Here is a 57,150-nt window from a genome sequence, read left to right on the forward strand (position 1 = left end):
GACGACGACACTGGGTGTCGTCGTCGGCCTCCTTTAGTTTTAGTGCGAGAGCTGCCCCGGGTGGTTGAAGCGGGCGACGGCGGTCCCGCCCTTTGGGCGCGGGCCGTATGGCAATCCTCGACGTACCCACAGCTACTGCAAGGGATTTTTCCTTGCCGTCCGGTTATGACGCGGAGTGAACCTCGGTTGCCTGCTCTGCCTGCAGTCCGGCTGCCAGCCGCCCGGCCTCTTGCTTCGCTCCCTGGCATAGCCAGCGAACGTCGGAGTGCAGCCCGATGAACGTAACTCCCCAGCTGGTAAACAGCTTGGCATCGTCTGCGTCGTTCGCGAAAACGCCGACGGCCTTTCCAGCCTCGCGTGCCTGGGCCACAACCGACCGCATGGCGTCGACGACCTCTGGATGCCAGGTGTCACCCAGGTGGCCCAGGGAAGCAGCTAGGTCGGACGGGCCCAGGAAAACGCAGTCGACACCTTCGGTTGCACAGATGCCCGCAGCGTTGTCCACGCCGGACCGGGATTCGATCTGCACGATGGTGCACACTTGTTCGTTGGCATTCTTTACGTACACCGGGTCAAGACCGTACCGGCCGGCCCGGACCAACCCCGCCACGCCCCGCACGCCGGCGTTACCGTTCTGCGGGTAACGCATCGCACGGACAGCCGCCTGCGCTTCGTCCGCGCTGTTGACATTGGGGAAGATAAGAGTCCGCGCACCAATGTCCATGGCCCGCTTGGCCAGCACGGGATCGTTTTCGGCGAGGCGTACGATTGCCTCGGCACGCGCGCCGTTAGCCCGGGCGGCGTCGACGGCCCTCAACTGTTCCACAGCGCTGGCGGGATTGTTGGGGGCGTGCTCAAGGTCGACTACTAGCCAATCGAACCCGCAATGGGCCAGGGCCTCGGCCACCGCAGGTGAACCCAGGGTTAACCACGTTCCGGTCGTGGTGGCGCCGGAGCGCAGAGCCTCCTTGACGGGGTTATCGTGCATCAGGTCATCCTTCTACGAGATCTGTTCATTGTGTCCGTTGGCCGTCCCGGTCCACGTAACCCGGAGGGTTCAAGCCGCCAGGGATTTATCCTAGGTGCCGCGGAATCCCGAGCCGGTTGCTGTCCTGCAACTCCGCGGGGAGGAGATGGTCGGGGAACCCCTGCAGTGCCACCGGGCGCAGGAACCGCTGAATCGCTGCCGTCCCGACAGAGGTGGTTTGGACGGCGGTGCTTGCCGGGTATGGTCCGCCGTGCTGCTGAGCATGTGTTACAGAGACCCCGGTGGGCCAGCCGTTCCACAGGACACGTCCTGCTTTGCCGGCCAGAACACGGAGCAGATGGCGGACGTCGCACTGCTCTGTGGCCTGTACCGTCGCGGTGAGCTGGCCGTCCATCCTCCGGGCAACCGCCAGGAGTTGGTTCATGTCCTCGTACTCAACCACCAGGGAGAACGGCCCGAACCGCTCGGCCAGGAACAGGTCCGGATCCTCGAGGACTGCTGCGATGTGGGTGCCCAGGACCAGCGGAGCCGGGCCGGCGGCCTCGCCGGGAATGTCCCCGTTAAGAATCCGCACCTGCCGGTGGCCTGCGAGTTCGGCAACGTCCCGGGTGTAACCCGCTTCTATCCGTTCGGTCAGGAGTCTTGTGGCGTTTGGCAGTTCCGCGGTGCGCAGGTGTTCGATGATCTGGCTTCCCGCCGGAACAAAGAGGGTTCCCGGCTTGGTGCACAATTGGCCGGCACTGCCGGTCACTGCGCCCAGGTATCCCTCAGCGATGGCAGCCGGACGTTCTCCTGCCGCCGCGGGGGTAACAAAAACCGGGTTGTTGCTGCCCATCTCCGCGTAAAACGGAATCGGAACATCCCGTTGTTGGGCGATGTCGAACAGTGCCCGCCCGCCGGGGATTCCTCCGGTGAAGGCGCCCGCCTGGATCCTGGGATCTTTCAGTGCCCGGACGCCGGTTTCTGTTCCGTGGATCAGGGCCAGAACGCCTTCAGGTGCCCCGGACTCTTCCAAGGCCCTGAGGAGAATCGTGGCGGTGCGCGCCGAGAGCTCTGGATGTCCGTGGTGCGCCTTGACGATGACGGTGCAGCCTGCCGCCAGTGCTGAAGCTGTGTCGCCGCCGCCGACGGAAAAGGCAAAGGGGAAGTTGCTCGCGGCGAAGACCAGCGCCGGCCCCAGCGGGAGCAGCATCCGCCGTAGATCGGGGCGGGGTGCACCCATCGGCCATTCGGGATCGGAGTGGTCGATGCGTGCGTCAACGAAGCGGCCGATCCTCAGTTCCTCGGCGAAGAGCCGCAGCTGAAAAACCGTCCGCCTCAATTCACCCCGCAGCCGCGCATCGGGCAGGTGCGTCTCTGCCATGGCGAGTTCGATGAGCTCGTCGGCATGCGTCTCCATGGCTGCAGCCATCGCCTCAAGGTGACGGGCACGGCCAGCGGAGGGCATCGCGGACCAGCTCTCGAAGGCGGTTTCGGCCGCGCTCAGGACCTCGTCCAGGTTCAGGGTTCCAATAGTTTCGGTAGTCATCTTGGCTTGCTCTCTTGTTTGTATCCGGGGTGGTCGATGGACGCTTGGGCCCTAGTCGATCTCCTGGTTGCTCTTTTCTTTGGCGAACAACACAGCCACCAGTGAGATGGCGCCGCAAAGGACGATGAAAAGGCCCACCGGAAGATAGCTGCCGCCGAAGGCTGCGAGGAGTGCTGTGGCGATCAGCGGAGCGGGCCCGCCCGCGATAGCTGCTCCAAGCTGGTAGCCCAGGGAAGCGCCTGTGTAGCGGATGTCGGGGGAGAAGCTCTCTGCGATCACAGTGCCGATCAGTGACCCATAGGTGGGCCAGATGACGGCAAACCCGATGAAAAGCGCAACGGCAAGGAACGGCAGGGACTTCTGGTTGAGCATCCAAAGGTACGGGAGGATAAACACCATCAGGGCCACGGTGCCCCAGAGGAAAACCTTTTTCCGGCCGATTCGGTCCGAGAGCGCACCAAACTTGACCATCGAGTAGACGCCGATCACGGCGCAGACCAGCAGCACGGCGAGTACGGCTTCGCGGTCGTAGCCCAGGGTCATGGCGTAGGAGACGGTGAACGTCGCGAACATGAAGAACGTCGAGGTCTCAACGATCTTGGCGCCGGTTGCGATAAGGACTTCACGCCAGTGGTGCTTCAGGGTGTCGACGAGGGGAACCTGTTTTGTCGCTCCCGCGGCTTTCACCATCCGGAATGACGGTGTCTCGTCGACCTTGTGACGGATCCACAGGCCGACAGCCAACAGGACAACCGACAGAAGGAACGGTATCCGCCACCCGTAGGCCAGGAACGCTTCGTCAGAGAAGACCGCGCCCGCGGCCAAAGTGATCATGTTGCCGAGTGCGAGCCCGAGCATAGCACCGGTCTGCGGGACTGCACCGAAGAATCCGCGCCGGTTCTTGGGGGAGTACTCGACGGCCAGAAGCAGGCCCCCTCCCCATTCACCGCCCAGGGCAAGGCCCTGAAGCAGGCGGAGCACAGTCAGAATGATGGGCGCCGCGACGCCGATAGCCGAATAGGTGGGCATCAAACCCATGGCGACAGTAGAGACGCCCATCAGGGTCAGCGTGACGACCAGTGTTTTTTTCCGGCCGATCCGGTCTCCGACATGGCTGAACAGAATGCCGCCGATCGGACGGATCAAGAAGGCCAGGGCGAAGGACGCCAAGGCCAAGAGCTGGCTGACGGTCGGATCGTTGGACGGGAAGAACAACGGACCGAATACCAGCCCGGACATGGTGCCGTAAAGGAAGTAGTCGTACCACTCGATTGTGCTACCGACTGCGCTGCCCCACAGGGCGCGTTTCCGGTCCTCGTCGGAGACCACGATCTGTGGCGCTGCGACAGTTGATGACATGTTTCTCTCCTTAGGGAAGACCTTCGACGTTGAAGGTATGGATTAGTTGCTGCCCATCAGGATCACCGAACGACCGATGTTTCCCTTGGTCAGCGAGTCGAATGCTTCGTTGATCTGGGCCAGGCTGAACTTCTCGCCGACAAGGGCATCAAGCTGCAAACGGCCGGCCAGATACATGTCCAGGATCTGAGGGATCTGCACTGACAGATTGGAGGAGCCGTACAGACTCCCCCTCACCGATTTCTCCTGCTGGACAACCTGGTTCAAGGGCACGTTGATCTCGGCCTCGGCGTTGGACAGTCCCACCACGAAAGCCGTGCCTCGGGGGCGAAGTGCCATGACTGCCTCGCGAATGGTCTGAGGCCGGCCGATTGCCTCGACAGCCCAGTGAGCTCCTCCGCCAGTGATCTCGTGCACAGTGGCGGCCAGGTCGTGTTCGCGCGTGTTGATCGTGTGGGTTGCTCCAAGCTCCCGCGCCTTTGCGAGCTTTTCGTCGTCAATGTCGGCAACGATCACCGGGTAGGCCCCGACTGCTGCTGCGCCTATGACCGCCGAAAGCCCCACTCCGCCGGCTCCAACCACAAGGATCGACGCCCCGGCCGGAGCCCCCATTCCGTTCAGCACAACTCCCATCCCTGTGATCACGGCACAGCCCATGATGGCTGCTACAGCGGCGGGAACCTCCTGGGGGATCTTGATCACGGATTCTCCGGAGACGACGCATTCCTCGGCGTAGCAGGACACCCCCATCAGGTGATGGACGGGTTGTCCGTCCTGTGACAGCCGTGTTCCGCCCCTCAGCAGTTCGTTATGGGTAGCGTGCACCGCGCCGAGGCGGCAGAGCGCAGGCGACCCGCTCGTGCAGTACTCGCACCTGCCGCAACTTGGCCGCCAGGTCAGAATGACCTTATCGCCCGGCCTGACATGGGTGACCCCGACTCCGACTTCCTGCACTATGCCCGCGCCCTCGTGGCCCAGCACGATAGGCGTCCGGCATGGCAGGTCCTGGGCCATGTAGTGGTAGTCACTGTGGCAGATGCCTGCCGCGTCAACCCGCACGCGGACTTCGCCCGGACCAGGGGGCTGTAGATCCAGATCGACGACGGCAAGCGGTGCGCCTGCTTGGTTCATGATTGCGGCCTTCACCGGTCACTCCTTGTTGCTTAGCTTTCACATCCCCGTGCTTCAGATCACGGGGACTGGCATAAGCATCAGGCGCGGGCCGCCGTCGTCAAAATCTTCCTCTCACTCAATGAGACACCTATAGCTTGGCCCAGTGCGGGGCTGCCGCCATCTGGCGGTTCAGCCCCAGTGTCGCTGCATGGACAGCGGGGCCAACCAGTCTCATCTCCACCACGCCCACCGGAGCGGTGATGGAAATAGCGGCCACAGCGGTACCATCGCCCCGGAGAATGGGGCTCGCCGCGCATGCCAGGCCAGCATGGGATTCCTCCCGCTCATAGGCAATACCCTCACGTCGGGCCAGGTCCAGTTCGGCGCGAAGCTCCTGGGGATCGGTAACAGTGTTGGGTCCGATCTTCTCCAGCTGACCGTTCAGGAGATCCTCGACCAGCTGGTCAGGGGCGTGTGCAAGCAGGGCCTTCCCACCAGCAGTGGCATAGCACGGTACACGTCCACCAACCCTGGATGGGATTGTTAGGTCCCGATACTGGCCGCGCAAAATCTCGATATAGACGACGTCATTACCTTCGAGAACGCCCAGCTGAACAGTCAAGCCCGTAGCCCGCCGGAGGTCGAACATCGTTGCCAGAGCCAGGCGCCGAAGATCCTTTGGCTGTTGCGCCATCTGCCCCAACTCAAAACACCGGATACCGATCTGGTATCCGGACTGAACCCGGTCGACAAAGTCGTGCTTGGCGAGTTCCGAGAGTATCCGCGCCGCCGTCGCCCGGGAAAGTCCGGCCCTGCGGGCGATCTCCCCTCCGGTCAGGACCGGCTCTTCAGGACTGAATACGTCAAGGATCAGTGAAACCCGCTCAATCATGCTGGCAGCCGGCTTCGAATCAGTGGAATTCACGTAGAGCATTATGGTCTCATTCAGCGAGACAGGCAAAGTCTCACACAACCCTTACGCCAGAGGGCGGGACGTCTCGGATGGCCGCTCTCCGGCAGCAGTCAAGGGTTTCGAAAAACTTGGTGTGACGCTTGACACCTTTCTGCCTCCGCGCCTAACCTGAGTGCCAAGTCGATTTGGCAAAACGATTTTTCACTTTTCGGTCTTACTTTTCCCAGCCTTACCAACGTAGATTCCGTCAAAAGAAAGGGAGTCGACAGCGATGTCCTCTCGAACCACGATTTCCCGGATCACCGCCATCGGCGGTCTGTCCACCGCGGTGCTTCTGGCAGCAACTGCCTGCGGCGCAGGGGGCCCGGCAGCAACGCCGGGTAGTGCCGGTGCCAGCACGGTCAACGTACTCGTCGAGGCGGGCGGCCATGCCGAACTTACAGGCGTTGCCGAACAGTGCAAGAAAGAAACAGGCGTTAACGCCAACTTCGTCGAGCTGCCTTACGACGGCATGTTCAACAGGCTTTCCAGCGAGTTCTCCTCCGGCAATGTCTCCTTCGACGTCGCCGCACTGGACTCCGTTTGGCTGCCCAGCTTCAAGAACGCCGTTCAGCCGATTGACGAGCTCTTCACCGACGACGCGAAGAAGGACATCTTCCCGGCCCTGGTCAAGGAAGCAAGCGTGGACGGGCACTTCATCGGCATGCCTGCCTGGACGAACGCCGAGATCATCCTGTACCGCAAGGACCTGTTTGAGGACGCCAAGAACAAGGCGGACTTCAAGACCAAGTACGGCTACGACCTGGCCGCCCCCACCACGTGGAAGCAGTACCAGGACATCTCGGAGTTCTTCACCAAGGACGGCATGTACGGTACGGACGTCAAGGGCGGTGTGGAAACGGAATGGCTCGCCCATGTCCTGCAGGCCGGCTCACCCATGGTCGTGGACGGGAACAACAAGGTGGTTATCGACAATGCCGCCCACAAGGAAGCACTGGACTTCTATGTCGGCCTTGCCAAGTCCGCTCCCTCCGGCGCGGCGCAGGTGGACTGGGCCGCTGCACAAAACCTGTTCAACCAGGGGAAGACGGCGATGACCCGGTTCTGGGCCCACGCATACCGGCAGATCCCCAAGGATTCACCGGTGGCCGGCAAGGTCGGTGCGGCTCCGATGATCGCCGGGTCAGCCGGTGTCGGCGCCGTTCCCGGACCGTGGTACCTCACCGTACCCAAGGCCACCAAGAACACCGAAGCGGCCAAGAAATTCGTGAAGTGCGCCTACGACTACAACGACAAGGGCCTCGAATCCAACCTGGGCCTGGCCTCCCGCATCTCCGCCTTCGAGAAGTACCAGGACAAGGCAGGCTACGAGAGCTTCAAGCCGCTGATCGAAACCCTTAACGGCAAGGCCACGGCCACCCGCCCCGCCACCGAGAAATGGCAGCAGATCGTGGACACCGTGCTGGTTCCCATGCTGCAGAAGGCTGTGGCCGGCGGTGACACCGCCGCCCTCCTTGCCGACGCCAAGAAGCAGATCGAGGATCTCCTTAAGTAAGACCCCCGCGGCCGGCGCCTGCCGAAGAGGCACAGCAAGTCCGGTGCCGGCCGCGGCCCCAACCAGCGGAAGAGAAAACCGTGCGCATCTCCGATCGCCGCTTCGCATTGTTCCTGATGACACCAGCGGCGCTGTTCCTGGCAGTCTTTGTCGCCTTCCCGCTGTTCCGCCTGGTGGCGGACAGCTTCTTCAAGATCTCGCCGATCGCCGGCGGGCCCCGGGACTTCGTGGGCCTGGATAACTATTTTCGGGTCTTCGCCTCCGAAGCGTTCACTGGTGCCGGCTGGCGGACACTGGCCTACACCATGGTGGTGGTCACCCTCGAATTCGCCCTCGGGCTGGGCATGGCCCTGCTGTTCACCACGCTGGGCCGCAGTTCCCAAATCTGGCGGACCGTCTTTATGTATCCGCTGATGATCGCCCCGATCGTGGCAGGTCTGCTGTGGAAGTTCCTCATGATCGATAACTTCGGCCTCATCGGGACCCTCCTGCACCAGGCCGGCATTCTGTCCAACCCCAACCAGATCGGCTGGCTGTCGGACCCGGGCATTGTGCTCTACTCGGTGGCCATCCCGGACATCTGGCTCACCACCTCATTCATGTGCCTGGTCCTCTTCGCAGGACTGCAGAACATTCCGGGGGATCTGATCGAAGCAGCACGCCTTGACGGTGCACGCGCACCGGCGCTGCTGTTCCGCATTATCCTGCCCCTGCTGCGGCCCGTCATCGCCGTCGCCCTGGTGGTCCGCGGAATCGACGCCGCCAGGGCCTTCGACACCATCCTCATTCAAACTAACGGCGGCCCCCAGTCCGCTTCGGAAACCATGAGCCTGCTGATCTACCGGACCATGATCCGATTCGGCGATCCGGGGCTGGCAAGCGCCATGGGCACTATCTACCTGCTGGCGATGCTCGCCGTCGCATTCGTCGCGGTGGCCACCATCTGGCGGCCAGGAAAGGACAACTGATGCGCGTCGCCGAGAGAATCAGGCACGACGCCGGGATACCGGCCGACGTGCCCGCGGAACCTTCCGTAGCTGTCACCACACCCGGGTACCGGAGGCGCCGAGGCACCAACCGCGAGGGCCTGGAAGCCGGCCGCCGCAGCACCCGGACCCTGCTGTGGATCCTGCTCGCAGCAGCGCTGGTGCTCTATGGATTCCCGTTCCTCTACCTGATCTTCACTTCCTTCAAGACGCCGATTGACACCATCGCGGTGCCACCCACCATCCTCCCCCGGGAATGGACGCTGGAGAACTACACCAACGCGCTGGGCCGCAACGGAGTCCTCGCTTCCTTCATCAACAGCATCCAGACGGCCATCATCAGCACCGTGCTTTCGCTCGTGTTGGCGGTACCGGCTGCCTACGGCATCACCCGGTACCAAACATTAAGCGGCAGGATCTTCATCATGGCCGCCCTGGTTACCCGCATGGTGCCCCCGGTGGCGATCGGCATTCCGCTGGCTTCGATGATGGCAGCCGTTGGCCTTTCAGATACTCCCATTGCTCTGTCCATCGCCCACACCACCATCTCCCTGCCGCTCTCGATCTGGCTGATGTCCAGCTTCTTCGAGGCGGTCCCCAAAGACCTGGAGGAAGCTGCGACTGTGGATGGCTGCAGCAGGCTCGGCGCCCTGTGGCGAGTGGTGATCCCGGTGGTCTCCGGCGGCATCGCCGTCACCGCGATCTTCGCCTTCCTGGCCTCCTGGAACGAGTTCCTCTTTGCGCTCCTGATGACAGCAATCCGCTCCCAGACAACCCCAGTCGTGATCGCGAACTTCCAGACCCAGTTCGGCCTGGACTGGGGATCCATGACGGCGCTGGCCGCCGTCTACTCCATCCCGGTCATCCTCCTGACCCTTTTGCTGCAGCGCAAGATCGTCGCCGGCATGACGCTGGGGGCAGTCAAGGGCTAGCGCCGTCAAGGGCTGGACCAGCAGTACGAGTAGCCTACTGATAGCCCCCAGGGGCATCGCCAACCATAAGGACGTGGGAGACAGATGAGCAGCAAGAACATCGGCATCAAGGACGTCGCCGTCGCCGCCGGCGTCTCCGTGACGACTGTCTCCCATGTCCTCAACGAGGTTTCCTACGCCCGGGTCAGGCCCGAAACCAGGGACAAGGTCAGGGCCGTTGCCGAGCAACTGGGCTATGGTCCCAACCGCCTTGCCCAGGCCCTTCGCACCCAGAGGACCGGCATGCTGGGTCTGGTGAGCGAGGACATCGCCACCACGCCCCACGCCGGACGGATCATCCTCGGCGCTGACGAGGCCGCCAAGGCCCGCGGGTACAACCTCATGATCATCAACACCTCAGGTTCAGCCAGCCTCGAATCCCGGCAGGCCGACGTCGAGGCCCTCCTGGAACGCCGGGTGGACGGAATCCTCTACGCCACCATGTACCACCGCGACGTGGAGCTGCCGGCCAACCTCGGCAGCGTGCCCTCCGTGCTGGTCGACTCGGTGGCCACAGGTGGAAACATCACAGCCGTGATCCCGGACGAGGAAGGTGGTGCACGCGCCGCCGTGGGCGCGCTCCTCGAAGCGGGCCACACCCGGGTGGGCTTCATCAACAACACCGACGACGTCCCCGCAACCAGTCAGCGGCTCCAGGCCTTCCGGGCCACGCTGGCTGAAGCAGGGCTCGACGGCGATGCGGCACCTGTCGAGTCCGAGGTGTCTGAGGTGCAAGGCGGCTATGAGGCGGCCCGCCGGATCCTGGCACGCGAGGACCGGGCCGATATGCCTACGGCACTGTTCTGCTACAACGACCGGATGGCGATGGGAGCCTATCGCGCAGCTGCTGAGCTGGGACTGAACATTCCTGCTGACCTTTCAATTGTTGGCTTCGATGACCAGGAGCTGATCGCCGCCAACCTTCACCCGGGCCTCACCACGGTGGCCCTGCCCCACTACGAGATGGGTGCCTGGGCCACCGAGCACCTGATTGACGCCGTCGAGGGGAAGACCGACCTTACCCTCATGGCACTTCACCCGACCATCCTGGGTTGCCCCCTCGTGAGACGCGATTCCATCGCGGCTCCGCGGAAATAGGCAACCAGACCCTTCCACTTCCCAAGGGGAACGCCACATATGTCCAGTTGCCTTGATAACGCACGCCCGGAAACAGCCCCGGCAGAAACCTCCAGGTTCCGGCCTGCCATCCACTTCACGGCAGGGGATACCTGGCTGAACGATCCCAACGGCCTGGTTTTCTACGACGGCATGTACCATCTCTTCTTCCAGAACAACCCGCACGGCAACACCTGGGGCAACATGTCCTGGGGCCACGCCACCTCCCGTGATCTACTGCACTGGTCGGAACACCCCGTTGCTATCGCCTGCGACGAGACAGAGGACATCTTCTCAGGCAGTGTCGTCGTTGACCACGGCAACACGTCCGGTCTCGGCACGCCGGACTCACCCGCCCTCGTAGCCATTTACACCAGTGCCTACAAAGCCGGGTCCGAACACAGCGGCACACAGGCCCAGTCTCTGGCCTACAGCACGGACGCAGGAATGACGTGGCGAAAATACGAAGGAAACCCGGTCCTCACCAGAAACTCCGCAAACTTCCGTGATCCCAAAGTCTTCCGCTACCAGGGGGACCAAGGCGCCTGCTGGGTCATGGCCGCCGTCGAAGCCCAGCACCAAAAGGTGGTCCTCTACCGTTCCGAAGACCTCAAAACCTGGCACTTCCTGAGCGACTTCGGCCCGGCCAACGCCGACGCCGGAGAATGGGAATGCCCTGATCTCTTTCCCCTGGCAGTGGACGGGGACCCGGAGAACATCAAATGGGTACTGATCGTCAACGTGAACCCAGGCGCCGTGGCAGGAGGCTCCGGTGGCCAGTACTTCATCGGGCACTTCAACGGCGTCAGCTTCACCCCCGATCCCGGCTCCGTCGTGGCGCCCGAAGGGCTGGCCTCCCTGCCCGACTCCAAGGCGGGCTCTGCAGCCTTGCAGCAATGCCTGTGGCTGGACTGGGGACGCGACTGCTACGCCTCCGTATCCTTTAGCAACGCCCCGGATGACCGGCGCATCATCATCGGCTGGATGAACAACTGGGACTACGCCAACGAGCTGCCCACCGCCCCCTGGCGGTCCTCGATGACCCTCGCCCGCGAAGTGTGCCTCACAGCAGTCAATGGTTCCGCACATCTGATCCAGCAGCCGGTCCTGGCCGGCCTCTGCGCAGGTGAAGAGCCGGCGGAAACCCAGAATGTCATGGACGCAGGCACCTTTGAGCTGCATGATTCAGTGTTTCGGTTGCCGGATGCGGTACCCGGCAGCGCCCAGGTCATTGAGACGGAGATTCTGCCCGGAGACGCCGAACAAGTGACCTTCCACCTGTTAGGAATTGGTGACGGCAGTGCGGGGACCGTGCTGAGCTACAACGCCGCCACGGCCGAACTTCTCCTGGACCGCAGGCGGTCAGGCGACACCGGCTTTCACGGGAAGTTTCCCTCCGTGGAGTCGGCCCCGCTGGTCCTTGAGGACGGCGCACTCAAGCTGCACATCGTCGTGGACCATTGCTCCGTGGAGGTGTTCGCACAGGACGGCAAGGTGGTTTTGACCGACCTTGTTTTTCCCGCCCAGGGGCATGCGGAGAACCGGCTGACGATTGAGGGCGGGCCGGCCACCATCCGGACGCTGACTGTCACGGCGCTCGGCTAGCGCCAACGAACGGATAAACAGGAAAGGGTCCCCAAATGCCAACAGTTCAGCACACCGACATTGACCTCGCCGGGGCGCTGAAATAACGGCTGAGGAACAACAACATCAAGGGAAGAAGCTATGCCAAGCAACAACTACTACGACGTGACGGCCTGGTCCGTCGGCAACCCGGCCAAGGACGTCGGTGAAGTCATTAACAGCATCATCGCCGACATCAAGGAACGGCAGTACGCCGCCGACGTGAACAACGGAGGAAAGCCCGGTGCTGTTATCTACCTTCCGCCGGGGGACTACCACCTTCGCACGCAGGTGGTGATCGACGTCAGCTTCCTTCGGATCGAAGGCTCGGGACACGGGTTCACGTCGTCGAGCATCCGGTTCAACGTTCCTGGAGACGAATGGCCCGACCTGCATGAGCTCTGGCCCGGGGGGAGCCGCATCATCGTCGACCTTCCCTCCGCCGGTGAGGGGGAGGAATCCAAGGGAGCTGCCTTCCTTGTTGAGAGAAGCGGGAGCCCGCGGATCAGCTCGGTCGAGTTCTCCAACTTCTGTATTGACGGCCTGCATTTCATCCCGGACGGTTCCGCGATGCCTCCCGAGAACACCTACGTCAACGGCAAAACCGGCATATATGTAGCCAGCGCCAATGACTCGTTCCGGGTCACCGATATGGGGTTCGTCTACTTGGAGAACGCGCTCACCATCCACAAAGCGGACGCGCTATCCATCCATCACAACTTCATCGCTGAATGTGGAAGCTGCATCGAACTGCGCGGGTGGGGACAGGCCTCAAAGATCACCGATAATTTGGTCGGGGCGGGCCCCAAGGGGCACTCGATCTACGCCGAGAACCATGGCGGGCTCCTGATCACCGCGAACAATGTCTTCCCCCGTGGTGCGAGCAGCGTCCATCTCAACGGCGTCACGCGTTCAAGCGTCACAAACAACCGTCTGCATTCGTTCTACCCCGGGATGGTGATTCTCGCGGCGAACAGTTCGGAAAACCTCGTGGCCACGAACCACTTCCTGCGTGACCATGAGCCCTGGACGCCCTTCCTGGGAGTCGACAACGGATTGGACGACCTCACCGGGCTTCTCTGTGTCACCGGCAGCAACAACTCTGTCATCGGCAACCACTTCTCCCAGATCATCGACTCACAGAGCATCCGGCCCACAGGTGGGGTGCCTGTCATCATCCGGCTGATGGGCGGGGTTGGCAACTTCGTCTCCAACAACCATGTGGTGGCGAAGGACGTTGCCTCCAAGACAAGTGACTCCTGCTTCGAGTCCCAGGTGGACGCCCTGTTGACGACCGGGTCCTCCGACAGCCTCGCCGTTGCGGCCGTCGTGGTCGATCCCGGATCGGCGAGGAATACGATCCTTGATTCCGGAACCGACGCCCAAGTTATCGCAGACAGGGCTGTCAACGCCTTTCGGGCCACACCCACGGTGGGTTTCTAGACGGGGGCATATGTGTGTCAGGTTCGGGTGTACTTCGACGGTAGGGAGCGGGTGCTCGTGCTGGCCTGCAATAATCGATGACGATGAAAGCGCACGAGACAGTTATGAACTGGGTGACCGGCGAACTTTCAAGCGGCCGCTTGCACATAGGTGATCATCTTCCCAGTGAACGGACGCTCGCTGAAACCCTCAAGGTGTCCCGCAGTTCTCTGCGCGAGGCATTGCGCGTGCTTGAGGCACTTGGCGCAATCAAGGCCACCACTGGCTCCGGACCGCGATCAGGGACCGTGATAACGGCTGCGCCGGAGCAGGCGTTGGCACTGGCCCTCAACTTGCAGTTGGCAACGAGCCACGTCGAACACTCGCACGTATATGAAGTCCGTTTGCTGCTGGAAACATGGGCCGCCGAACACTCGGATCCCGCAGGGGCAGATTGGGACTCCGCCGAGCGGCTCCTGGAGCTCATGAATGACCCGGGGATCGCCATTGCCGATTTCCTCCGGCTCGATGCCGAGTTCCACGTGCTGGTTTCACGGGCCGCAGGTAATCCGCTGATCAGCACGCTTATGGATGCCATGCGCACTTCTATTGCCGACCATACCCTGGCCCGCGCCCAGGCTCTCCCTGACTGGGAGAAAACCGCCAGCAGACTGCGTCTTGAACACCTTGCGATCTGCAACTCCCTTCGCGCTGGCGACCGCACATTGGCGGCAGAGCTTCTGCGCCAACACATCCGCGGATACTACCTGGAGACGGCAAACTAAACGGCGTACCCGCCACGCCTGCGTCCGTCCGCATCCACCTTTGACGTGCCCCGTGTCACACCCCTACACTTCTTTGTGGTCAGACCACATGGTCGGGCCACATAATTTTGGCGTTCTCGAAGGAGAGACTTGAGTACCACAGCCCCCGAAAAGACAACGACCGGCGAGAAACTGAACTATCGCGTGCTGATCGGCAGCCTCAGCGGCAGCGTCATTGAGTGGTTCGACTTCCTTGTTTATGGCACTGTTGCTGCCCTGGTTTTCAACAAGCTCTTCTTCCCGAGCGACAACGCGTTCGTGTCGACACTGCTGGCTTACATCTCGTTCTCGCTCACATTCTTCTTCCGCCCGCTGGGCGGCGTTATCTTCTCGCATATCGGTGACCGTATCGGTCGGAAGAAGACTCTCTTCATCACCCTCATGCTCATGGGTGGTGGCACGGTGGCCATCGGCCTGCTGCCTGATTACAACACCATTGGCATGGCTGCGCCGATCCTGCTCATTCTGTTCCGCATCCTTCAGGGCCTCGGCATCGGCGGTGAATGGGGCGGCGCGCTCCTGCTCGCTTACGAGTACGCACCAAAGAACCGCCGCGGCCTGTACGGTGCGGTGCCGCAGATGGGTATTAGCCTGGGAATGCTGCTGGCTGCCGGCGTTGTCGCTCTGCTGACCCTGCTCCCGGATGGGCAGTTCCTGACTTGGGGATGGCGAGTGCCGTTCGTGGCGAGCGTTGTGCTTGTCCTGGTCGGCCTCTGGATCCGCAACGGCCTCGACGAGACTCCCGAGTTCAAGCGGGTGCGCGAGTCGGGCGCCCGGCTGCGACTGCCTATCAAAGAGGTTGTCACAAAGCACTGGGGGGCCGTGCTGGTCTCTATCGGCGCGAAGGCGGCAGAGACGGGCCCGTTCTACATCTTCGGCACGTACGTCATTGCCTACGCTACGGGTGTCTTGGGAGCCCGGGAGAACACCGTCCTCCTCGCCGTTGCTGCTGCCGCGTTCGTTGCGACGATTTGGATGCCCATTTTTGGCCGCATTTCCGACAGTGTTTCACGGGCCGTGCTCTACCGGTGGTCGGCCGCCGCGACGATTGTCCTTGTAGTGCCCTACTACCTGGTGATCAACACAGGCGCGACGTGGGCACTGTTCGCCGCCACCGTCGTCGGTTTCGGCCTGCTGTGGGGCAGCGTTAATGCGATTCTCGGCACGTTGATCGCCGAGAACTTCGCCCCCGAGGTGCGCTACACCGGCGCGTCCCTCGGTTACCAGCTCGGTGCAGCCGTCTTCGGCGGCACAGCCCCAATCGTTGCGGCTTGGCTCTTCCAAGTCAGTGGGCAACAGTGGTGGCCGATCGCCGTGTATGTAGCCAGTTGCGCAACTGTCTCAATCGTCGCGTCCTACTTCATCAAGCGCGTCGCGCACCAGGAAGGCTAGCGCAGCACTGACAGCCGCAGCGTAGCAAGCACAACTCGGCCTGGACCGACGGCGCCGGGTGGGACCCAAGACTCGAGGAGGTGTTGGCCGGACCTCTCCCGTCATCCTTGGCCGAGGTTCGTGACCAGGTTGATCGAGACCGCGATCAGGACTGTGCCGAAGAAATACGACAGGAGAGCGTGCAGTAGAGCCTTGCGCCGGATCTCACTGTTGCTCGGCTCGACCTCAGGCGCAGCGTAGGACATCCCGACTGTGAAGGCGAAGTAGGCGAAGTCGCTGTAGGTAGCTTCCGTCTCATGCTTGACGTCGAGCCCGTCGTTAGGGCTATCGAGGAAATGCATGCGGGCGTACTTCAAGGCATAGACCGTGTTCACGAGCGCCCAGGCAACAATCGTGCCGAGGACGCCTAGGATGACCAACGCTACGGAGGTCGGATCTCCCTTCTGGCTGCTCGACTGGATCAATGCGACCACCACGGCGGCGATGCTCGCGATACAAGCGGTGACAATCGCATTGTCGGTCACACGGGAGGCGGACTCCTCGCGTGCGAGGCGTTCAGTCCCCGCCGGGTCCTGTCGCCAGCATATCCGCCATACCCATACCAAAGCGATGACGCCAGCGGTGCACCACGCAACCAGGGGCGCCAGGGCAGGTGATACGGCCACCGCTGCGATGATGCCGGCCACCGTCCCGACCGCGACGCATACGAGAGCACGGCGGGCTGACAGGATCCGACCGTTCATTGGTGCTCCTCGAGGGGGTGTTGTGCGTCAGCCCTGGCCCCGGGGCATCGCAGCCGGGCAAGGTTTGCTCCCCAAGGCGCGATCGTTACAAGGCCTGATGGCCGTCGTTGGGTCGACTTCCTTAGAGATCGGCCTTGGGAAACATGTCGTCCGCCGTCACAGAGGGGTGTCAGACTCTGCGGTGCTTTCGCAGGGCCCTGAAAGCGGCTACGACTCCTCCGGCTGCCAGTACCCAGGGGGCGCCGACGATAACCGGGTCCATCCACTGGTGGCTGAGGTCGGCGCGTTTTTGGCCGAACCGTGAGCGGACACCGTGGACCGAGAACTCGCTGAGCACCCCGGTTTCGGTGACGGGGTTGTCGGGGCGCAGGGTCGCAAGGGACTTCAGGTGGTGTTCCCAGGCGTCCACGCGGTCGGCGGCGATGAGCAGCAGCCAGTGCGCGGCCCGTCCCTCGCTGTACTTGTAGGCGTATTTCCGGATGGCCCCCGACACCCCGGCGGGAGGTGTCGAGGTCCCGAAAACGGGTGGCAGCATGGCGTGCTCCACGGACCGTTCCCGGGGCCACTTCTCCGGTTGGCGCTCCGGGAAGTCCCAGTGCGCGCCCGTCTCGATCCCGGGTTGTTCACGGGGGTAGGAGGGCCGGTCGGCCGGGTCGAGGTCAGCGCCCCATCCCGGGATCCGGGCCCGCAGGTCTTCCGCGGACTGCTGCGGGGTGCGTTTGCCGGCGATATATGGTGTGGCTGTGTCAGTCATGGTGCGCTTTCCCTTCAGGACTGGCCGGCGACAACGAGCGGCTTGATGATGTTGTCCAGCTTGGCGGAGAAGATGTGGTAGCCCTCTGCGATGTGTTCCAGCGGAATACGGTGGGTCACAATGTCGCTGGGTTTCAGGTAGCCGTTGCGGACGTGCTCGAAGAGGCGCGGCCACTGGCGTTTGACCGGGCACTGGTTCATCCGCAATGTCAGACCCTTGTTCATCGCGTCGCCGAACTTCACCGCGCTGAATATCGGCCCGTAGGCTCCCACCACGGACACGGTGCCGCCCTTGCGGACGGAATCGATAGCCCAGTTGAGGGCGATGGGGGAGCCGCCCTGCAGCTTGAACTTGCTGCTTGTCACGTGCTGGAGGAAGTTGCCGTCCGCTTCGGCCCCTACGGCGTCGATCACGACGTCGGCGCCCAGGTAGTCGGTTTCCTTCTTCAGGTGCACCACGATGTCGTCGTGCTCGGCGAAGTTGTGCGTCTCGGCGTGCGCGAAGGACCGGGCCTTCTCCAGCCGGTACTCCAGATGGTCGATCACGATCACCCGCCCGGCGCCCATCAGCCAGGAGGACTTGGCGGCGAACAGGCCCACCGGGCCGGCGCCGAACACCACCACGGTGTCGCCTTCGGCGATGTCGCCGAGCTGGGCACCGAAATAGCCAGTGGGACAGGCGTCGGTCAGCAGGACCGCGTCCTCTTCGTCCATCCACTCCGGAATCTTCGAAGGCCCCACGTCCGCAAAGGGGACGCGCACGAATTCCGCCTGGCCGCCGTCGTAACCCCCACAGGTGTGGGAGTAGCCGTAAATGCCGCCGACCGCCGTCGCGTTCGGGTTGACGTTGTGGCAGTTGGAGTACAGGCCGCGGGCGCAGAAGTAGCAGGAGCCGCAGTAGACGTTGAACGGCACCATGACGCGGTCGCCGGCCGCCAGGTTCTGCACGGAGGAGCCCACCTGATGCACGGTGCCCACGAACTCGTGCCCGAACGTCATCCCCACCCGGGTGTCCGGCATCATGCCGTGGTAGAGGTGCAGGTCGGACCCGCAGATCGCGCCCCTACTGACCCGCACAATGGCATCGTTCGGGTGCTCGATCTTGGGAATGTCTTTTTCTTCGACGCGCACTTTGTACGGTCCGCGGTAAACCATTGCCCGCATCAGTACCACGTCCTGGAAATCGCTCGTTTCGACATCGACATTTGACCTTTCTCAGGCTCCGGCCGGGTGGAGGACGACTTTTGTCCAGCCGTCTTCGCGGCTGTCGAAGTTCCTGTAGCCCTCGGGAGCCTCGTCAAGTGTCAACTCGTGGCTGACGATGAAGGAGGGGCTGGCCTTTCCGCCGGCAATGAGGTCGCGCAGGGCACGGTTGTACTTCTTGACAGGGCACTGGCCTGAGCCCATCGTCTGTCCCTTGAACCAGTAGTTTCCGTAGTCGAAGGCCACCTGGCCCTGCTGCTCAAGTTTGTCGGGGCCGCCAGGGTCCTGGGGCAGGAACACGCCCACCACGCCGAGGCCGCCGACGAACCGCACGGAGTCCACGAGCCGGTTCAGGGTCATGTTGGGATGTTCGGTTCCGCCGGGATCGTGCGCCTGGTAGCCCACGCATTCGCAGCCCCGGTCCGCACCGAAGCCCATGGTCTGGTCCTTGACGAACTCCACCGGATCCACTTCCGAATCATTCACAGGGATGGCACCGATCTGTTCCGCCAGCTTCAGGCGGTCAGTCTGGCGGTCCACCACCATGACTTTTCCGGCGCCTTTGATGATCGCTGAGTAGGCGGCCATGAGTCCGACCGGTCCAGCACCGTAGATGACCACGGAGTCCCCCGGGTACACGCCGGCCAGCTCGGTGGCGTGCCAGCCGGTGGGGAAGATGTCAGCGACCATGACGTAGTCGAGTTCTTTTTCCACGGAGTCCTCGCCCAGGCGCAGGCAGTTGAAGTCCCCGTACGGCACGCGCAGGTATTCGGCCTGTCCGCCCTGGTAGGGCCCCATGTCCGCGAATCCGTAGGCCGCGCCGGCGAGCTGCGGTTCGGGCTGCATGGTCAGGCAGTAGTTAGTGAAGCCACGGTCGCAGTTCTTGCAGAAACCGCAGGCGATGTTGAACGGCAGCACCACACGGTCACCCACTTTCACCTTGCTCACCGCGGGGCCGGTCTCCACCACCTCGCCGAGGTTTTCGTGTCCGAAGGAGCGCCCGGGTTCAAAGCTGGTGCGGCCTTCGTACATGTGCAGGTCCGAGCCGCAGATGTTTGCTGAGGTGATGCGCACCAGTACGTCGGCGGGGTGCTCGATTTTGGCGTCGGGGATCTCCTCGACACTGACGTCGTTCGGTCCTTTGTAAACTACAGCCTTCATTGTTCGCTCTTTTCCTGTGTCCACCCAGCGACGGCACACATCTGTCGTCCAAGGCACAAGTCACCTAGGTACGTGTGCAAGCCGCGAGGGAGTGGGATATGTAGAGGACCTCTGAGTCCACCCGAATGGGCGACTGACGACCCGGGGATTTGAGGTAGCTGGCTGCCTTGGAAAGCGGGTTGGCCAGCCCCTTCGCGAAATAGATACTGAACGAACCCTAATGCTAAGCACACTTAGTAAGGATGTCGAGGGGGTTCGTGTGAAGTGCTGCAAAAATGCTGCGCCCGAGGACTCTCTTGATTGGGGCCGTTTCGGGGCGCTGGCGCCTTAGCAGCGCTGCTGGATGGTTGCGCGGGAGGCGGTCAGGGGAGCTGCGGTGCTTTGTCGGATCACGAGTCGGGCGGGGTCGAGGGTGACGCGCGGTTCGATGGTGTTGGTGTGGATCTGCTGGAGGACGTTGTCGACGCATTGCCTGCCGACGGCGGCGAAGTCCTGGTGGACCGTGGTAAGCGGGGGAGGGTAGGAGGAGGCGTCGGGGACGTCGTCGAAGCCGACCACGCTGATGTCTTCGGGGACGGCTTTCCCTTTTTCGTGGAAGGCCCGAAGCAGGCCCAGGGCCATGTGGTCGTTGGCGGCGAACACTGCTGTGCAGCCGGTTTCGTCGGCGAGCCGCAGCCCGGCAGCGTAGCCTGAGTCCGCTGACCAGTCGCCGCGGATGACGGGCGGGACAGGTCGGCCAGCGGCGCTGAGGGTGGTGCTCCAGGCGGCTGCGCGGCGTTCGCTGGTGACGGACTCCTTGGGGCCGGCGACGTGCCAGACGGTCTCGTGGCCGAGGTCCAGGAGGTGTTGGACGGCCTTGCGGGTGCCATCGGCCTGATCTATGTCCACCACGCTGTACTGGTCACCGGCGTCGGCATCGACGACGACAATCTTTACCCCCGGCGGCAAGGTGACCGCGGCCGCCTCGAGCAGATGGACCTCCATGATGGCGATCACCGCGTCAACGGCAAGTTCACCCAGGCGCGAGAACGCGCCCTGGATGCCGGCCTGTGTCGGGGCGGTGACCGGGATCAGCGTGATAGCGAAGTCTTGCCGGGCTGCATGAAGGGCAATAGCCTCCAGGGTGCGCATGTTCCCCTGTGAAGACAGCGGGAACGTGATCACCCCGATGGTCCGGAAAGTGCCCCGCTTCAGCGCCCGCGCCGCACTGTTGGGCCGGTACCCCAGCTCATTCATCGCAGCAATGACATGCCGCCTGGTGGCAGCGCGCACGTCACGGCTCCCGTTGGCCACCCGGGACACGGTCTGGGTCGAGACCCCCGCCAACACCGCCACGTCCACCATCGATACACGGTTAATGGCTGTCTTCGAAGGCCCGGCAACCGCGTCTTTCGGCCGGCCGTCCGCGCGGAGCCGACGGGCGGGAATCCAGTCTGTACTTTCCAGTCGCCCCGGTTGCTCCGGGGGAAGGTTCTCGTCAAGATCCGCGCACATTTGTCCTACCTAGTTTGCCGCGAGCCGCTTCGCGGGCATCCCTGCCCAAGCAGATGAGTTAGCGATAAATCAGCAGGCTTACTAACGCTTCTGAACGAAGGTCTCGTCCCCGCTGCCCTTATTTTCGGCGATTTCTGGCCGAAACTCCAGTGGTTTCAAAAAGTTCAGTAGATTTCCGTGAAGCTCTTGATAGTGCGCTAACTCAGACTGTAACGTGGCTCACGTAACCCCAAGGGTGGGGTGTCACGAACACAAGGGAGTGTTGTTCATGAAGAGAACTGCAACTGGTATTCGTCGAAATAAGAAACTTGGCAGGGCTGCTCAGTGCGCTTCTGTCCTGACGGTCGCGATGCTTGCGCTTGCTGGCTGCAAGGGCGGTGCTGCCGCTGACGGCGGAGGTGAGAAGGCCTCCGGCGAGGGGCTGGTCATCGGTTGGAGCCAGCGCGGCATCAGCGGCAGTGACTGGTGGAAGACCCTCGTTGAGGGCGGCCAGGCCGAGGCGGGCAAGATCGGGGCGCGCCTGGAATTGCTGGACGCCAACGGTGACACGGTGCGGCAAAACGCCGACGTGCAGACCCTGATCACGAAGGGCGTGGACGTGGTCGTTATGAACCCAAATGATCCGATTGGGGTCGGCCCGTCAATTCAGGCGCTGAAGGATGCGGGCATACCCGTTGTGACAGTCAACTCAAGCGTAGACAAGTCCCTGGTACCGGACATGTTCTGCTACGTCGCCGAGGACCAGGAGCATACCGGCTCGCTAGCCGGCGAAGTAGCTGCAAAGCGGGCGCTGGAGAAGTACGGCGAGCAGGGACAGATCAAGCTCGTGGGCATCGGCGGCTTCCCCGGAGATGTGCTCAGCGACCTTCGGTTCAACGGTTTCATGGCCGGATGGAACCGCGTCATGGAGAAGCATCCCGGTGTCACCACCGTGAAGCTTGACACCAAGTACGGGGAGTGGAAGCCGGACAAGGCCCTGGCCCCGATCCGTGACGTCGCCACCGCCAATCCCGACCTCAAGGTCATTTACAGCATGAGCGATGTCATGCATGGCGGCATCGTCCAGGGCCTGCAGCAGGCCGGCCTGTGGGGAGATGGGATCATCATGGCCAGCTATGACGGCGGCATGGGAGCCATCAAGGAGATGGTGGACAACCCAAAGGGACCGCTCCAGGCGGACGCGTCCAACCAGCCGTGGGACCAGGGAGCCGCAGCCGTGCGCATGGCAGTTGCCGCTGCCCAGGGTGACCAGTCCCAGTGCCCGGACAAGACGAAGTACATCGATACGACCGTCGTCACGCCCGCTGAGGCGGCTAAATATTACGTCCCCGGAGACACCTACGTCCGTGCCAAGGACTAAGCCTGTCGGCCCGGACAGCAATCTCCAGCCGGCCCGCTCGGCGCCGAAAGTCCCAGATAAGGAACATCTATGTCCGCCAACAACCACGTCCCGGTGACATCAGCCACCGGGACCGCGGGGGAATCCCATTCAAGTGCCCCAGAGCTCGAACTCGAGGGCATCACCAAGTCTTACCCTGGCGTGAAGGCGCTGAAGGGCGTCAGCTTCAGTGTCGGCCGCGGATCGATCCACGCGTTGGCCGGACAAAACGGGGCCGGCAAGTCCACGCTCGTCAAGATCCTTTCCGGCGCCGAATCCCCGGACTCCGGGAGCATCCGCCTGGGTGGCGAGCTCCAGCGTTTCCGGGATCCAATGGACGCCCAGCAGGCCGGTATTCACACCATCTATCAGGAACTCTCGCTCGTTCCTTCCCTGTCCGTAGCCGAAAACATCTTCCTGGGCCAGCTGCCACTTCGCGGCGGGGCCGCGGTGGACTGGCAACGGATGCAGGCGCAGGCACGGGCCGCCCTGGACCGGGTGGGCTTCGACCTTGACGTGCGTCGCCCCGTCGGCAGCTACTCCACCGCAGAGCAGCAGGCAGTGGAACTTGCCAAGGCGCTGCACAAGGACGCGCGGGTCCTGCTGCTGGACGAGCCCACGTCCACGTTGCCGATGCCCGATGTGGAGCGGCTGTTCACCGTCCTCCGCTCGCTGTCCGAGCAGGGTGTGACGCTCCTTTACATCTCGCACCGCATGGACGAGCTCTTCTCGCTCTGCGACTCCGTGACCGTGCTGCGCGACGGTGTAAACGCCGCTGATCTGAAGACGGCGGACTCCAGGCCCGCCGACGTCGTCACGGCAATGGTCGGGAAGAGCCTCGAAGGGTCCATTGCCGACGCAGCCCTCCGCGGGGAACGCTCGCCCAGCCTCGGCTCCGGCCCTCGCGAGAGCGTCATCCTCTCCGCCCGCGACCTCTGCGAGCAGGGATACGTGGACAAGGTGTCGTTCGAATTGCGCGAGGGCGAGGTCCTTGGCATCTCGGGGCTCATCGGCAGCGGTCAGTCAGAACTGGCTGGCCTCATCGCGGGTGCACGGCGGCGGACCTCCGGCGAGATCCGCGTCGACGGGAAGGCGGTGGACTTCCGTGCCCCCCGCGACGCGATCCGCCGGGGGATCGGCCTGCTGCCGCAGGACCGCAAAGCCGCCGGCTTCATCCCGGACATGGGCGTGGCCGGCAACATTACGCTGGCCAGCCTGCCGCAATTCAGCCGTCTGAGCGTGATCCAGTCCAAGCGGGAGCGGAGCGCGGCCGGGGAGATGGTGACCCGGCTCGGCATGAAGGTGTCCGGGGTGAACCAGCCGCTCAAGACGCTGAGCGGCGGAACCCAGCAGAAGGCCATCCTGGCCCGCTGGCTTGTCCGCCAGTCACGCATCCTCGTGTGCGACGAACCAACCCGCGGTGTGGATGTCGGGGCCAAGGAAGACATGTACGAGCTCATCCGTGAGTTCGCGCAGGCCGGAGGAACCGTCGTGGTGGCGAGCTCTGAGATCACGGAGGCGATGATGTGCGACCGCGTCCTCGTGATGGCGCGCGGCCAAGTGGTCGCCGAACTCGACCACGACGACATCGACTCCTCCGGCAACGCCATCCTTGAGCGCTTCGCCTGACCGCCCCCTCGACCAGTTTCTATTCAGGAGAACAACCATGTCCCGGACCCTGTCGCCCCTGCCTCCCAAGAGTGGCGTCCCCTCCCCATCCGCCGGCGTCGGCTCCCGCCTGCGGGGCAGCGCCCTCCGCGCCCTGCCAAAGAGCTACCTGATCCTTGTGCTCCTCGCGATCATCGCGGTGGGCTATTACGTCTCCGACGACTTCCTGACGTTCCGGAACGCTGAAAACGTGATCACGGCCGCGTCAATCGTCGTCGTGCTGGCGATCGGTCAATACTTCGTCATCCTGACGGGCGGCATCGACCTCTCCGTAGGGTCAATCCTGGCGATGTCCACGGTCCTTACGGCACTGACCTTGCAGGCCGGCATGCCTGCCGGCGCGTCAGTGGTGTTCGTGCTTGCCTGCTGCGCTGTCGCCGGACTGATCAACGGCATCCTCGTTGTTTGGTTGAACATCCCCCCGTTCATCGCAACGCTCGCCATGATGAGCGCCGTCAAGGGCTTCAGCTACATCATCCAGTCCACAAGCCTGATCGAGATCCGCGATCAGGAGCTCATCCAGGCCTTCTCCCGCGGCAGCTTCCTCGGCATCCGCAACCCCGTCCTGATCTTCATCATCGTTGCCGTGATCGCGGCTCTCGTGGCCAAGTACACCACGTTCGGCCGCTCCCTCTACGCGATCGGCGGCAACCCTGAAGCCTCCCGGCTTTCGGGCCTGCCGGTCGCGCGGAACCTGATCGTCACCTACACCATCTCCGGCGTGCTCGCCGGCCTGGCAGGCCTCGTCGCCGCGGCCCAGCTACGGCAGGGAAGCTCGCTCATTGGCGTAGGTTACGAACTCGACGCCATCGCTGCCGTCGTCGTGGGCGGCGCCTCCCTCATGGGCGGCAAGGGCGACCCCCTGAACGCAGTGATCGGCGTGTTCATCCTGACGACCATCATCAACATCATGAACCTCGTCGGGATCTCCTCCGAACCGCAGCTGGTAATCAAGGGCGCAGTGATCATCCTCGCAGTCTTTCTCTCCAGCGCAGGCGGCGTCCAAAGGATCTCCGCCTTCTTCTCCAAACATTTCCGGCGCACCCAAGCTGCTTGAACCCAGGCCGCTTAACCGCCTACCCACCGTCCAATCCATCCAGCTTCAGAAAGCAGGAATCATGTCCATTCGCCCCTTAGGCCGCACCGGCCTGAATGTCTCCGATATCTGTGTCGGCACGAGTGCGCTCGGGAGTTTTCCCGCCCAGTACGGCTATGAAGTCGATGAGGACACCGCCGTCGCCACGATCCACCGCGTCTTCGACGGACCCTTCACCTTTATCGACACCTCCAACGAGTACGGCGGAGGTGCCAGTGAAGAGCGGATTGGCCGGGCGATCGCCGAGCGCGGCGGCATCCCCGAAGGATACGTCATCGCCACCAAGGTCGACCCGCTTCCCGGCAGCACCGACTTCTCCGGTGACCGCGTCCGCCGGTCCGTCGAGGAAAGCCTTGAGCGCCTTGGCCTCGATAAACTCCAGCTCGTCTACCTGCACGACCCCGAGAAGATCTCGTTCGAGGAGGGAGTGGCCAAGGGAGGCCCTCTCGAAGCCCTCATCGACCTCCGGGACCAGGGTGTTATCCAGCACCTGGGCGTCGCCGGCGGCCCCATCGATCTGGAACTGCAGTACCTTGCGACGGACGCGTTCGACGCCGTCATCAGCCACAACCGCTACACCCTCGTCGAACAGACCGCCGAGCCGCTCCTCGAGGACGCAGCCCGACGCGGGGTCGCCTTCGTCAACGCCGCCCCGTTCGGCGGCGGGATGCTCGTCAAGGGACCGCGGGCCGTTCCGCGTTACTGCTACGCACCCGTTGACCAGGCGACCCTCGACCGGGTCTTGCGCATGGAAGCGCTGTGCGGGCAGCACGGCGTCCCGCTGGCCGCTGCTGCCCTGCAATTCTCGGTGCGCGATGAGCGCGTGGCCTCCACCATCGTTGGAATGTCCCGCCCGAGCCGGGTCGAAGAGACCCTCCGGCTGCTAAACCATGACATCCCGCAGGAACTCTGGGACCAGCTGCTGCCTCTTGCCAGCGCGGGCCGGAACGGCATCGAAGCCGCGACGGTCTGAGCACCAGGGCGCGAAGCAGGAATTCACGAAAGGAAACGAAGCAATGACTAGGAAGAAGCAGCCTGAGCCGGTCGACGTCGTCATCGTCGGCGCCGGCGCGGGCGGGGCAACCGCGGCAAAGGTGTTGTCCGAGGCTGGCCTGAAGGTAGTGGGCCTCGAGCGCGGGCCATGGCTGAAGCCGGAGCACGCTTCAGGCGACGAGCTAAAGTTCCTCAACCGGAACTTCATCTGGCAAGATCCGAAGGTCAAGCCCCGGACCTACCGCCCCAACGACAAGGTCGAGGCGGAAATCACCAACTTCTCAGCCACGCCGCAGGTCGTCGGCGGCGGCACCACCCACTGGGGCGGCATGGTTCCGCGCATGGCCGAGAGCGACTTCAAGCTCCGCAGCCTGCACGGTGATGTTCCGGGCGCGAGCCTGGTCGACTGGCCAATCTCCTATGACGAGCTGGAGCCGTACTACACACGGGTCGAATGGGAGTTCGGCACATCGGGCCTGGCAGGGGCGAACAAGTGGGAGGCTTGGCGCAGCCGCGGCTACCCGACCAAGCCGTCACCGCTGAGCCAGATCGGGCGGACCTTTGCCACCGCGATGTCCAAGCTCGGCCATGGCACATTCCCCATGCCGCAGGGCATGGTCACCGAACCCTACCGGGGGCGCCAGCCATTCAGCGAAAACGGCTTCTGGCAGCAGTATCCCGACCCCGGCAACGGCAAGTCCTCCACGCTGATCAGCTTCATTCCCGACGCCATTGCCACCGGCCGTTACGACCTCCGCCCCGACTCCTATGTCAGCGAGATACTCGTCGGCAAGGACGGCCGGGCCACCGGTGTCCGCTACCAGGACGAGGACGGCGACGAGTTCGTCCAGCACGCGAAAGCCGTGATCGTCTGCGGCGGCGGCATCGAGACCCCGCGCCTGCTGCTCATGTCCAAGTCAGGGCTCTTCCCGGACGGCCTCGGCAATGGCAGCGGCATGGTCGGCAAGAACGCGACCTTCCATCAGTACTCCTTCTCGGTCGGCCTGTTTGACCGTGAGGTCAGCGACCCGCTGTTCGGGTGGGCGGGCCACTACATGAGCCTGTGTTCGTTCGACTTCTACGAGACGGACGAAAGCCGCGGCCACATTCTCGGATCGCTGATCTTCCCGTCGATGATCGGCCACCCGGTGAACTGGAGCTTCCCCGGCCGGCCCACATGGGGCCAGGCGGCGAAGGACGCAGACCGCGAGTTTTTCAACCACAGCATGAAAATCGGGGTCCTGCTGCATGATTTGCCGGTTGAGGACAACCGGGTCGATCTTGACCCGAACGTCAAGGACGCCTGGGGTCTGCCGGTGGCCCGTATCACCCATACTCCCCACTCCAACGACTTTGCCCAGGAACGCTGGCAGGTCGCCAAAAACGGGGAAATCCTTGAGGCCGCGGGGGCGAAGAAGGTCATTCCGGTCAACATGGAACGGATCACGGGCAACACCTCCCACGAACTGGGCACCGCCCGCATGGGCAACGATCCGGCAACGTCCGTCGTCGACCGCTGGTGTCGCTCCCACGAGGTACCCAACCTCTACGTTTTCGACGCGAGTTTCTTCCCGACCGCGACCGGCATCAACCCGGCCCTGACGATCATGGCGAACGCCTGGCGGTGCTCCGACCGCATCCTCCAGGTCGACCGCCACGGCTGGTCCGAAAACTGACCCTCACTTCACAGGATACGAAAGGACACATCTCACATGGGACAGGCGGAATGGGCTACGGTGCCCATCTCAACACGGGACGTCGACGGGCCGGTCTTCTTCACCGATCACGAGTGGAAGACGATCGAGGCCGCAACCGCCCGGATCATCCCCACCGACCACCATCCGGGCGCGCGTGAGGCCAAGGTCGTACGCTTCATCGACCGGATGCTGGCGGGAACACTGTTCATCTTCCCGGCTGCTGACGGCAACGGGTTCCTCCGGATGGAGGGCCGCGACGAGGCCGCGTGGCAGGAGCGCATCAAGCAGCGCCGGGAGTTTTACCGCGAGGGCGTCGTGGAGTTGGACCGGCTGGCCAAAGAGCGTGCCGACGTCGAATTCCTCGACCTCCCGGCAGAGGACCAGGACGCGGTGCTCGAGACACTATCGGGTGCGGCGAAGCCACACGCATTCTCGCTGGAGCACTCCGAGGCCGGCCTTGGAGGCGCGCCGGCAGGCAACCAACCGGTCAACGAGGACTTTCTGGAGTTCTTCCCGCTGCTGGTGCTCAACACCCGCCAGGGGTTTTACGGCGACCCGGTGTACGGGGGTAACGAGAACCGCGTCGGGTGGGGTGTCATCGGCTTCGACGGACCTCCGTCGCTGGCGTCAACGATGGACGGCAGCTACACGACCCGTAAGTACATGGTGGAGGGGGCGGAGTGGCCGTACGACCAGCATCCCGAAGTCCTGCGGTACCGGCGCCCCTGACAGCTGGCGCGCCGACCGGTGTCGCCTTCCCGGGCTCGTCGGGGGTAGCCGGGGATAATGGAGTGGTGTCCACGACCCCTGCCCCCTCAGAAGCCCGAAACTCCAATGGGCGCGGGGAGCGCTTGGCCTCCAGGTCAAAGGCTCCCCGGATGTCCGACGTTGCCCGGCTGGCCGGGGTGTCCCAGCAGACGGTGTCACGGGTTGTCAGGGGAGCGACCAACGTGGACCCCGACATTCGTCAACGCGTGGAGCACGCCATCGCACAACTGCGGTACCGGCGGAACCCGGCGGCCGCGGCTCTCGCCAGCAACCGGACCATGACGATCGGTGTTGTCAGCTTCGAGCTGTCGGTCCTGGGACCAACGGTGGCGCTGTACGGTATTTCCGAGGAAGCCCGGCAACACGGCTACGCGACGCGTTTAGTCACGCTGGCCAGTCTGGAACGGCGGGATATCCGGGCTGCATTCGAATCCATCAACTCGGACACCGTTGATGGCGTGATCGTGCTCGCGCCCCTGCTGGATGCGATCACGGTGCTCGAAGGCCTCGACATCGGTGTCCCGGTGGTGACCTTCCAGCAAGGATCGCGTCCGAGCCCGACCAGCGTTTCCGTTGACGAAGTGCGGGGTGCCCGGATGGTGGTGCGGCATTTGCTGGACCTCGGGCACGAAACAGTGTGGCACGTTCAAGGCCCGCCGGGCTGGATGGCAACGTCCTCCCGGGTCCAGGGTTGGGCGGCGGAGCTGGGGGCGGCTGGACGTGTCGTTCCGACGCCCCTCGCCACCGCGGATTGGTCCGCCGCGGAGGGATACCGCGCGGGACGTGAACTCGCCGCACGGAAGGACGTCACTGCGGTCTTTGCCGCCAACGACCCTTTCGCGCTCGGAGTGATCAAAGCCATGGACGACGCCGGACGCAACGTGCCGGGCGACGTCAGCGTGGTGGGATTCGACGACGTCAAGGAAGCACCGTTCTTCCGGCCCGCATTAACGACCGTGAAGCTTGATTTCGAAGCCATCGGCCATATCGCTGTGGGCCGCATCCTCGCCATGATCAAAGAGGAGGCGGAGGGGGATATCCCCCTGCTGGAACCGCTCCTCATCCTGCGGGATACCACGGCATCGCCGCGCAGCCGGCGCTGACACTACCCGCGCGTGCCTGCACGCGCACCCACGGCTGAAGTCAAGGCCGTGGGACCAGGGGCTCCTGCCTCATTTTAGAAAAATCAACGACACAGGTCTTGCAATTCCCTGCAAAACCCTAATACCGTGAGTTAGCGCTAACTCAGGTACTCGAAGAAGAGAAAAGAGAGAAGAACAATGGTCGATCCATTTGTCGTCGTTGCGGTTTCGCCGCGGACAATCAATGTGAAGAATCCCGGCGACGGCGTAGCCAACGTCAAGCGCATCAACGAATTCATCGACACGGCAGTCATGGTCGGGGCCTGGGAGGGCTCTCCGGTCAAGCTGGTCGTCCTGCCCGAAATGGCAATCCAGGGCATGATCGCCAACACGCCAGGTAACCGCGAACGGGAGCGCCACTTTGCCGTGACGATCCCCGGTCCGGAGACGGACGAACTGGCAAAAAAAGCCGTGGAACTCAACACCTACATCGCTGCTGAGCTGTACATGGTGAAGGATGAGGACTTCCCGGACCGCCACTTTAATGTCGCCTTCATCATCGATCCGCAGGGCGAGATCATCTACAAGCGTTACAAGGCCACCAGTGATGCCTACGAGGGCGGCATGCTTGGCAACATGAACCCGCACGACGTGTGGGACGAGTGGATTGAGAAGAAGGGCAATGGCAATGCAATGGACGCCATCTTCCCGGTGGCGAAGACCGAGATCGGCAACATCGGGTATGCCATTTGTCACGAGGGCGTCTACCCCGAGGTGGCGCGTGGGCTCGCGATGAACGGCGCCGAGATCATTATCCGGGGCACCCTGATCGAGCCGGCCGTGCAGAACGGCATGTGGGAACTGCAGAACCGCGCACACGCCATGTTCAACTCAGCGTACGTCGTCGCCCCGAACCTGGGGCCCGAAGTCCGTGACGACGGAAGCATGCAGGACCTGTTCGGCGGCCAGTCCATGATCGTCGGTCCACGGGGCCAGATCCTCACGAAGCAGCAGGGCTGGACCTCGGGCGACTCGTTCGTCTGCACCACAATCGACATCGAAGCGCTCCGTCGGGCCCGTGTCTCGAACGGCCTGTACAACCAGTTCAAGGACCTGCGCACAGAGCAGTACAGCGTCATCTACGACAACCCGATCTACCCGAAGAACCAGTACCTCGATGCACCACCGAGCGAGGACTGGCTGGCCCGGGAAGACTCAACACGGGCTGCCAATATCGAAAAGCTCATCGAACGCGGCGTTCTCACGCCGCCGTCTGGCTACAAGGCCTGACTTATACGAGGCCTAGCCGTAGGGAATTGGCCGGGGAACACGTTTCGTGGACCCCGGCCAATTCCACTTACTCAACTGCGTTCATCATCCGACTGAAGAGGATGCTCAATGATCCGCCAGCCAGCGCTAACCGGCGAAGACCACAAATCACATCCGCAAGCAGCAAGAGGAAGCGACAGACCTTCACTACGAGCCGCAATTATCGGCTTCGGGATATCCGGCCGTGTCTTCCACGCCCCGCTCATTCAGGCAGACGATTCTTATGTTCTGGAAGCCATCGTCACTTCAGACCCCGGAAGGGTCAAAGTTGCCCGGGCAAGTTATCCGCATGCCCAGATCATTGCCACCCCTGAGCAGCTCTTTGCCAAGGTTGATGAAGGGGAACTAGCCCTGGATGTTGTCGTCATCGGCACACCTCCCCTCAACCACAAACAACTGGCCAAAGCAGCCCTCGAACGAGGCCTCCACGTCGTCGTCGACAAACCGTTCGTCCCGTGCTCTGAAGATGGTGAAGAGCTTATTGCCGCGGCCACTGACGCCGGCCGGTGCCTGACGGTCTTCCAGAACCGCCGATGGGACGGTGATTTCCTTACCCTCAAGCAGCTGATTCACGACGGAAAGCTCGGCAAAGTCCGCACCTTTGAATCCCGCTTCGAGTGGTGGATGCCGGATGGGTTCCGAAACTGGCGGGACATAGCACTGCTGGCCGAGGGCGGAGGGATTCTTCACGACCTCGGCGCCCACCTGATCGACCAGGCCATCCAATTGTTTGGCCCGGTCGCAGAAATCTACGGGGAAACCGCCCGATATGACGATGCCAATAAGTCCGACGCAGACCAGGATGCCTTCCTCTCGCTTCTGCACCGCTCCGGCACAGGATCGCGCCTGTGGATGAACGGCCACGCTGCCCGGTTAGGTCCCCGCTTCCATGTCCTTGGCTCCCAAGCCGCTTACACGAAATGGGGACTTGATGGACAGGAAAAGGCGCTGGGGGAGGGTATGGTCCCAACCGATCTTGAATACGGCATTGAACCTCCGGAAAGATGGGGGAAGTTAGGCGTCCCTGGATCCTTTCGGGATGAGCCGACACGCCGGGGCGACTATCCTCAGTTCTATGCGCAGCTGGCGCATGCCGTACAAACGGGGAGCGCTCCTCCTGTCGATCCCAGCGACGCTGTTGAGGTTCTCAGAATCATCGAACGAGCGCGCCGATAATGATCTTCGGGGATGCTGAACGGCAATACGGGGGATTCCATCATCCGGGGGAGCGGCCCTGCGTCCCTTTTCCATCGGCAGGCGGCCGGAGTAGGGAGCCCGGCCTAGTCGTCCTTCACTTCTTCCAGGACCCCATGCGGGGCCGCCGTCATGAAGGTCCAGCACGTACTTCTCCTACCCTTCGATCTCCGGCGGTGCCGGTGGATTCAGCCCCCCAACGACTAAGGCCATACAGTCACTGGTGACAGACGTTCGAGGCGTTCGGTATGCAATCAAGGCCGGGGGTGCACCCCCGCCTTCTTGCGGAGGTGCGCCCCTGGCCTGGACTCGCAGCAGCGGCTGGAAGTTGCCTTACTCGCCGCCGTGGGTGGCCAGCGGTTGTCTGTTGATGGCGTTCAGAACCAGCGAGCAGGCGCTGGGTACGGGTTGGATGATCTCAGCTGTGCCTGTCGCAGCTATCCGTTGTGCTGTTTCGCTGAGCGGGCCGCCGGCGATGATGACCGCCTGGGCCCCGTCGTCCCGGCTCGATTGCTTTACTGCTTCGAGCAGCTCTTGGAACTGCTTTTCAGGTTCTCCGGCCAGTACCAGTGGTTCGGATGGGGTGAGCCTGACTCCGGTGAACCATTGCGTCTGTCCGTGTTCCTCGACCAGCGAGGCGAGGGAGTCGGCGAGTAGCGGAGTGCTGGTGGCCATGCCAAACCGCCGCCCGGGTCCTGCGGCTGCACGGATAGCCCCTTGCCCTATACCCACAACGGGTATGTTGAGGTTTCGGGCGAGCTCAACGCGGCCGGGATCGCCTATGGCCGCGACAATTACTGCCACAACAGCTGAGCCATCCGGCCCATCCAGATAGTGATGCACGGCGGTTTGCACGTGCTTGACTGAGCTCTGCAGGCCCACAGGATCGATGATCATGTCAGGGCCTTCGGTGGCCGTCAGTCCCACCACTTCCAATCCTTCCGGGGCCAGGATCTTTTCGGCGATACCGGTCATCAGGTCAGTGGTCCGACGGTTGCTGTTGGGGTTGATCAAGAGCACCCGGCTCCGGCTCGGGGTGGTGTCAGTGGCCATAGATCGCTCCTTCGTCTTCGCTGGTGTCCTCTTCAAGGGGCTGTCCGAATGTTTCCGGTGGGAACTGCACCGCGATGGCGAGAACGATGAACAGGCCGGCGAGTGTGGCGAACATTCCCGTGAGGCCGGCGGCGTCGAAGATGACACCCGACACGAGTGGGAAGAGTCCGCCTGAGAGGGAGCCTGCGGCCAGGATGATGGAGGTGCCGAAGCCGCGGGTGCGCGTGGGGTAGAGTTCCGGGGCGAACAGCCAGATGGTGGTGTTCAGGATGATGACCGAGAAGTTGAAGAGTACTCCGCAGAGGACGATGACAAGGATGTCGGTTGCCAGGAACGCCATTCCGAGTCCTGCCAGGCAGCCGAGGATAGCGGCTCCGGTGAGAACTTTCTTGCGGGGGAGGCGGCTCGCGAGGAAGGCGGCGGTTGCTGCGCCGATCAGGGATCCGGACTGCATGATGAGGGTGAACCAGAGGCTGGTGTTCACAGCGTAGCCGCGGGAGACCAGGATGGTGGGCATCAGGGTCAGCATGGAGATCTGGGCGGCGTAGGACATGCAGACCGCGACGCAGAGCAGGACCGTCCGCTTCAGGAGACGGCCGCGGAGGGCGTCTTTCCAGTGCCCCTTGGATTCGGTAACGGCCGGGCCGGGTACGCCGGTGATGAAGACTTCCGGGTCGTCGATGTGTCCGGAGAGCTTGCCCCTGGCCAGGCGGGTGATGACGAGGTTGGCTTCATCCAGCCGGCCTTTGGAGGCGAGGAAGCGGGGTGTTTCGGGGACGTAGCGGCGGAAGAACATCACGAGCAGGGCGGGGATGAAGAGCAGGCCGAAGACCCACCGCCACTTGTCCGGGCCGTCAAAGAGCGTGAAGACCAGAATGCCGAAGGCGGGGGCGAGCATGTTGCCCAGCCCCGCGGCCGTGACGTTGATCAGGCCCACTGCGGTGCCACGATGTTTGGCGGCGAAGAATTCCGCCATCATGATCACGGCGACGGCGATTTCACCACCCAATCCGAAGCCGACGATGAACCGTCCGGCGGCAAGGACGGGATAGTTCGGTGCCACCGCGCACAGCAGCGATCCGCCAGCGAAGATGATCAGGTTGATGACCAGCATGTTCCGCCGACCGTACTTGTCAACGATCAGTCCCGTTGCGATGCGTCCCAGAGCCGTGGCCGTGAAGGTCATGGTGTTCAGCAGGCCGATGTCGCCTGCGCCCAGGCCCCAGGACTCGCGCAGTACCGGGCCGGTAATGCCGACAGCGTTCTGCTCGAGCGCGTCGAAAAACACGCCGAGCAGGATCATGAGCACGATATGGCGGTGTGCCCCTGTCACGCCGATCCGGTGGTAAGCACCTTCAATTTGTTGGGCGAGGGAGGTCTTCGTGTTCCCCGCCTCGGCAATTCGTTCTTCCAAGATTTGCTCCTTTGAGCTCAGCAGCCACCACTCACCCTTGAGCGGCACCAACTTCCGCAATGCGGACATTGAGTACCGCATTAGGAAGGATGTGAGCCAAGTTACATCTGGTGTAATGTCCGTCGCAATGAAAAGGCGAAGAAACCGAATGTGACAGCGGGCCCGTAGCTTCCAACAGCGTCGTCACATTGAATGTCACGTTGGCCGGAGGTGGAGAGGGATTCCGAAGGCCCAAAAGGGCGGTCACACGCGGACGGGATGGCCGCAACCGGGGTCGTGTAGTTGTGCTTTTTCCGCTTGGGGCGGGACGGGCATTGGCCTGACAGCGGCCGCAGAGCCGGTCAGGCCAGCAGCCAGCGCCACCAGCGTGAAGGTTGCGGTTCAGGCGTCGGTTCCGGTTCCGGCTCGGGCTCCTCGCCCAAGGCCTGCGCGGCCTCGACGATGTCGTCCGCGGTGAGCGTCATGACGGCCTCCCGATCGAGCGCGTCGAGACTCTGCTTCTCGTCGAGCGACAGCCGCAGCGCCTGGCGGTTGAGCGCCTGCTCGAACAGCGTGCGGGCGAACCGTGCGTTGCCGGAGTCCTCGCCCGCGTGGAGCCCGGTGAGGATACGGCGCAGCGTCTGGTCCGCGCCCGGCTCCAGTGTGTACTCGTGCTGGGCCAGCATCTGGTGGAAGATCGTCTGGAGTGCGTCGACGGAGTAGTCGGGGAACGTGATCTCGCGGGCGAACCGGGAGCGCAGTCCGGGGTTCGAGAGCAAAAAGGACTCCATCAGGCGCGGGTACCCGGCCACGATCACGACCAGGCGGTGGCGGTGGTCCTCCATCCGCTTGAGCAGGACCTCGATCGCCTCGGGGCCGAAGTCCGTCCGACCGTCCTCCGGGGCCAGCGCGTAGGCCTCGTCGATGAACAGCACGCCGTCCAGCGCACGCCGGATCACCCGGTCCGTCTTGATGGCGGTCGCTCCGACGTACTGCCCCACCAGGCCCGAACGGTCGACCTCGACCAGGTGGCCTTTCTGCAGCAGACCGACCGCGCGGTACATCTCGGCCAGGAGCCGCGCCACGGTGGTCTTACCCGTGCCCGGGTTTCCGAGGAACACCAGATGCTGTGATGTGGCCACCTCCGGCAGGCCGTGCGCCTTACGGCGGGCCTGGACCTGGAGCAGTGCGACGAGGGCCCGAACCTGTTCCTTCACGGTCTCCAGTCCGACCAGGGCGTCGAGCTCAGCCTGCACCTCGGACAACGGCCGGGCCGGCCCGGGCCTCGCACCGATGAGATCGCCGACCAGCTCGTCGACACGCTCCGAACTGGGCAGCTTGAGCTGATCGGCCAAATGGCCGATGGTTTCGCGCAGGTCGTCGAGCGGATGGCGGTTGGCAGCCATGCATCCACTGTAGTACTCGAATCCAGACCGGGGTGGGATTACCAGTATCAACTCCATTTTGGTCGTAGGATTCCTGTGCACGCGCCCGCACGGAAAACGCCAAACCATCCATTTACGGGAGTGGGGCGTCTTACGGGAGTGGGGCGTCGATTCCCGAATCTGCTTCCGCCGGCGCGGGCGATACCTTGCTGCCCCGCGGGGTATGGAGCAGAGCGCGCAACGTCTGGATGGTGTCGGCCTCCGCGGCCGTCTTGTCGTCACGGTAGCGCTTGACGCGTGCGAACCGAAGGGCGATTCCACCGGGATAGCGCGGAGAGTGCTGGACGCCGTCGATGGCGATCTCGACCACGGTGACCGGCTCGGTCCAGACTGTTCCTGCCGTACGCCGCACCTCCAACTCCTGGAACCTTTCAGTCTGCCATTGCAGCAGCGCGTCGGTGAGGCCCTTGAAAGTCTTGCCCACCATCACATAGCCGCCGGGTTCACCGAACTCGCCAACAGGGTCCAGGGCTCCGAGGTGCAGGTTCGACAGCAGCCCGGTGCGCCGTCCTGACCCCCATTCGCAGGCGAGCACCACCAGGTCGTAGGTGAGCACTGGCTTCACCTTGATCCAGTTCGAACCCCGCCGCCCGGCTGCGTAGGCCGAGCCCACCGCCTTCACGACCACACCCTCATGGCCGGCTGCCAGCGCATCGCGCGACACGCTCTCGGCAACAGCCGTATCCGCAGTGATTTTCCCCGGGATACGGTGACCGGGGGCGATGCGCTCGAGCACGTCGATGCGTGTGGACAGCGGCTCATCGAGCAGGTCGCGCCCGTCTATGTGCAGCACGTCGAAAAACCACGGATGCAGCAGTGTGGTGCGCGCCGCGTTCGCCCCGAACCGGGACATGGTTTCCTGGAACGGCCGGGGGCCGCCGTCCTCGTCGAGGGCTAGAGTCTCGCCGTCGAGGATCACATCGCGCACGGGCAGTCCGCGCACCACCTCCACCACCTCAGGCAGCCGATGGGTCACTTCGGCCAGAGTGCGGGTGTAGATGCGCACGTCGTCGCCGGCACGGTGCACCTGGATGCGTGCGCCGTCGAGCTTGTATTCCACCGATGCTTCCCCCGTCGCCTCCAGCGCCTCGCCGGCACTGGCCGCGGTTGCGGCGAGCATGGGCTGCACGGGACGGCCGACGACGAGGCCGACAGCGTCAAGCTGGGCCGGGGTGCCCGTGATCGCCAGTGGGGCTGTCCCGCCGAGATCGCCGGAGAGCATCGCTGCGCGGCGGACGGCCTCGACCGGGCGGCCGGCGGCGCGGGCGACCGCATCTGTCAGTACGCCTTCGAGGGCACCGGAACGAAGTTCTCCGAGCAGCACGCCGGCGATGAAGGCCTGCTCTCGTTCGGTGGCTTGCGCCATCAGAGTCCGAAGGGTGGCGGCGCGTTCCACGGTCGAGCCAGCGCCTGTGGCTGCCTGCAGCCGGTCCAAGGCAGCGTCGAGGTGGGCAATAGTGAGATGCGGCCCAGGAGCGGACTCGCCCATGGCCGCCCTCACGCCGCTCCAGCCGATCCCGACCCGGCCCTGGCGAGGCTTAGCGGTGAGGAGGCCGACCGCCGTCGGAATTTCTGTGGGGTCGAGCCGGAGCAGCAGGTCTGCAAGTTCGTTGACCTTGGCGAGCCGGGAGCGGGTGGCCGCGACGGCTTCCAAAGTCCTCACGAGCACGTCGAGCAGCATGGCACCAGTCTGTCACGGCTTGATCGTGGCCGAGGGAAAGTCCGTTCAGTCCTTGGAGGCGTTCCGGATGTTTATTAGGTGTTTTTCCGTCGGCATCATTCGTCGGTGAGTCCGGCAGCAGCCGACGGATTGGATCCATGCCCCGGGCCATGTGTTCGGGCGGCACGCGCGCTTGCGGCACGGGCCACGTGGCTGCGGGCGTGCTCGGCTGCGGGGGCCAGTTCAGTGAAGAGGTGTTTGTGATGGCGCAGGGACTCCAGGACCCCTACCCGGGTGACAAGGCGAAGGTGGCGGTCCTGGACGCCCTTTATGAGCACGGTGATCCCGCGGCGTTCGAGGGCATTGACGATGTCTGTGATGACCCTGGCGCCGGTCGCGTCCAGGGTCTGCAGTTGTGACATGCGGATGATGACGACGTCGACGTTCTGGATTGCACTGACGCGCTCCAGGACACGCTCGGCGGTGCCGAAGAAGAGGGCCCCGTCGAGACGGAAGAGTGCGATGTGCTCGTCTCCTTCGTGGATCGGGCCGGGGATCTCCTCCCGGTGGACGCCGCTGGATCGGACCATGGCCCGCAGGGCGAAGAATGCAGCGACGGCGATACCGATCTCGACGGCTTCGATCAGGTCGAAGGACACGGTGATGAGCGCGGTGACGAAGAACACAGCACTGTCGGCCCGGGTTGAACCGATCACCGCGCGCAAGGCGGCGGGTGAGACCATGCGTGTCGCAGTAACCATCAGCACACCCGCCAACGCAGCAAGCGGGATGCGTGAAACCGGGCCGGTGGCCAGATACACCACCGCCAGCAGCATAAGAGCGTGGGTGACAGCGGCGAAGCGTGTCTTGCCACCGGATCGGATGTTCACCGCAGTGCGGGCGATGGCTCCGGTGGCCGGCATGCCGCCGAAGATCCCGGATGCGACAGAGGCCAGGCCTTGGCCAAGGAGTTCACGGTCGGCATCGTAAGGGCCGGTATCGGATATTGATGCAGTAACCCGTGCCGAGAGCAGGGACTCGATCGCCGCCAGGGCCGCGATCGTGACGGCGGATCCTGCCAGCGCCGTCAGGGTCACCCAGTCCGGGGAGGGCAGGAGAGGCGAAGGCAAGGACCGGGGCAGCTAGCCGATCGTGGCTACGGGCAGGTCCAGCCATGAAACGGAGAGGCTGGCGACAACGATGGCGATGAGAGAGGCAGGAATCCGGGGATTGATTCGCGGTCCGGTCACCATGATCAGCACTACCAGCGCCACTATGGCCGCGGGGGCTACGGCGGAATCCAGCGATGCCCCGCCGAGGGCGTTCGCTGCAGAGATGGCGGCGTTGCCGCCGGCTTCGGACTCAGACCCGATGGCGGAGGGGATTTGTTGGAAGAAGATGATCACCGCGATTCCCACCGTAAAGCCTTCGATCACGGGCCAAGGCAGGAACGTCACGACTCGTCCGAGTTTGAGCAACCCCGCCAAGAGCACGATCAGTCCGGCCAGAACCGAGACCGTGGCCAGTGCTCCGGGTCCGTGGGCAGCGATGACCGGTCCCAGCACCACGACCATGGCCCCGGTGGGTCCGGAGACTTGGATATTGGAACCACCGAATACCGCGGCGATCACCCCGGCGACAATTGCCGTAATCAACCCGCTGGACGCACCTGCACCGGAGCTGACCCCGAACGCCAACGCCAGCGGCAGCGCCACGATGCCTACGGTGACGCCGGCGACCAGGTCACCCTCCAGCTTCGCGACAGCTGGGAGTGGTCCTGCTTCCCGGGCAGCAGAGCCCGGCCCGCCTCCAGAGCCCTCACCGCGCACTGGCCCGTGCAGCCGATGCGGGGGTCTCTGCCTCGGACGACTCAAGCTGTTCTTGTGTGGCGCGGAGCATGTCGTTCAACAGCAGCCTTGCCACAGACAGGAGTTCGGCGACCTGCGGGTGGGCCAGCGAGTAGAACATCTGCAGCGCCCGGCGCTCGCCCCTGACCAGCTGATACCGGCGCAGAACGGACAGGTGCTGGGACAAGTGTGAGGATTCCAGGCCGGTTGCGGCCAGCAGCTCCGTCACCGAAACCTCCGGAGCCGCGGACGGGTTTTCGGAACCCAAGTCTGGCGCGCTCCTAAGCCCGTTTGACCAGGGCAGTCGCCTGAGGGGTGAACGGCAGCCGACCAGCCGGAGCGGGCTCCGTACCCGAAGGCGTGCAGCCGCCGACGCCCGTGCGAGGGACGGTATCCTGACTATGTGAGCGATAGCCTTTCCCCTTGCCCCGAATGCGGCAGCGAGTACACGTACGAGACGGGTGCTCTCCTGGTTTGCCCCATCTGCGCCCATGAATGGGAGCCGCTGGCGGACGGCGTGGAGGAATATGTTGCCGAGGGCTCGCACGAGGTCAAGGATGCGGTGGGCAACGTGCTGAACGACGGCGACACCGTCACCGTCATCAAGAACCTCAAAGTCAAGGGGAACTCCCTCGTCATCAAGGCCGGCACCAAAGTGCGGAACATCCGACTTGTCGACGGCGTGGGGGACCATGACATCGACTGCAGGATCGACGGCGTCGGCGCGATGCAGCTGAAGTCTTCCGTGGTCAAGAAGGCCTAGCCAGGCGCGGAGAGGACGCCGCCGTGCTTGCTACACGTAAGAGTGCGTATAGGGCCGACTGCGCCTGTGAGTGCCTACCAGGAGGAGATCTTTGGACCCGTTCTCGTGGTGGTGCGTGTCCAGGACCTGGAAGAGGGCATCAAGCTGATCAATGCAAACCCCTACGGCAACGGCACCGCGATCTTCACGTCCTCCGGAGCGGCAGCCCGCAAGTTCCAGCGTTCCGTGGATGTCGGCATGATCGGCATCAACGTGCCGCTGCCGGTCCCGGTGGCCTACTACCCGTTTGGCGGCTGGAAGGCGTCGCTGTTCGGCGACAAGCACATCTACGGCCCCGAAGGCGTCTCTTTCTATAGGCTTGTGCCCCCGGTGGCCGGGCCTGGCTCTCAAGGCGTCGGGGCTCCGGTCCCGGGGATCTCTGATGGTGCGGTAAGGGTCTAGTCTCGGACGTATGGACAGCGATTCCGCACCGGGAAGGAGGTTCCCGGACGCCCCGTCTTACGATGTGCATCGCCGCATCGTGGAGACGTACGCTCGCGACCTCCCGAGTGGTAACAGCCTGCTGGATGCCCTCGCGAAGGGAACGGGCCGCGGGGGGCGCAAGGCCGAGTTCGAGTTCACGGCCACGCCATACAACTTCTGCGAGGTCCTTTCCGTGGCGTCCCCGGAGACTGCCGTGGCCCTGCTCGACGCGGGGATCACCACGGCGGACGAGGCCGTCGCGTTCCTGGAAGGGCACGGGCTTGACGATCTCGTCGAGGACAACCATGACGCCGCGGAGGCCGCGCTCCGTTGTGCGGCGATGCCTTCGGAGGTGTTGGAACGCTTCCAGCACTCCCCGCTGTCCTTCTATGAGGACCCGGAGGGCTTCGGGGAGAAGCTGGGCGAGGACCTGCTCGGCAAGCTCCGGAGCAACAAGACGGTCTGGGCCGCCGTGCAGGAGCGCAGGATCGATCTGCGGGACATCCTCCAGATCGGTATCTCGCGGTTCCTCGACGCCGAGGACGATGAAGGTACCCTGTGTGGGCTGCTGGCCGGCCTGAAGTCGGGCGAAGACCACCCTGTCCGGGCAGAGGACGTCAGTGGCTGGATCGAGCGTTTCGGGATCGGCCCGGCGACCCCGAACGAGGTCAAGACAGGCGTTTACCGGCTCGCTGTACGGCACGGTGGCGACTTCGCCGCGCAGATCCCACGCGATGCCCGCACCATGAGGATTGCCACCGCCCTCTCGGATGCAGCCGCTGGCGAGAAGCGCGGTCTCGACGTCGAGCGCCGCCTGATCATGTTCGGGGCGCAGGTCTTGGCCGGGGCCTCAAGGGCGGGCAGGATGTCAGCCTTGCCGAACGAGCACGACCTGATGAGGCTCGTCGACGCCGGGGTCACCGCCGCGCAGGCAGCCGAGGGGTACTTGAGGGGGATGAGTGCAGCCCAGATGATCGCAGTCCACCGGGACGGCACAGTCCCGGGCGTACCAGACGACTGGATCTGAGAGTCCGCCAGCCTGGGGTCGCACGATGTGAGCCATTTTCGAAGTAGGGCGTTGCGGGATGACGCGGTGCCAAAGGCGGAAATGGGCAGGAACCGTGACCAGTCCGGCATAGTTAAGCGTCTGGACCGGCATTTGTGGGTACAGTCACCGCATGAATGCTGGACGGAAACGAACAGGGGCTTGATTTGACAGGGAATGCAACGTTCCGGCACAGCAACACTGCGCTGCTTTCAGTGAGCGGCATCGAGGCTCCGAGAATCGTGAGTTCCACGGATTTCGACCGCAGGCTGGCTTCGACCCTGCAGCGGCTGAAGTTCCCGCCACGGTTGCTTGAGCGCGTTTCCGGCATAACCCATCGCCGCTGGTGGGCTGCCGGGACTTCGTTCGATGATGCTGCAGTCGAGGCCGGCGCCAAGGCGTTGGCCGAGGCCGGCGTGGAAGCGTCCGAAATCGGTCTGCTGATCAACACCTCGGTCACGCGGCGCAACCTCGAGCCCTCCGTCGCTGTGAAAATCCACCACGGACTCGGCCTGCCGTCGTCGGCCATGAACTTCGATCTTGCGAATGCATGCCTTGGATTTGTGAACGGCCTGATCCTGGCCGGGAACATGATTGACTCCGGCCAGATCAGGTACGCGGTGATCGTCAACGGCGAGGACTCCCAGGCCACCCAGGAGGCCACCCTGGCACGACTGCAGCGGCCGGAGACCACGCGTGAAGACTTCAGCCGGGAGTTCGCCACGCTCACCCTTGGGTCCGGGGCTGCCGCGGCGGTCCTGGGCCCAGCGGACGGGCACCCCGGGGGACACCGCCTCGTCGGAGGCGTAATGCGTGCCGGTACTGAACATCATGAACTGTGCGTGGGCGGCATCGACGGCATGGCCACCGACACGAAGGGCCTGCTCGACGGCGGCCTTCAGCTCGTCGTCGACGCCTGGCACGAAGCCGGGGCCGAGTGGGATTGGGCCGCCATGGACCGTTATGTCACGCATCAAGTCAGCAATGCCTACACCCAAGCAATCATCAGGGCCATTGACCTGGACCCGGAGAAGGTTCCGATCACGTTCCCGCACTGGGGGAACGTCGGTCCTGCCTCGCTCCCTATGACACTTGCAGCGGAGGCGCAGTCACTTAGCACCGGGGACCGGGTCTTGTGCATGGGCGTTGGTTCCGGCCTGAACACGGGAATGGTGGAAATCGTTTGGTAGCCCAATGGCCGGGGGTGGACCCGGAGTGGTCCCGCACTGCGGACGTAAGATCCACATCGGCCACAGACGCGCCAGGGACAGTGCGCAGGTGGCACCTGTTGGACAACGGTGCCCAGCTCTCGCGCCTTGGCCTTACACCCGCCGGTACGCTGTTGTGTGTTCATGGCAACCCAACCTGGTCGTACCTATGGCGGACGCTGCTGGCGGCCGGATCCGATCCGGCACATCCGTGGCGTGTTGTTGCGGTAGACCAGCTGGACATGGGTTATTCGGAGCGCACGGGCATGTTCCGGCGGCTGGCGGACCGGATTAACGATCTGGGCGACCTCACGGACGCGCTGGGCATCGACGGGCCGGTCGTTACGGTGGGCCACGACTGGGGCGGCGTCATCAGCCTGGGATGGGCGGTGGCACACCCGCAGCACGTCACCGGGGTGGTGCTGACCAACACAGCCGTTCACCAGCCCTCCGGCTCGGGGATTCCGCCCGCCCTGCGCCTGGCCCTGCACCCGGCCGTGCACCGGTGGGGTACGACGACGTCGGACGCCTTTTTGCGGGTGACACACTCGCTGGCTAGCCCGCCGCTGCCCGCCGACGTCCGTAAGGCGTACATGGCGCCCTACCGCGGAGCGTACCGCCGCTCTGGGGTGGGGAACTTTGTTGCTGATATCCCGGTGGACGCTTCCCATCCCAGCTTTCCGGCCCTAAGCCGCGTAGCTGAAGGAGTGCGCGGGCTGAACGTCCCGGCCCTGATGCTCTGGGGCCCCCGGGACCCCATCTTCTCGGACCGGTACCTCAAGGACCTCGTCCGCAGGCTGCCGCACGCGGAAGTGCACCGCTTCGAAGGCGCCGGCCATCTCGTGGCGGAAGACCGGAACATCGCCGCACCGGTTTTCCAGTGGCTCGCCGTGCACGGCGGCGACGGCAAGGGCGACCGCCTGCCGGCGGAAGCGGCACTTACCAGTGGCCAGGGGGTGCCCGGGGCGGCGGAGCCGGCACCGGCGGAATTCCGTCCCCTCTGGGACCTGCTCTGCCAGCAGGCGAGGGGTCCGGCGGGAGAAGATACGGCCGTTGCGGAAATGTCGCCGGACGGCAGCATCAGCCGCTCGCTCAGCTGGCAGCAACTGGACCGGAATATCCTTGACCTGGCCGCCGGGCTACGGGAAGCCGGGGTGCGGTGCGGCAGCCGGGTTAGCCTGATGGTTCCTCCCGGGGTGGACCTGACAGTGGCCCTCTACGCTTGCCTGAGGGTGGGCGCAGTGGTGGTGGTGGCCGATGCCGGTCTGGGAACCAGAGGGCTAAGCCGCGCCGTTAACGGTGCCACGCCCGATTTCATCATCGGAATCGACAAGGCGCTGGCTGCTGCCTCGGTGCTTGGCTGGCCGGGGCGCCGGATCAGCGTGCGGGACATCCCGGCCGCCCGCCGTCGAATACTGGGCGCCGAGACCTCCCTTGATGCCCTCGCCCGGCAGGGTGCCGTGGTCAAGGACCGGTCAATGCCCGCTTTGGAACCAGCTGCCCCCGCCGCCATACTCTTCACGTCCGGTTCCACCGGCCCCGCCAAAGGCGTGCTCTATACCCACCGGCAGCTGGCCGCCATGCGGGATACGGTGGCAGAGACTTTCGGGATCCGTTCCGGTTCCCGGCTGGTGGCAGGCTTCGCCCCCTTCGCCTTGCTGGGGCCGGCGCTCGGAGCGGTGTCGGTGACGCCCGCCATGGACGTCACCGCGCCACGGACCCTGACTGCCGGCGCTCTGGCGGATGCCGCCGCTGCGATAAATGCCAACGTGGTCTTCGCCTCGCCGGCAGCGCTGCGGAACGTTCTTGCCACCAGGGCTGGCGTGAGCGGGGCAGGGCATGAAGCCCTGGACGGTGTCGAGCTCCTGTTGTCTGCCGGCGCGCCCGTCCCGGAACCGCTCCTGGCGGAGGTGCAGCGGCTGCTGCCCCGGGCGTCGCTGCACACCCCATACGGGATGACAGAGGCGCTGCCCGTTACCGACATCAGCCTTGAGCAAATCCAGGCCGCCGACGGCGACGCTGCTGCAGGCATTGTGGCCGGAGCAGGTAACGGCGTGTGCGTAGGGAACCCCGTGCATGGCGCCCGCGTCGCCGTCATGCCGTTGGCGGCCAATGGCACAGCAAACGGATCCCAGCCCGTGACGGATGCCGGCGTGACCGGCGAAATCCTGGTGAGCGCCGCCCATGTCAAGGAAGCCTACGACAGGCTCTGGCTGATCCAGCAGGAGAGTGCCAGCCTGCCCGGCTGGCACCGCACGGGCGACGTAGGGCATTTCGACGCCGCCGGCCGGCTTTGGGTGGAGGGCCGTCTCGCCCATGTCGTGACAGTCCCCAATGCCGTGGTGACCCCCGTCGGTGCGGAACAGGCCATCGAACGCCTGGACGGCGTCCGCCTGGCCGCCATCACGGGAGTCGGACCGGCAGGGACGCAAGCCGTGGTCGCCGTCGTCGAGACCGAACCTCCCGCCCGTAAGGCCGGGCCTGCCGCACCGCAGCTTGCCGGGCGTGTACGCAGCGCAGCCCTGGAGGCTGGCGTTCATGTCTCCGCTGTGCTTACCGTCCCTGAACAACCCACCGACATACGGCACAACGCCAAGATCGACAGGACCCGCCTGTCCCGCTGGGCCTCACGGGTGCTGGCGCGTGGCCGGCCGGGAAAGCCATGAGGATCCTCGTCACCGGCGCGAGCGGGCTGCTCGGACGGGAAGTGGCCCGGCTCCTGGTCCGCCAAGGCCATGACGTGGCCACGTTCCAGCGCCGTCCGTCAGGTGTCGACGGCGTGACGGACCGCTGCGGGTCTCTCACGGATGATAAAGCGGTCCAAGGAGCCGTCGGCGGGGCAGAAGGAATCATCCACCTGGCAGCGAAGGTTTCGTTTACCGGCCGCGCAGCGGAGTTCGATGAGGTCAACGTCGAAGGGACCCGCCGGCTGCTTCGGCTCGCCAGGGCGGCCGGGGTACGGGACCTGGTGTTCGTATCCTCGCCGTCGGTGGCAAACTCCGGCACCGCCATCACCGGGCTGGGCGCGGAACTCGCTGATCCGGAGCGTGCACACGGAGACTACTCCCGCACCAAGGCAGAAGCCGAGCTGCTCGCGCTGGCAGCGGACGCCCCCGAATTCAGGGTGGCCGCGGTGCGCCCCCATATCGTCTGGGGCCCCGGCGACACACAACTGGTGGAACGGGTCCTGGCGCGTGCGCGGCGCAACCGCCTTCCGCTCCTCGACGCCGGTGCGGCCCTGATTGACACCACCTATGTGGACAACGCCGCCTCGGCCATCGTCGCCGCGCTGCACCGGATGGATCACGTCCACGGCAAAGCCTTGGTCGTGAGCAACGGCGAGCCGCGTCCGGTCGGTGAACTGATCGCGGGTATATGCACCGCAGGAGGCGTCCCGGCCCCGTCGTGGGCCGTCCCCGGCAGGGTGGCGCGGGTGGCGGGAGCGGTAGTGGAGAAGCTCTGGACCTGGGCGGGGCGGGAAGAGGAGCCGCCGATGACCAGGTTCCTCGCCGAGCAGCTCTCCACCGCACACTGGTTCGATCAGCGGGATACCCAGGAACTCCTCAACTGGAGGCCTGCTATCTCCCTGGACCAAGGACTGGCACGGCTGGCGGCCTACTACGCACCCGGGACTCTGCCGGGTACCCGCAGATCCTGGACGCCAACTGAACGGGCGCTTCGTCCCGGGAACAACGGACGCATTAGCGCGGCCGGGCTCACTGACGAGGCGGATGCAGGCGTGCAGTAGGCGTGACGCCCGAACCCGTCCCGGTCACACTCACGCCGCCCACCGCCCCCGTCCACGGCGTGTCGCCCGGGCCGGGCAGCAGCAGATGCGCGAAAACGTACCCCTCCTGGAGTGCAATGATCTGCGAAGTGACCCCGGCACAATCAAGCGAGAGCTCGAGTGGCCGGAAGGGGGCGCCTGGATGCTCCTGTCCGACGGCGACCTTCATGCCGGAAGCACCAACGCAGGCGGCAGTGACGGCGTACTGCCCGGCTAACGGTACCTTCGCCGTCGTACCAAAGCCCCTAAGAGGGCCATCGAGTGGCCCCTGCTCCAAAAGGAGGACCGGCTCCGGCGATGCCCTAAGGAGTGCTCCCAGCTCAGCGTAGTTCTTGGCTTCCCGGGCCAGGACCTTCCAATCGCTGTATGGCCCCGGGGTGCCTGCTATCGTCGCCGGGGCAGCTGTTGACGTGGGCATGGCCTCGGGGGCAGTTGTCGGAGTTTGCGCAGTCTCGGGGTATTCATAGACGCACGCCGCCGTTCCGCTTAACGGGATCAGCAGGCACAGGGCAGACGCCAGCAGGTCCTGCCTTTTCCTCGTTCCCACACTTCCATGGTCGGCAGGCAAGCAGCTCAAGACAACCTGGGCCCACAATGAAGAAGGCACCCACGGCAGTAGGCTCGAAAGCATGAGGTCCGAACCTACGATCCTGCTCACCGTGGGCCACGGTGCCTCCAGCGAGGAGGATTTCCGGAACCTGCTGCGGGCGGCGGAAGTTGCTTCCGTCGTCGATGTGCGGATCGGGCCGGGCAGCCGGAAGCATTCGCACTTCGGCGGAGTGGCGCACGGCCATCATGTGCAGTGAAACCGTATGGTGGCGCTGCCATCGGCGGCTGATCGCCGACCACGCCCTGCTCCTCGACGGAGCGAAACCGGTGCACCTGATGCCGGCTGGCCGGCTGACGAACCATCAGCCAACCGGTGGCGTGCGGGCGGCGGGGGACCAACTCATCTACGACGTCGTTACCGGCTGACCCCGATCCCCGGTGAGTGCGCCGAAAGACACCAAGAACAGTTCCCTTTCAGAGACCAGAAATAGAGACTATTTTCTACGTTCCACCGCCTGAGCGATCTTTTCGGCTGCCTCGATAACCTGGTTGCCGAAGTCCTGTCCCGGCGACTTATTTACCCGCGCCAGGGGCATGGCAAGGCAGACGGCGGCGATGATTCCCTCGTCGGTTTGCACTGGTGCACTAATCGATCCCAGCCCTGGAGTTCGGGTACCGATGGACTCGATCCAGCCAACTTCAGCCAATTCGGCAAGGGCGTCGTCCTCGGCTGCCAGCAGCCTGCCACTGGAGCCTTGGGGGAGGGGAAGCCGTGACCCTGCGGGCAGGATCGCGCGGAGTTCGTGCTGACTGTCCGCGCTGAGCAGGCAGACACGTTCATCCCCCCGCCGCACCCAAAGCTGCGCGGTTTCTCCGGTGCTGTCGCGCAGTTCCTGGAGGACGGGCATGCCGGCGTTTTCCAGTGCTGATCGGACGAACCGGTCGCCCAGCCGGAAGGCGCCGCTTTCGGTGCGGCGGAGGAATCCGTAATCCGCCATTTGCAGGGCCAGGCGGTGCGCCGTGGACAGCGAGAGGCCCGTCTGCCGGGACAGTTCGCTGGCTGATACGGCAGACCGGCCCACGGCATCAAGGATGGCGGCGGCGCGCTCGAGAGTGCGGTTGCTTCCGTTGCTTTCGGGAGATGGCATATGAGAAGCCTATGATGCCGGACTAGCCCCTGGCGGCCACGGATTCGGTCATGTATTCGGCCACGACTTTCTGCGAGATGGCCACGTCGAGCACGAAAACGCCTTCCTCACTCGAGGCGAGCCAGTCCTCAAGGGCCTGCAGGTCCGCCATAGTGCGGACTTTTACTCCGGGGGCGCCGAGGGCGCGGCCGACGGCGGCGAAGTCCACTTCGTCGATCAGCATCGCCTGGTCGTGCAGCCCCTTGACTGCGTACTGGTGCAGTTCCGCGCCGTAGGCCGAGTCATTGAGCACGACTATCACGCCTTTGCGGGTGGCCCGGAGGAAGGTTTCGAAGTCGGACAGACCCATCAGGCCGCCGCCGTCGCCGCTGACCAGCACGGTGGTCCGTTCCGGGCGGCCCACCGAGACGCCGGCGGCGGAACCGAAGCCCATGCCGATGGACTGGAAAGCGGTGCCCACAAGGATCATGGCGTGCGGGTCGGGCACGGACAGGTACATTGGCGCCCAGCCGATGAAGTGCCCGCCGTCCATGACCACCGAGCGTTCTGCCGGGAGGATACGGTCCAGGGCAGACACAACGGCCCGTGGATTGAGCCGTCCGTCAGGGCCGAATTCCTCGGGATCCTCGCTGGGGCGGGAGGAACGGAACTCGGGGCTTGCTACTTCAGGCGCGCGGTCCCGCCAGGTACCTGTTGTGGCGGTGGCGGCCCGCGCGAGGAGGCCTTCGACGAACGGGCGGATGTCTGCGCGGACGTACTCTGCGGCGCGGATGTTTCCCGGGTTCGGTTCGTTGTCGACCCGGATGATCGTGGTTGTTGCAGGGAACAGGGTTCCGTAGCGGGTCTGGAAGAGGTTTTGGCTGGCGCCGACCACCAAGACGACGTCGGCCTGCCGGGCAATGTCGAGGCGGTGGCGGCGGGTGAAGCCGCCGGCGATGCCCACGTCCCAGGGGCTGTTGAAGGCGTTGACGGCCATGACTGAGGTCATGAACAGCGCGCCGAGGCGGTCGCCCAGCTCGCGCAGGGGAGCCGCGGCATCGGCCAGGAGCACGCCGCGGCCGCCCAGGATCAGTGGCTGTTTCGCGGCGGCGAGCAGGCTGGTCACGCGGTCCAGGTCGGCAGGATCGGCGGGCCATGCCTGCTTCGCAGGCAGAGGTTCCAGGGGCTCGGCTTCCGACGGCGGAGCTGCCGCCAGGTCGTACGGTATGGCCAGGACCACCGGCTGGACGGTTTGCCGGGCGAGGTCGAAGGCACGGTGGGTGATGGCTTCGGCGTTGCCGGGACGGGCCACGAGCGTCACTACGCCCGCAGCTTCTGCCGCTTTGGCCTGGTCGATGTCGAAGGGCCGGGGGCCGGTGGAGGGTGCGTCGCCCACTACCAGGACCAGCGGGATGCGGGCGATCCGGGCTTCGGCAAGGGTGGTGTAGGCGTTGGTGAAACCGGCGCCGTAGGTGGTGGTGGCTGCTGCAATGTTTCCGGTTGCCCGGTAGTATCCGTCAGCCATTGCCACTGTTGCTGATTCGTGGCGGGCGGAGGTGAAGGGGAAGCCGCGGCGGGTCAGCCGGCTGATCAGGTGGACATTGCCGTTGCCCATCAGGCCGAACAGGTGCCCGGCGCGCTCGGCCACTACGTCGGCCACGATCGCGGCCACGTGGCCCTCATCCGGAAGCCGGGTCTCCCCGACGGTCAGGTCTTCGGTACTCGTACTGGTCATGGTGGTCCTTTTTGGTGAGTGGCACGGCGGTGCCCCCGGCACCTGCGGGGCACCGCCGTCGTCATTGCCGTGGTGGAGGGAAGCTGTCAGGTGAGGAACGGGACGATCAGGGAGGTGACGAAGAGTACCAGTGCGCCGCCGAGGCGGTTGGTGAGGGCTGCGAAGGGCATCAGGTGCATGCGATTGGCTGCGCTGAGGACGGCTACGTCGCCGCTGCCGCCGGTGTCGGCCATGACCAGGCCTGGGGTGATGGAGGCTTCGACGAAGTTGAATTTCACCAGCCAGCCGAGTATGCCGGAGGTCAGGGTGGCAATGATGACGGTGCAGATGGTGAGGAGGATGAACAGCGGGTTGCTCAGCGAGGCGAGGACTTCGGTGATGTCGATGTAGGTCAGGCTGACGCCAACCAGCAGGGCGGGGACGAGGACGGCGCCGATCAGGTCGCCCCAGTCAGCAGCGGCATCCTCAACGTCCTTGGGGAGCAACCCGAAGATTTTGACGGCGGCGGCAGCGATGATGGCCCAGGCGTAGGGGTGCAGGCCGCCGGGAAGGAGGGCAGCGATGAGCTCACCGAAGACGAAGAGGCTGCCGGCGATGAGCAGGCCCTTGCCCAGTGCGATGAAGGAGGATGTGTCCCGCTTCGGGGGAACGGTGAGTTCGTCGGAACGGCCCTTGATGCGCAGGAGCTGGCCGTGGCCGTTGAAGCCGACGAACAGTTGCTTTTTGCGCTTGCCGAGGCCGTTGTAGATGCCCGCGATGAGGATGCAGACGACGTTGGCCATGACGACGGCCGACATCAGGTCACCCATGAAGGCTGCGGAGTCGCCGCCGGTTTTCGCGGCGTACATTTCGGACATGGGCAGGGCGCCCACCCCGAGGCCGCCGGCCATGATGGGGGCGGCGATGAAGAGAATGCCTTCGATAAATCCAAATCCGGTCACTGCCGCGAGGAGCCCGATCAGAACGAAGGTGGCGATGAGGCAGCCCACGATGGGTACAGCGAAGCGTGGTCCTGCCTTCAGCAGCAGCGCTCGTGGCATGCCGAGGATGGCGCCGGCGATGATGCCGATGACGAAGAAGTCCAGGAAGCCGTGCCCGTCAATGAAGTTCTGCACCACCGTCACGAGGTTTTCCGGCATGAGGCCGAAGTAGGCCAGGGTTGCCGGGGCGAAGGTGCACAGGACGGTGGGAAGGCCGAAGTCCCGGACCACCGGAAAGAGGTTGCCGATCCAGATGAAGAGGCCGCCGAGGAGGATGGTGGCGGCGAAACCGGCAACCATGGTGTCTGGCAGGTTCCCGGTGAGGGCTGCTACGAGGACCAGCGCCGCGAGGACCATGTAGAGGGGAGCGGGGATACTGGCGATGCGGGCGCCGAGCCTGCCGGGATGGTGGGTACCGGGCCGTGGGCCGACTGTCTTCGTGACGGGGTGCTGGATGCCTCCGGCAGGGCCGGGACTGGTCTCGCTCATGGGCATGTCCGTTGGTTCGCTGGTGGCTTCCGTGCGTGGGCTTGTAGACATCATCGTCTCCAGAACGGTGAGTAGGAATTGTTATTTGGGCTTGCGTGTTGGGGTGGTGTCTTGTCGTATGTGCTGCGGTCAGCGGGCGGGATCAAGCAGGACCGCGGGGGAGTGCGCGACGATGTCCCGGGCGAGGCGGACGGCGTCGGTTAGGCGGTCCTCGTCGATGCCGGTTTCGTGGCCGGCGTCGTGCAGGTACGCGACGAGTTCTTCAGTGGCGATGTTGCCATGGGCTCCGGGGGCGAAGGGGCAGCCGCCGAAGCCGCCCAGTGCGGCGTCAAAACGGACGACGCCGGTACTCACCGCAGCGCCCACCGTCGTCAAAGCCTGGCCGTGGGCGTTGTGCAGATGGAGGTAGTAGGTCAGGTCGGGTTCGGAGTTCCGCACGTGGGCCAGGCTGGCCAGCACCTGTTCGGTGGGCGTCGTGCCCAGTGTGTCGGCCAGGCCGATGTCGTTGATGCCCATGTCCTTGAAGGCGCGTACCACGCGAAGAAGGTGATCGGGATCGATGCTGCCGTCGAAGGGGCAGGTGAAGGCGGTGGAGATGCCGGCGAAGAAGCGGGTCTGCGGATAACGGGCGACGGTGGCGCCGATGCCGGCGAGGGCGTCCTCGATGGCCTGTCCGGCGTTGGCGTTGCTGTGCGCCTGGCTGGCCGAGGTGACTACCTGGATGTCAGTGGCGCCGGCAGCTACTGCACGTTCGATGCCTTTTCCGTTGAGGGCGAGGCTCGTGTAGCTGACTCCCGCGGCTGCCGGCAGGGACGAGATGACGTCGGCGGCATCCGCCATCTGCGGCACCCGTTTCGGGTTCACGAAGGAGGCGGCCTCGATGCGTTTGATTCCGGCTGCGATGAGGGCCTCGGCAATTTCCAGCTTGTGGGCCGTAGAGACGATCACGGGTTCGTCCTGCAGCCCGTCGCGCAGGAAGACGTCAGTGATTTGCACCTGCATCAGCGCACCTCCTGCAGTCCCAGCGCCGCGATCTCGTCGGTGTCCATGCCGGCAAGCTCCTGCAGGACCTCATTCGTGTGCTGGCCCAACTCGGGACCGACCCAGTTGACCTGCCCTTGGTGGCCGGGCATCTTTGGGATGACACCGGGGAAACGGATCAGTTCGGGCCCGTCGTCGACCACTACCTCGTGGGTCTGGATCATGTCGCGGGCCAGGTAGTGCTTGTCCACCGCGATGCTGGGTGCATCGTAGACAGGCCCGGCGGGAACGCCGGCGTCGTCCAGCTTGTCGAGGACCTCGGTGAGGGGCATGCTGCCGGTCCAGGCGGAGATGGCACCGTTGAGCTCTTCTTCACGCGCTCCGCGGGCCTCGGTGGTGAGCAGGGTTTCGTCCTCGGCAAGGTCGTCGCGGCCTATGGCCCGCATGAGCCGGACGAAGACGGAGTTCGAGTTGCCGCCAATAACCACCTCGAGGTTGTCCCGGCAAAGGTAGGAACCGGTGGGTACGACACCGGGAAGCGCGCCGCCAGTGCGCTTGCGGACCATGCCATAGGCGTCGTAGTCCGGGACGAGCGATTCGAGGAGGCTGAAGACGCCTTCGTAGAGTGCGACGTCCACAATCTTGGAGCTGCCGGTGTCCAGTCCGCGCGCCTTCTGCAGCATGAGCATCAGGGCACCAATCACCCCGTAGAGGCCGGCCACGGTATCGCCCATGCTGGCGGCCGCGCGGCCGGCCGGACGGTCCGGCTCGCCGGTGACATAGCGGAGTCCACCGAAGGACTCGGCGGAGCTGCCGAAACCTGCGCGATTCTTGTAGGGCCCGGTCTGTCCGTAGCCGGAGATGCGCACCATTACAAGGTCCGGGTTGAGTTCCTGGAGGACTTCGGGGCCCAGACCCCATTTTTCGAGTGTGCCGGGACGGAAGTTCTCGATCACCACGTCGCATTGGGCAGCGATCTTCTTAGCCGCCTCACGCCCGGCTTCCGAGCGCAGATCGAGGGCAACCGACTTCTTGTTGCGGGCAATGGTGCGGAAGAGCATGGAGGTGGCACCGCGGGTCTTCCTCCAGTCACGCAGTTCGTCCCCGCCCCCAGGCTTTTCTATTTTGATGACCTCGGCACCGAAGTCTCCGAAGAGGCGGCCTGCGAATGGTGCGGCGATGAAGCTGCCAAGCTCCAGTACACGGATGCCTTGGAGCGGGAGGGAGTTTCCCTCGAGGTGAAGTTCCTGCGTCATGTTCTTCCTGCCTGCAGCGTTGAGTGAGAAGGTCCCGGAGCGCAATTCCCATCTAGTGGGAGAAGCTTGTCAACGGGCGGATCGACGATAGCAGGGCAATGTGACCCGCGCAACAGGCTTGCCGGTCGGCTTTCAAGGGCTCGGCGGTGACGGAGAGAAGATCCGCAATACAGGAAGACGCCTTGTGAGCCGCATCGTCTCCTGCTATCGTCTTCCCACTTAGCAAACACATCTTCCCACTGAATGGGATCAGTCCAATGAAAGCTGCCGCGAGAGGCAAAGCTTTCGATCCCCGAATGAACAACCTGTGCGAAAGCGCCCGTGATCAGCAAGGCAGGAAAACCATGGCTCAATATGACATCGCCGTCATCCCCGGAGACGGAATCGGACCTGAGGTCGTTGAAGCGGCTCTGTCCGTACTGAAGAAATGCGAAACCCAATACGGGCTGACGCTCAACTACACGTTCTACGACTTCAGTGCAGACCTGTACCGCCGTACCGGAAGAAAGATCACCGCGGCCGACATGGATGAGATCGGCAAAGCCGACGCAGTGCTGTTCGGTGCGATGGGGCTCCCGGACGTGCGCGGACCCGAGGGGCTCGAACTGGGCGCCCAGGTTGAGATGCGGGCCCACTACGGACTTTTTTCAAGCCTCCGGCCGGTCAGGCTTTTTCCGGGCGTTGAGAGCCCTGTGAAGGCAAAGGACATCGACATGCTCGTCATCCGTGAAACGTCTGAAGGGATGTTCGCCGGACTGGCCGATCACCATGAGCCCAGTGACGAGAGTGCCAGTGACCGCATGACCATCACCCGGGCCACGTGCGAGAAGCTTTTCGACGTCGCTTTTTCACAGGCGCGGGCGCGCCGCAAGCGGGGGACGCCGGGACACGTGACTCTTCTGCATAAATCTAATGCCCTGCGCAGCAACGTCCTCATGGAGAGGGTGTTCGATGAAGTCGCTGCAAGAAACTCCGATATCGGAAGCGCAAAGTACTACATCGACGCGGGATCGATGTACATGGTGACCGATCCGGAACGGTATGACGTAATCGTGTCAGAGAACATTTTCGGTGACATCGTTTCCGAAATTGCCGCCGGCCTCGTCGGCGGCCTTGGCGTAGCGCCTTCTGCCGATGTGAGCCTTACCCATGGCGTTTTCCAGCCGTCCCACGGCAGCGCGCCCGATATCGCGGGCAAGGGAATCGCAAACCCGACCGCAATGATTCTGTCCGCCGCAATGATGTTGGAATGGCTGGGCGAGCGCCACGGTGATGATCTATGCAGCCAGGCAGCACAGAAAGTTCAAAGCGCTGTCGAGGCAGCGCTGGCAACAGGACCCCTGGGGCGTGATCTGGGAGGAACAGCCGGAACCCAGGAAGTACTAGACACGGTCCTAAAAGCCTTGCGGGCATAGCTGACAGGTCGGCGGACGGGACACCGCCGCCGTCGACCGACTAATAACTCTTCGCAGACACTCCTGCTCTGCTCAGCAGACTGTCATGTCGCCGTCGACAGACATTGATTCAAGAAAGATGCACACAGATGACGTACAAGGTTTTGTTCGTGAATCCACTGAAGGATTACATCGATCGTTTTCTGGACTCGACGCCGGAGGGCTTCGAAGTGAAAGTGATGCCATTACAGGCGGATGTGTCGGAGATTTGCCGTGAAGCCGCCGACGCGGATTTCCTTATCTCCGGCGTCGATGTTCCCGAAGAGGTGTTCCGGGCCGCAAAGAACGTGCAATTCATTCAATACATGAGTTCCGGCTACGGGCAGCTTCCGCTCAACGTCCTGGATGCCCTGGGTGTTCCGGTGGCCCAAATGAAAACGCATTCCATCTCCGTCGCCGAGCACGCACTCACGCTGATGCTGACAGTGCTGCGGCGGATTCCAGCCTCTACACAGTTGCTGCGCGAGGGAAAATGGCGTGAGGACCTGGACGAGACGTCCTATTCCGAGCTGTACAACAAAACAGTCGGCATTGTCGGCCTTGGGAATATCGGACGCTGGGTCGGCAAGATCGTTCACCACGGCTTCGGCGCCAACGTGGTCTTCTACGACAGCGCAGAGATCCCGCTGACCGTTTCGGAAATGATCCCCGCCCGATCCGTCCCGTTGGAGGAGCTGATGGCAGTTTCCGACGTCGTCTGCCTGAGCCTTCCGCTCAATACGGAATCAAACAAGCTGATCGGGCGGGACGAACTCGCCCTGATGAAGCGCAGCGGAGTTTTGGTCAACGTCGGCCGCGGTGAAGTTGTGGACCAGGACGCCCTCATCGAAAGCCTGCGCGAGGGGTGCATCGCGGGGGCCGGGCTCGATGTGTACGAGAAGGAGCCGCTGGACACCGCCAGCGAGCTACTGAACATGGAACAGGTAGTCTGCACGCCACACATGGCCGGCGTCGGCTGGGAAAACGTCCAGCGCAGGATCGCGACCGTCTGGCAGAACTTCGACGCAGTCCTGCGTGGTGACATCCCAAGCGGGGTTATCACGACGGCGAAGCGGGCGATGAGCACCGTGGCAACAGCATCCCGGTGAAGGTCCGCTACTCGGTGACTAAGTCAGCTACTCGGTGACCGGCGGACTGTCGGCGGTGTAGGGCCGAACGGTGGCACTGTCGGATCGGTCCTCTCGGGAGGCGGCGACGGGGACCATCCCCGTGGCGAGCGTGCCGAGCTGGGCGGCGGTGTCCAGGTCTGGCCCCGCGCTCGTGAAGGTAAGGTTGTCGCCGCCGATCACAAGGACGCTACCGTTGCGGGCTGCCCTCAGCCATGCGGCGTCATCCGGGTCGGCCGGGTCGAGCTGTTCGTGGTACATCGTGGCCTGGCCGGCTTGGAGTGTCAGCAGGCCCTCGTCGGTCAGTGGGCAGGCGACGTCGTCGGCAGCCGGGCCGGAGTCGCTCATTATCTCGCCAATGTCGGCGCTCATGGCCAACTGAAAGCCTTTGACGAGGAGTGCGGTAACCAGCGCGGAGGTCAGCTCCCCTCCGGGTTCCCGGAAGGAGAGCATCGGCCGAT

At 64.1% G+C, this 57,150-nt stretch carries 48 protein-coding genes and 2 pseudogenes (1 of these 50 only partly in view); 27 read left to right on the plus strand and 23 right to left on the minus strand.

What is annotated here, in order from left to right:
* Window positions 1-163: 163 nt before the first annotated feature.
* The 5 genes from ACFTR6_RS16530 to ACFTR6_RS16550 all read right to left on the minus strand — a co-directional run bounded on the left by ACFTR6_RS16530 (window position 164) and on the right by ACFTR6_RS16550 (window position 5,922).
* Window positions 164-988, minus strand: coding sequence for an HpcH/HpaI aldolase/citrate lyase family protein (locus tag ACFTR6_RS16530; protein WP_087873472.1), 825 nt, complete (start codon window positions 986-988; stop codon window positions 164-166).
* A gap of 85 nt (window positions 989-1,073) precedes the next feature.
* Window positions 1,074-2,516, minus strand: a complete 1,443-nt coding sequence (locus tag ACFTR6_RS16535) for an aldehyde dehydrogenase (NADP(+)) (RefSeq protein WP_377958662.1) — start codon at window positions 2,514-2,516, stop codon at window positions 1,074-1,076.
* A gap of 51 nt (window positions 2,517-2,567) precedes the next feature.
* On the minus strand, window positions 2,568-3,875 hold the full coding sequence (locus tag ACFTR6_RS16540) for an MFS transporter (RefSeq protein WP_076803381.1): 1,308 nt from the start codon (window positions 3,873-3,875) through the stop codon (window positions 2,568-2,570).
* Between the two features lie 42 nt (window positions 3,876-3,917).
* On the minus strand, window positions 3,918-5,021 hold the full coding sequence (locus ACFTR6_RS16545; protein WP_377958663.1) for a zinc-binding dehydrogenase: 1,104 nt from the start codon (window positions 5,019-5,021) through the stop codon (window positions 3,918-3,920).
* Between the two features lie 115 nt (window positions 5,022-5,136).
* Window positions 5,137-5,922: an IclR family transcriptional regulator gene (locus ACFTR6_RS16550; RefSeq protein ID WP_083706408.1), complete on the minus strand. Its 786-nt coding sequence runs from the start codon at window positions 5,920-5,922 to the stop codon at window positions 5,137-5,139.
* 250 nt (window positions 5,923-6,172) lie between these two features.
* Between ACFTR6_RS16550 and ACFTR6_RS16555 the strand changes: the two genes are divergently transcribed.
* The 8 genes from ACFTR6_RS16555 (at window position 6,173) to ACFTR6_RS16590 (ending at window position 15,790) form a co-directional block, all read left to right on the plus strand.
* Window positions 6,173-7,456 carry an ABC transporter substrate-binding protein gene (locus ACFTR6_RS16555; protein ID WP_377958664.1) on the plus strand — a complete coding sequence of 428 codons (1,284 nt, stop codon included), beginning with the start codon at window positions 6,173-6,175 and terminating at the stop codon, window positions 7,454-7,456.
* A gap of 80 nt (window positions 7,457-7,536) precedes the next feature.
* The gene (locus tag ACFTR6_RS16560; RefSeq protein WP_087873468.1) at window positions 7,537-8,424 is read left to right on the plus strand and encodes a carbohydrate ABC transporter permease; all 888 of its coding nucleotides are present in this window, start codon (window positions 7,537-7,539) and stop codon (window positions 8,422-8,424) included.
* The gene (locus ACFTR6_RS16565; RefSeq protein ID WP_377958665.1) at window positions 8,424-9,374 is read left to right on the plus strand and encodes a carbohydrate ABC transporter permease; all 951 of its coding nucleotides are present in this window, start codon (window positions 8,424-8,426) and stop codon (window positions 9,372-9,374) included. Before ACFTR6_RS16560 ends, ACFTR6_RS16565 begins: the two co-directional genes overlap by 1 nt.
* A gap of 84 nt (window positions 9,375-9,458) precedes the next feature.
* Window positions 9,459-10,511, plus strand: coding sequence for a LacI family DNA-binding transcriptional regulator (locus ACFTR6_RS16570; RefSeq protein ID WP_377958666.1), 1,053 nt, complete (start codon window positions 9,459-9,461; stop codon window positions 10,509-10,511).
* Window positions 10,512-10,550: 39 nt separating this feature from the next.
* The gene (locus ACFTR6_RS16575) at window positions 10,551-12,134 is read left to right on the plus strand and encodes a glycoside hydrolase family 32 protein (RefSeq protein ID WP_377958667.1); all 1,584 of its coding nucleotides are present in this window, start codon (window positions 10,551-10,553) and stop codon (window positions 12,132-12,134) included.
* A gap of 120 nt (window positions 12,135-12,254) precedes the next feature.
* Window positions 12,255-13,595 (plus strand): right-handed parallel beta-helix repeat-containing protein, encoded by a 1,341-nt coding sequence (locus tag ACFTR6_RS16580; protein WP_377958668.1) that lies wholly within the window; start codon window positions 12,255-12,257, stop codon window positions 13,593-13,595.
* A gap of 83 nt (window positions 13,596-13,678) precedes the next feature.
* The gene (locus tag ACFTR6_RS16585; RefSeq protein ID WP_236783035.1) at window positions 13,679-14,359 is read left to right on the plus strand and encodes a FadR/GntR family transcriptional regulator; all 681 of its coding nucleotides are present in this window, start codon (window positions 13,679-13,681) and stop codon (window positions 14,357-14,359) included.
* A gap of 129 nt (window positions 14,360-14,488) precedes the next feature.
* Entirely contained in the window at window positions 14,489-15,790 is a 1,302-nt protein-coding gene (locus tag ACFTR6_RS16590; protein WP_076803374.1) for an MFS transporter, read from the plus strand.
* 101 nt (window positions 15,791-15,891) lie between these two features.
* On the opposite strand, the gene ACFTR6_RS16595 is transcribed toward ACFTR6_RS16590, so the two are convergent.
* The 5 genes from ACFTR6_RS16595 to ACFTR6_RS16615 all read right to left on the minus strand — a co-directional run bounded on the left by ACFTR6_RS16595 (window position 15,892) and on the right by ACFTR6_RS16615 (window position 20,994).
* Entirely contained in the window at window positions 15,892-16,533 is a 642-nt protein-coding gene (locus ACFTR6_RS16595) for a DUF1345 domain-containing protein (RefSeq protein WP_377958669.1), read from the minus strand.
* 169 nt (window positions 16,534-16,702) lie between these two features.
* Window positions 16,703-17,287, minus strand: coding sequence for a hypothetical protein (locus ACFTR6_RS16600; RefSeq protein WP_377958670.1), 585 nt, complete (start codon window positions 17,285-17,287; stop codon window positions 16,703-16,705).
* Window positions 17,288-17,301: 14 nt separating this feature from the next.
* Window positions 17,302-18,450 carry a zinc-dependent alcohol dehydrogenase gene (locus ACFTR6_RS16605; protein ID WP_377958671.1) on the minus strand — a complete coding sequence of 383 codons (1,149 nt, stop codon included), beginning with the start codon at window positions 18,448-18,450 and terminating at the stop codon, window positions 17,302-17,304.
* 51 nt (window positions 18,451-18,501) lie between these two features.
* The gene (locus tag ACFTR6_RS16610) at window positions 18,502-19,650 is read right to left on the minus strand and encodes a glutathione-independent formaldehyde dehydrogenase (RefSeq protein ID WP_377958673.1); all 1,149 of its coding nucleotides are present in this window, start codon (window positions 19,648-19,650) and stop codon (window positions 18,502-18,504) included.
* A 327-nt stretch (window positions 19,651-19,977) separates the two neighbouring features.
* Window positions 19,978-20,994, minus strand: a complete 1,017-nt coding sequence (locus tag ACFTR6_RS16615) for a LacI family DNA-binding transcriptional regulator (protein WP_377958674.1) — start codon at window positions 20,992-20,994, stop codon at window positions 19,978-19,980.
* A 499-nt stretch (window positions 20,995-21,493) separates the two neighbouring features.
* Between ACFTR6_RS16615 and ACFTR6_RS16620 the strand changes: the two genes are divergently transcribed.
* The 9 genes from ACFTR6_RS16620 (at window position 21,494) to ACFTR6_RS16660 (ending at window position 32,331) form a co-directional block, all read left to right on the plus strand.
* Complete coding sequence (locus ACFTR6_RS16620) at window positions 21,494-22,504, plus strand: substrate-binding domain-containing protein (protein ID WP_236783034.1); 1,011 nt, start codon at window positions 21,494-21,496, stop codon at window positions 22,502-22,504.
* A gap of 69 nt (window positions 22,505-22,573) precedes the next feature.
* The gene (locus ACFTR6_RS16625) at window positions 22,574-24,151 is read left to right on the plus strand and encodes a sugar ABC transporter ATP-binding protein (protein ID WP_377958675.1); all 1,578 of its coding nucleotides are present in this window, start codon (window positions 22,574-22,576) and stop codon (window positions 24,149-24,151) included.
* Window positions 24,152-24,188: 37 nt separating this feature from the next.
* Window positions 24,189-25,247, plus strand: coding sequence for an ABC transporter permease (locus ACFTR6_RS16630; RefSeq protein WP_083706407.1), 1,059 nt, complete (start codon window positions 24,189-24,191; stop codon window positions 25,245-25,247).
* 61 nt (window positions 25,248-25,308) lie between these two features.
* Window positions 25,309-26,259, plus strand: a complete 951-nt coding sequence (locus tag ACFTR6_RS16635; protein WP_087873457.1) for an aldo/keto reductase — start codon at window positions 25,309-25,311, stop codon at window positions 26,257-26,259.
* Between the two features lie 43 nt (window positions 26,260-26,302).
* Entirely contained in the window at window positions 26,303-27,955 is a 1,653-nt protein-coding gene (locus ACFTR6_RS16640; RefSeq protein ID WP_087873456.1) for a GMC family oxidoreductase, read from the plus strand.
* Window positions 27,956-27,991: 36 nt separating this feature from the next.
* Window positions 27,992-28,705: a gluconate 2-dehydrogenase subunit 3 family protein gene (locus ACFTR6_RS16645; protein ID WP_377958676.1), complete on the plus strand. Its 714-nt coding sequence runs from the start codon at window positions 27,992-27,994 to the stop codon at window positions 28,703-28,705.
* 149 nt (window positions 28,706-28,854) lie between these two features.
* A complete protein-coding gene (locus tag ACFTR6_RS16650; RefSeq protein WP_377958677.1) occupies window positions 28,855-29,847 on the plus strand; it encodes a LacI family DNA-binding transcriptional regulator in 993 nt (330 codons plus the stop codon).
* 177 nt (window positions 29,848-30,024) lie between these two features.
* Window positions 30,025-31,116, plus strand: a complete 1,092-nt coding sequence (locus tag ACFTR6_RS16655; RefSeq protein WP_377958678.1) for a nitrilase-related carbon-nitrogen hydrolase — start codon at window positions 30,025-30,027, stop codon at window positions 31,114-31,116.
* Window positions 31,117-31,224: 108 nt separating this feature from the next.
* The gene (locus tag ACFTR6_RS16660; protein ID WP_377958679.1) at window positions 31,225-32,331 is read left to right on the plus strand and encodes a Gfo/Idh/MocA family oxidoreductase; all 1,107 of its coding nucleotides are present in this window, start codon (window positions 31,225-31,227) and stop codon (window positions 32,329-32,331) included.
* Between the two features lie 351 nt (window positions 32,332-32,682).
* Here ACFTR6_RS16660 and ACFTR6_RS16665 read toward each other — a convergent pair whose 3' ends face one another.
* From ACFTR6_RS16665 to ACFTR6_RS16690, 6 genes and pseudogenes are all read right to left on the minus strand, one after another.
* Window positions 32,683-33,402: an aspartate/glutamate racemase family protein gene (locus tag ACFTR6_RS16665; protein ID WP_377958680.1), complete on the minus strand. Its 720-nt coding sequence runs from the start codon at window positions 33,400-33,402 to the stop codon at window positions 32,683-32,685.
* Window positions 33,392-34,816 (minus strand): MFS transporter, encoded by a 1,425-nt coding sequence (locus ACFTR6_RS16670; RefSeq protein ID WP_076803897.1) that lies wholly within the window; start codon window positions 34,814-34,816, stop codon window positions 33,392-33,394. Before ACFTR6_RS16670 ends, ACFTR6_RS16665 begins: the two co-directional genes overlap by 11 nt.
* A gap of 341 nt (window positions 34,817-35,157) precedes the next feature.
* The gene (locus tag ACFTR6_RS16675) at window positions 35,158-36,201 is read right to left on the minus strand and encodes an AAA family ATPase (protein WP_087872531.1); all 1,044 of its coding nucleotides are present in this window, start codon (window positions 36,199-36,201) and stop codon (window positions 35,158-35,160) included.
* A gap of 130 nt (window positions 36,202-36,331) precedes the next feature.
* Window positions 36,332-37,921 (minus strand): ATP-dependent DNA ligase, encoded by a 1,590-nt coding sequence (locus ACFTR6_RS16680; RefSeq protein ID WP_377958681.1) that lies wholly within the window; start codon window positions 37,919-37,921, stop codon window positions 36,332-36,334.
* 95 nt (window positions 37,922-38,016) lie between these two features.
* Window positions 38,017-39,722 (minus strand): annotated as a pseudogene (locus ACFTR6_RS16685) (SulP family inorganic anion transporter).
* Window positions 39,719-40,015 carry a transcriptional regulator gene (locus ACFTR6_RS16690; protein WP_377958682.1) on the minus strand — a complete coding sequence of 99 codons (297 nt, stop codon included), beginning with the start codon at window positions 40,013-40,015 and terminating at the stop codon, window positions 39,719-39,721. Before ACFTR6_RS16690 ends, ACFTR6_RS16685 begins: the two are co-directional and overlap by 4 nt.
* A gap of 135 nt (window positions 40,016-40,150) precedes the next feature.
* Between ACFTR6_RS16690 and ACFTR6_RS16695 the strand changes: the two genes are divergently transcribed.
* The 6 genes and pseudogenes from ACFTR6_RS16695 to ACFTR6_RS16720 all read left to right on the plus strand — a co-directional run bounded on the left by ACFTR6_RS16695 (window position 40,151) and on the right by ACFTR6_RS16720 (window position 46,973).
* Window positions 40,151-40,510, plus strand: a complete 360-nt coding sequence (locus tag ACFTR6_RS16695; RefSeq protein ID WP_377958683.1) for a zinc ribbon domain-containing protein YjdM — start codon at window positions 40,151-40,153, stop codon at window positions 40,508-40,510.
* A 72-nt stretch (window positions 40,511-40,582) separates the two neighbouring features.
* Window positions 40,583-40,864 (plus strand): annotated as a pseudogene (locus tag ACFTR6_RS16700) (aldehyde dehydrogenase family protein); the annotation flags it as partial.
* Window positions 40,865-40,961: 97 nt separating this feature from the next.
* On the plus strand, window positions 40,962-41,999 hold the full coding sequence (locus ACFTR6_RS16705; RefSeq protein WP_377958684.1) for a hypothetical protein: 1,038 nt from the start codon (window positions 40,962-40,964) through the stop codon (window positions 41,997-41,999).
* A 155-nt stretch (window positions 42,000-42,154) separates the two neighbouring features.
* Entirely contained in the window at window positions 42,155-43,207 is a 1,053-nt protein-coding gene (locus ACFTR6_RS16710; RefSeq protein ID WP_076803356.1) for a 3-oxoacyl-ACP synthase III, read from the plus strand.
* On the plus strand, window positions 43,201-45,891 hold the full coding sequence (locus ACFTR6_RS16715; RefSeq protein WP_377958685.1) for an alpha/beta fold hydrolase: 2,691 nt from the start codon (window positions 43,201-43,203) through the stop codon (window positions 45,889-45,891). The genes ACFTR6_RS16710 and ACFTR6_RS16715 overlap by 7 nt, the downstream gene beginning before the upstream one ends.
* Entirely contained in the window at window positions 45,888-46,973 is a 1,086-nt protein-coding gene (locus ACFTR6_RS16720; RefSeq protein ID WP_377958686.1) for an NAD-dependent epimerase/dehydratase family protein, read from the plus strand. Before ACFTR6_RS16715 ends, ACFTR6_RS16720 begins: the two co-directional genes overlap by 4 nt.
* Here ACFTR6_RS16720 and ACFTR6_RS16725 read toward each other — a convergent pair.
* Window positions 46,942-47,559: a hypothetical protein gene (locus ACFTR6_RS16725; RefSeq protein WP_377958687.1), complete on the minus strand. Its 618-nt coding sequence runs from the start codon at window positions 47,557-47,559 to the stop codon at window positions 46,942-46,944. The genes ACFTR6_RS16720 and ACFTR6_RS16725 overlap by 32 nt on opposite strands.
* 82 nt (window positions 47,560-47,641) lie before the next feature.
* Here ACFTR6_RS16725 and ACFTR6_RS16730 point away from each other — a divergent pair, with 82 nt between their 5' ends.
* Entirely contained in the window at window positions 47,642-47,818 is a 177-nt protein-coding gene (locus ACFTR6_RS16730; protein ID WP_377958688.1) for a hypothetical protein, read from the plus strand.
* Entirely contained in the window at window positions 47,808-47,987 is a 180-nt protein-coding gene (locus ACFTR6_RS16735) for a hypothetical protein (RefSeq protein WP_377958689.1), read from the plus strand. Before ACFTR6_RS16730 ends, ACFTR6_RS16735 begins: the two co-directional genes overlap by 11 nt.
* A gap of 68 nt (window positions 47,988-48,055) precedes the next feature.
* On the opposite strand, the gene ACFTR6_RS16740 is transcribed toward ACFTR6_RS16735, so the two are convergent.
* From ACFTR6_RS16740 to ACFTR6_RS16760, 5 genes are all read right to left on the minus strand, one after another.
* Complete coding sequence (locus tag ACFTR6_RS16740; RefSeq protein ID WP_377958690.1) at window positions 48,056-48,709, minus strand: IclR family transcriptional regulator; 654 nt, start codon at window positions 48,707-48,709, stop codon at window positions 48,056-48,058.
* Window positions 48,710-48,731: 22 nt separating this feature from the next.
* The gene (locus tag ACFTR6_RS16745; protein ID WP_377958691.1) at window positions 48,732-50,423 is read right to left on the minus strand and encodes a thiamine pyrophosphate-binding protein; all 1,692 of its coding nucleotides are present in this window, start codon (window positions 50,421-50,423) and stop codon (window positions 48,732-48,734) included.
* 86 nt (window positions 50,424-50,509) lie between these two features.
* Window positions 50,510-51,892: a 2-hydroxycarboxylate transporter family protein gene (locus ACFTR6_RS16750; RefSeq protein ID WP_377958692.1), complete on the minus strand. Its 1,383-nt coding sequence runs from the start codon at window positions 51,890-51,892 to the stop codon at window positions 50,510-50,512.
* 129 nt (window positions 51,893-52,021) lie between these two features.
* Complete coding sequence (locus ACFTR6_RS16755) at window positions 52,022-52,894, minus strand: hydroxymethylglutaryl-CoA lyase (RefSeq protein WP_377958693.1); 873 nt, start codon at window positions 52,892-52,894, stop codon at window positions 52,022-52,024.
* Window positions 52,894-54,129, minus strand: a complete 1,236-nt coding sequence (locus ACFTR6_RS16760) for a CaiB/BaiF CoA transferase family protein (protein ID WP_377958694.1) — start codon at window positions 54,127-54,129, stop codon at window positions 52,894-52,896. Before ACFTR6_RS16760 ends, ACFTR6_RS16755 begins: the two co-directional genes overlap by 1 nt.
* 257 nt (window positions 54,130-54,386) lie before the next feature.
* Between ACFTR6_RS16760 and ACFTR6_RS16765 the strand changes: the two genes are divergently transcribed.
* Both ACFTR6_RS16765 and ACFTR6_RS16770 read left to right on the plus strand, forming a co-directional pair.
* A complete protein-coding gene (locus ACFTR6_RS16765; RefSeq protein WP_377958695.1) occupies window positions 54,387-55,544 on the plus strand; it encodes an isocitrate/isopropylmalate dehydrogenase family protein in 1,158 nt (385 codons plus the stop codon).
* Window positions 55,545-55,672: 128 nt separating this feature from the next.
* Window positions 55,673-56,671 (plus strand): 2-hydroxyacid dehydrogenase, encoded by a 999-nt coding sequence (locus ACFTR6_RS16770; protein ID WP_377958696.1) that lies wholly within the window; start codon window positions 55,673-55,675, stop codon window positions 56,669-56,671.
* A gap of 27 nt (window positions 56,672-56,698) precedes the next feature.
* Here ACFTR6_RS16770 and ACFTR6_RS16775 read toward each other — a convergent pair whose 3' ends face one another.
* Window positions 56,699-57,150, minus strand: the 3' portion of a protein-coding gene (locus ACFTR6_RS16775) for a hypothetical protein (RefSeq protein WP_377958697.1). The gene runs 355 nt beyond the window's last position; the window shows 452 of its 807 coding nt (coding positions 356-807); its start codon lies beyond the right edge, outside the window; it ends in the stop codon at window positions 56,699-56,701.

It is taken from the genome of Arthrobacter sp. NPDC057009, assembly GCF_042673905.1.
In the GTDB taxonomy this organism is placed as follows: domain Bacteria; phylum Actinomycetota; class Actinomycetes; order Actinomycetales; family Micrococcaceae; genus Arthrobacter.

What these genes read in the sequence shown, in the direction of transcription:
- ACFTR6_RS16680 (WP_377958681.1), bottom strand. Translation starts at nt 37,921, where the DNA reads ATGCTGCTCGACGTGCTCGTGAGGACTTTGGAAGCCGTCGCGGCCACC.
- ACFTR6_RS16615 (WP_377958674.1), bottom strand. Translation starts at nt 20,994, where the DNA reads ATGGTGGACGTGGCGGTGTTGGCGGGGGTCTCGACCCAGACCGTGTCC.
- ACFTR6_RS16620 (WP_236783034.1), top strand. Translation starts at nt 21,494, where the DNA reads ATGCTTGCGCTTGCTGGCTGCAAGGGCGGTGCTGCCGCTGACGGCGGA.
- ACFTR6_RS16735 (WP_377958689.1), top strand. Translation starts at nt 47,808, where the DNA reads ATGTGCAGTGAAACCGTATGGTGGCGCTGCCATCGGCGGCTGATCGCC.
- ACFTR6_RS16705 (WP_377958684.1), top strand. Translation starts at nt 40,962, where the DNA reads ATGGACAGCGATTCCGCACCGGGAAGGAGGTTCCCGGACGCCCCGTCT.
- ACFTR6_RS16740 (WP_377958690.1), bottom strand. Translation starts at nt 48,709, where the DNA reads ATGCCATCTCCCGAAAGCAACGGAAGCAACCGCACTCTCGAGCGCGCC.
- ACFTR6_RS16665 (WP_377958680.1), bottom strand. Translation starts at nt 33,402, where the DNA reads ATGGCCACTGACACCACCCCGAGCCGGAGCCGGGTGCTCTTGATCAAC.
- ACFTR6_RS16750 (WP_377958692.1), bottom strand. Translation starts at nt 51,892, where the DNA reads ATGAGCGAGACCAGTCCCGGCCCTGCCGGAGGCATCCAGCACCCCGTC.
- ACFTR6_RS16530 (WP_087873472.1), bottom strand. Translation starts at nt 988, where the DNA reads ATGCACGATAACCCCGTCAAGGAGGCTCTGCGCTCCGGCGCCACCACG.
- ACFTR6_RS16605 (WP_377958671.1), bottom strand. Translation starts at nt 18,450, where the DNA reads ATGCGGGCAATGGTTTACCGCGGACCGTACAAAGTGCGCGTCGAAGAA.
- ACFTR6_RS16675 (WP_087872531.1), bottom strand. Translation starts at nt 36,201, where the DNA reads ATGGCTGCCAACCGCCATCCGCTCGACGACCTGCGCGAAACCATCGGC.
- ACFTR6_RS16650 (WP_377958677.1), top strand. Translation starts at nt 28,855, where the DNA reads ATGTCCGACGTTGCCCGGCTGGCCGGGGTGTCCCAGCAGACGGTGTCA.
- ACFTR6_RS16535 (WP_377958662.1), bottom strand. Translation starts at nt 2,516, where the DNA reads ATGACTACCGAAACTATTGGAACCCTGAACCTGGACGAGGTCCTGAGC.
- ACFTR6_RS16660 (WP_377958679.1), top strand. Translation starts at nt 31,225, where the DNA reads ATGATCCGCCAGCCAGCGCTAACCGGCGAAGACCACAAATCACATCCG.
- ACFTR6_RS16570 (WP_377958666.1), top strand. Translation starts at nt 9,459, where the DNA reads ATGAGCAGCAAGAACATCGGCATCAAGGACGTCGCCGTCGCCGCCGGC.
- ACFTR6_RS16745 (WP_377958691.1), bottom strand. Translation starts at nt 50,423, where the DNA reads ATGACCAGTACGAGTACCGAAGACCTGACCGTCGGGGAGACCCGGCTT.
- ACFTR6_RS16765 (WP_377958695.1), top strand. Translation starts at nt 54,387, where the DNA reads ATGAAAGCTGCCGCGAGAGGCAAAGCTTTCGATCCCCGAATGAACAAC.
- ACFTR6_RS16595 (WP_377958669.1), bottom strand. Translation starts at nt 16,533, where the DNA reads ATGAACGGTCGGATCCTGTCAGCCCGCCGTGCTCTCGTATGCGTCGCG.
- ACFTR6_RS16600 (WP_377958670.1), bottom strand. Translation starts at nt 17,287, where the DNA reads ATGACTGACACAGCCACACCATATATCGCCGGCAAACGCACCCCGCAG.
- ACFTR6_RS16755 (WP_377958693.1), bottom strand. Translation starts at nt 52,894, where the DNA reads ATGCAGGTGCAAATCACTGACGTCTTCCTGCGCGACGGGCTGCAGGAC.
- ACFTR6_RS16655 (WP_377958678.1), top strand. Translation starts at nt 30,025, where the DNA reads ATGGTCGATCCATTTGTCGTCGTTGCGGTTTCGCCGCGGACAATCAAT.
- ACFTR6_RS16710 (WP_076803356.1), top strand. Translation starts at nt 42,155, where the DNA reads ATGCTGGACGGAAACGAACAGGGGCTTGATTTGACAGGGAATGCAACG.
- ACFTR6_RS16760 (WP_377958694.1), bottom strand. Translation starts at nt 54,129, where the DNA reads ATGACGCAGGAACTTCACCTCGAGGGAAACTCCCTCCCGCTCCAAGGC.
- ACFTR6_RS16730 (WP_377958688.1), top strand. Translation starts at nt 47,642, where the DNA reads ATGAGGTCCGAACCTACGATCCTGCTCACCGTGGGCCACGGTGCCTCC.
- ACFTR6_RS16550 (WP_083706408.1), bottom strand. Translation starts at nt 5,922, where the DNA reads ATGCTCTACGTGAATTCCACTGATTCGAAGCCGGCTGCCAGCATGATT.
- ACFTR6_RS16575 (WP_377958667.1), top strand. Translation starts at nt 10,551, where the DNA reads ATGTCCAGTTGCCTTGATAACGCACGCCCGGAAACAGCCCCGGCAGAA.
- ACFTR6_RS16555 (WP_377958664.1), top strand. Translation starts at nt 6,173, where the DNA reads ATGTCCTCTCGAACCACGATTTCCCGGATCACCGCCATCGGCGGTCTG.
- ACFTR6_RS16640 (WP_087873456.1), top strand. Translation starts at nt 26,303, where the DNA reads ATGACTAGGAAGAAGCAGCCTGAGCCGGTCGACGTCGTCATCGTCGGC.
- ACFTR6_RS16630 (WP_083706407.1), top strand. Translation starts at nt 24,189, where the DNA reads ATGTCCCGGACCCTGTCGCCCCTGCCTCCCAAGAGTGGCGTCCCCTCC.
- ACFTR6_RS16580 (WP_377958668.1), top strand. Translation starts at nt 12,255, where the DNA reads ATGCCAAGCAACAACTACTACGACGTGACGGCCTGGTCCGTCGGCAAC.
- ACFTR6_RS16585 (WP_236783035.1), top strand. Translation starts at nt 13,679, where the DNA reads ATGAAAGCGCACGAGACAGTTATGAACTGGGTGACCGGCGAACTTTCA.
- ACFTR6_RS16720 (WP_377958686.1), top strand. Translation starts at nt 45,888, where the DNA reads ATGAGGATCCTCGTCACCGGCGCGAGCGGGCTGCTCGGACGGGAAGTG.
- ACFTR6_RS16635 (WP_087873457.1), top strand. Translation starts at nt 25,309, where the DNA reads ATGTCCATTCGCCCCTTAGGCCGCACCGGCCTGAATGTCTCCGATATC.
- ACFTR6_RS16645 (WP_377958676.1), top strand. Translation starts at nt 27,992, where the DNA reads ATGGGACAGGCGGAATGGGCTACGGTGCCCATCTCAACACGGGACGTC.
- ACFTR6_RS16610 (WP_377958673.1), bottom strand. Translation starts at nt 19,650, where the DNA reads ATGAAGGCTGTAGTTTACAAAGGACCGAACGACGTCAGTGTCGAGGAG.
- ACFTR6_RS16625 (WP_377958675.1), top strand. Translation starts at nt 22,574, where the DNA reads ATGTCCGCCAACAACCACGTCCCGGTGACATCAGCCACCGGGACCGCG.
- ACFTR6_RS16770 (WP_377958696.1), top strand. Translation starts at nt 55,673, where the DNA reads ATGACGTACAAGGTTTTGTTCGTGAATCCACTGAAGGATTACATCGAT.
- ACFTR6_RS16565 (WP_377958665.1), top strand. Translation starts at nt 8,424, where the DNA reads ATGCGCGTCGCCGAGAGAATCAGGCACGACGCCGGGATACCGGCCGAC.
- ACFTR6_RS16540 (WP_076803381.1), bottom strand. Translation starts at nt 3,875, where the DNA reads ATGTCATCAACTGTCGCAGCGCCACAGATCGTGGTCTCCGACGAGGAC.